The sequence below is a fragment of the Shinella sp. WSC3-e genome (assembly GCF_945994535.1).
GTDB lineage: Bacteria > Pseudomonadota > Alphaproteobacteria > Rhizobiales > Rhizobiaceae > Shinella > Shinella yambaruensis.
This window is the reverse complement of sequence record NZ_OZ000530.1, coordinates 7,501-64,334: the sequence shown is the minus strand read 5'-3', so window position 1 is coordinate 64,334 and position 56,834 is coordinate 7,501. Positions and strand designations below refer to the sequence as shown.

Below are 56,834 nucleotides of genomic sequence, written 5' to 3'. Positions count from 1 at the left end.
ACCGGATGCTTGGCCAGCGGAAGCACGTCGATATCGTACATCCAGGGGTTGGCCGGCAGGCTGGTAATGATCTCGTGCAGCTGCGTTGCATCCGCTGCGCGCCACAGACCCCAGTTCTCGAAGCGGCAGGGCACACGCCACATGCGCACCAGGTGCCCCTCCTTGATCAGCTCGGCGGCGTGGGCGCGCTCGTCGCGGATCACCTTCGCCTTCAATTCCGGATCCATGTCGTCAGACCAGCGCAGCTTGATGTTGACCAGAAATTCCATTGCATGTTCCCTCATGATGTGACGTCCAGATCCTTGATGATGGTGTTTGCGGCGTTGTAGCCGGGGATGCCGGTGACATAGCCACCCGGCCAGGTGCCGCCGCCCGAGAGGTAAAGCCCGGAAAGCGGCGTGCGATAATCGTGCGCCTTGCGGTGCGGGCGCGCACCGAAAAGTGCATTCGGCAGCATGTCGCCATGCGTGATGTTCGACTGGACGAGACCCAGCTCGTCCTCGATTTCGACGGGATTGAAGTAGCGAAGCCCGATGAGGCGCCGGCGCAGGTCCGGCATGTAGTTGGCAAGCGCGTCTATGCAGATGTCGGCGAAACGCTCGCCCGCCTCCGGCCAGCTGCCTTCCGCAAGCGCATAGGGTGCATGCCAGGCGTTGACGCTGAGGAGATGGCAGCCCGCCGGCGCCATGTCCGGCGAGGTCACCGATGGAATGAGGCCCCACATGATCGGACGCTCCGCCAGCCTGCCGGCCAATCCGTCCGCAATCGCCCGCTCGATATAGTCGAGCGAGGGCGCGATGCGGAACTGCACCTGCGCCGCCTGCGCCGGGTCGACATCCGCCGGCAGGCCGGCATAGCGGGGCACCCCGTCGAGCGCCAGCACCAGCTTGAAAGCGGAGCCCCGCATCGGCACGGCGGCGATCTCGCGCCTGACGTCGGCGCCCACGGCCTCGTCGTCGAGCATCTTGCCGAAGAGGGGCCTGGGGTTGATCGCCGACAGCACGACCGGTGCCAGGAATTCATCGCCCTTGACAGTGACGACACCCCGGGCCCTACCCGCGGCATGCAGGATCCGCTCGATCGGTGCATCCTTGAGGATGGTCGCGCCATGCGCAAGGCAACAGGCTTCGAGCGCGTCGATGATGGCGCCCATGCCGCCGACCGGAAGGCCGGTGGAGCCGCGAAGCGCTGCACGCCGTGGATCGTCGTCGTCCAGCGCCGCATAGGAGGCGAGCGAGATCGGCCGCATCATCAGGCCCACGGCCGAGCCGGGCGCAGACGGCGGGGTCAGCGTCGCGTTGAGCGCCAGCATGCCGAGCAACGCCTTGGTTTCCTCCGATTTCAGCCGCTCGTCGAGCAGCTGGCGCAGGCTGCCGCACATCACGCGGTCGAAAAGGCCGGCGAGATGGCCTGGCACGTCGCGGGCGGCATGGACCAGATCGGGAGAGGGCGCGAACATCGACGCACCCAGATGCCGTCCGAGTTCCTCCAGATCTGACAGGAGGCCGAAATAGCGCTCCGCCTCGCCCGGCGCATAGGCGTCGAACTGCGCCGCCAGCCGGCCCCTGTCGCGCCAGCCGATGAAGGCGCCGCGCGGAAACGGGTGGACGACGGTCGGGTCGGTGCGAATGAACTTCAGGCCGAAATGCTCCAGCTGCAGCTCGGCGATGAAGCGCGGCTCGAAACTGCCGGGCGAATTGGTGAAGGCGCAGCGGTAGCCCGGCAGGAACTCGAAGGTTCCGCAGGGGCCTCCGAGCGTCGGCCGCGCCTCGATCAGCAGCGGCCGCAGCCCGGCCTTGGCGAGATAGGCGGTCGCAACGAGACCGTTGTGCCCTCCCCCCACGACGATGGCGTCGTATGTGCCAGTCGATATATCGGCAATGTTCGACATGCGATTTCCATTTTGCTTGCGAAAGTGGGGGCGGCCGAACCGCCCGCGTTCATGGCGGGGCTACTGCGGCAGCTGGTCGTTGGAGAAGTAGGCGGTCGCCTCCTTCTTGCCGAGCATCGAGCCGAATTCGGCGAGCGTCTCGTTCATCGCCTCCCAGTCCGCCTCGGCCATCCAGCCGAGCGGCTTGCCCTCGCTGTGCCTGGTGTGGAGCGAGGCCTCGTAGGCCTCGAGCACGCTACGGTGGAACTCGGCCGGCTGGGTGTTGCCGGAGACCTTGAGGAAGATCCCGACGGCTTCGTCCTTGTGGGCGAACGTGTACTCCATGCCCTTCCGCGTCGCGGCGAGGAAGCGCTTCACGATGTCGGGATTCTGCGCCAGGTAATCGTTGTTGACGACGATGCCGAAGCCGAGATTGGTTACGCCCCAATCGGCATATTTCAGGACCGAGACCTCCTTGCCCTGCGCCTTGAGCTGCGGGGCGTAGAAATAATCGTCGCCGCTGATGCAATCGAGCTGGCCGGAGGCAATGCCGGCGAACTTCGCGTCGCCGGGCATGTTGACGAGCGAGATGTCGGTCAGTTCGAGGCCGTTGGCCTTGAGGAAGGCGGGCAGGATCTGGCCGTCGGAACCGGTCGGCGTGGAGCCGATGCGCTTGCCCTTGACATCGGCCGGCGTCTTGATGGACGGGTCGGTGCAGATCAGCGAGATCGGGCCCTGCTGCCACCAGCCGGCGACGGCGGTGATCGGCACGCCCGCGGAGACCGACTGGGCGACGGTGGAAAGGTTGGCATGGCCGATCGGATCGGCATTTTCCCCGACCACCATGGTCGTGGTCTTCGACCCCTGCCCCTGTGCGATCTCCACGTCGAGATCGACCTCGTCGTAAAAACCCTTCTCCTTGGCGAGGATCATCGGCGTCTGTCCGGCCCACCAGCTCCAGTCGAGGCGCAGGCGGATGCTGTCGGCAGCAAGGGCCGTCGTGCTCATCAGGGCAAGGGCGAGGAGCGTGCCGCCCGTCTGCTTGAAATGTCTCATGTCCGGTTCCTTTCCAAGGATGTCAGGCTGCGTCTTCGGCGTCGTCACGGATGACGCCCATGCGTTCGAAATGAATGAGGATCTGGTCGACGATCGCGTTGAATTCCGGCGTGCCGCGCACGGAGAGCCGGCGACGGCGCGGCAAGGCTACGTCGAGCACTGCTTCGACGCGGCCGGGACGCGGCGCCATCACCACGATGCGGTCGGACAGGAACACGGCCTCCTGGATGGAGTGCGTGACGAAGACGACGGTCGGCCGCGAGCGCAGCCAGAGCGACTGGAGGTCGACCATCATCTGGTCGCGGGTGAGCGCATCCAGTGCGCCGAACGGCTCGTCCATCAGCAGCAGCGACGGATCGTGCACGAGGGCGCGGCAGACGCTGACGCGCTGGCTCATGCCGCCCGAAAGCTGGTGCGGATAGGCGTTCTCGAAGCCGGCCAGACCGGCTGCGGCCAGGAGGTCCTTCGCCTTCGCGCGGTATTCGGCATCCGGCAGCCCGCGCGCTTCCGCCTGCAGGAGGATGTTGTCGATGACGCTGCGCCATTCCAGGAGGACCGGCGACTGGAAGACGAAACCGAGGTCCGTTTCCGCCTTGCTGACCGGCCGGCCGCCGATGCGAAGCGTGCCCGAAGTCGGGAAATCGAGACCGGCGATGATGCGCAGCAGCGTGCTCTTGCCGCATCCGCTCGGCCCGACGATGGAGAGAAACTCGCCCGGCTGGATATCGATGGAGGTCGGCACCAGCGCCTCCAGACCGGCGTAGGACCGCGAGACCTTGTCGATGGTGATGGATTTGCCCATGGCGCGCTCCTCAATGTCCGTCGCTGCGCTGCGAGCGATGCCACGGCATCACGCGCGCCTCGACGAATTGCACGATGGCGAAGCTGACGACCCCGATCAGGACCAGAAGGATGAGGGCGGCGAACATCAGCGCCGTCTGCAACTGTCCGCTGGAGAGCAGGATCAGATAGCCGAGGCCGCGATCCGAGCCGACGAACTCGCCGACCACGGCCCCGACCACGGCAAGCGTCACGCAGACCTTCAGGCCGCCGAAGAGGCTCGGCAGCGCATGGGGCAGATAGATCTTGCGGAACATCTGCGCCTGCGAAAGCCCCATCGTCCTGCCGAGGAAGATCATGTCCTGCGGCACGCTCTTCAGCCCCACCACGCCGCTGATGACGACCGGGAAGAAGGCCATCAGCACGCCGACGACGATGTTGGTGTGCAGGCCGAAGCCGAGCCAGACGAGGATGAGGGGCGCCAGCGCGACCTTCGGCACGGCCTGGCTGGTGACGAGCAGCGGATAGACCGCATCCTCGAACCAGCGGAACCGCGCGATCAACACCGCCAGCGGCAGCGCGATGACGATGCTGAGCAGGAAGGCGATCAGAGTCTCGAACGCTGTGATGCCCGAATGATAGATCAGCACGGGGAACTGCGAGATCAGCGTGGAGGCCACGGAACCGGGCGACGGCAGGAGATAGGGCGCCGGCTTTGCGACCGAAACGACGACCTGCCACAGCACGATGATCACGATCAGCGACAGGAGCGGGTAGACCACGCGGGATATCTTCATGGGAAACCCCGTGCCTCCGCTCGCCTGCATTGTCATATCCGTCTGGCTCATCGTGCTCTCCGGGTCGATCCTGATGGGTGATGGCGGGAGGACAGGTGCCTCCCGCCATCACCGCCTTTTCAAGCGGCGTTTGCCGTTCTGGCCGAGGCGGCTGGAACGAAGCCTTCGCGGAAGAGCTTCAGCCAGTTTCCGCCGGCGATCCTGGCGATCTCCTCGCCGGAAAAGCCGCGCTTTTCGAGACCTTCCAGGATGTTCGGGAAATCGACGGGGGACTGGAACCAGGACGGCCACTTGGAAAAGCCCTTGATCGGGATGGCGCTCTCGCGCGCCCAGCGGCCGGCGCGCCACCACTTGATCTGGCTTTCCGGCCAGCCGTCATAGAAGTCCGTGCCGAGGCCGACATGATCGGTACCGACGAGATCGACCGTCCAGGAGACCATGTCGAGGAAGGTGTCGAGCGTGCAGTCCGACCCGTTCTTCATGATCTTCGGATAGTTGCTGAGGCCGATCACGCCGCCGGTTTCGGCGAGACGCTTGATCAGCGCCGTCGACTTGTTGCGCCGGTTCAGTTCGATGTCCGTGCCGACGAATTCCTGCGGATTGGCGTGGGTGACGGCAATCGGGCGTGAAGAATATTCGATCGCGTCGAAGCAGGTGCGCTCCGTGCAATGCGAGACGTCCACCACCATGCCGACGCGGTTCATCTCCGCGATGACGTTGCGGCCGAAGAATTTCGAAACGCCGGCCTCGTCGGGCTCCCAGCATCCCGAGGCGACGCGGTTCTGGACGTTGTAGGTGAGCTGCGCGATGCGCACGCCGAGCTGGTAGAAGATTTCGATCAGCTCGATGTCGTCTTCGAAGGGCGAGGTATCCTGGAAACCGTAGACAACGGCGGTGCGCCCGGAGGCGGCGATGCGCTCGATGTCCTCACCCGTCGTCGCAAGCGCGATCAGGTCGGCGTTCTGCTCGAGAAGGCGGTTCCATTCGCCGATCACGGTCAGCGTTTCGCGCGCATTCTCCCAGATCGACAGCGTGACATGCACGCAGCCGACGCCGCCGCGCTTCCACTCCTCGAAGCGGGCGCGCTCCGGCTTGTTGTATTGCAGGGCGTCGATCAACAGGGGCTTTCTTGCCGATAGTGTCATCGGATTTCCTTTCCGTTCGAATGTCAGTTTGCGAAGGGGTCGGCCGCCGGGCCGTATTCGACGACGATCGCCTTGACCTGAGAGAACTCGTCCATGGCCTCGACGCCGTTCTCGCGGCCGATGCCGGATTGCTTGTAGCCGCCGAAGGGGACACGCAGGTTGATCGCCCGATAGGTATTCACCCAGACGGTCCCGGCCTGCAATTGCCGCGAGACGCGGCGCACGCGGCCGACGTCGCGGGTCCAGAAACCAGCGGCAAGGCCGTATTCCACGCCGTTCGCCATGGAAATCGCCTCCTCTTCCGTCTCGAAGCGCTGCACGGTGACGACGGGCCCGAAGATCTCCTCACGGCAGATCCGCATGTCGCTCGAAACATCGAGAACGATCGTCGGCGCAATCCAGTAGCCATCGATGAATTCCGGTCCGAGATCGGGCTTTGGGCCACCGGAGGCAAGGCGCGCACCCGCCGCCACCGCCTCGTTCACGAAGCCGTTGATGCGCTCGTATTGCCGCCTGTTCGCGACCGGGCCGATATGTGCCTTCGGCGAGGCGGGATGGCCAAGGCGAATGCGGCTCACGGAGGCGATGTAGCGTTCGACGAAGCTGTCGTAGATTTCGGCCTGCACGAGGATGCGCGAACCGGCGACGCAGGTCTGGCCGCTGCCGGAAAAGGCCCCTTGCGTCGCGGCAATCACGGCGCTGTCGACATCGCCATCGGCAAAGACGATATGGGCCGACTTGCCGCCCGCCTCGCAGACGAAACGCTTCATGCCGGCGGCGACCTTCGCGCCCAGGACCTTGGCCGTTGCCGTGCTGCCGGTGAAACTCACCATCTGCACGCCGGGATGGGTCGCGAGCGCCTCGCTGGCCACCGCATCGCCGATCACCACATTGACGATGCCGGCCGGAAAGCCCGCTTCCATCGCCAGTTCCGCAAGCGCGATGCTGGAGCCCGGCGCTTCTGCCGGCGGCTTCAGGATGACCGCGTTGCCCATGGCGAGCGCCGGCGCCAACTTCCAGGAGCCGAGCGAGAGCGCGCCGTTGAACGGCGTGATGGCGACGACGACACCGAGCGGCTCGCGAACGATGCGGGCATCCGCGGTGCGCGAAACGGTGCGGAAGACATCGTCATGGGTGTCGAGGGCGCTCGCATAATAGTCGTACCAGGCGGCGGTCGCCTTCATTTCCGCGGCGGTGGCGGCATGGCTCTTGCCGTTGGCGAGGCTTTCCAGCGCGCCGAGGCGATCGGCATTGGCGGCGATCAGGGCGCCCAGCCGGCGCAGGAGCGATGCGCGCTCATATCCCGTCATCGACGCCCAGGGCGCCGAGGCGAAGGCTTTGGCGGCGCTGGCGACGGCGAGTTCCACGGCTTCGTCGGAAACGAAGGCACTTGCCCAGACCGCACCGGTCGAGGGGTCATGAAGCGGGATCTTCCGGCCGGCCGGCGCGATCGCGGCGCCGCTGACATAGGAGGTGAAAACGTCCTGTTGGGCGGATGTGGGCATTGTCGGGGTCGGGTCCGTTTGCAGCGCGAGGAGAGACATGGCCGGCTCCTTCACAGTTTGATTTTCGGGTTGAAGTACGAGTAGAGGACATCGACGGCGAAGTTGATCAGCACGAAGGCCAGAGCGAGGATCAGGATGCCGCCCTGGATCAGCGGAATGTCGCGGGTCGAAATCGCCTGGTACATGGCAAGGCCGATGCCGGGCCAGGAGAAGATCGTCTCGGTCAGCACGGCGCCGCTGAGCAGGAAGCCCATCTGCATGCCGATCACCGTGATGATCTGCGGCATGGCGTTCGGCAGCGCATGGCGCAGCACCACGCGGGACTCCCGCATGCCCTTCGCCCTCGCCGTGCGGACATAATCGCTGTTGATGACCTCCAGCAGCGAGGAGCGGGTCATGCGGGCGATCGTGGCCAGCGACCAGGCGGCAAGGGTGATCGACGGCAGGATCATGTGGGCTATGAGGCTGAGCATGCCATCGCCGCCGCCGACGCTCTGCATGCCGGCGACCGGCAGGAGGCGCAGATGGAGGCCGAAGATCATGATGAGCACGAGACCGAGCCAGAACGACGGCATGGAATTGAAGAACAGGACGACGACCGAAAGCGACTGGTCGCGCAGCGAACCCGGTTTCAGCGCAGCCCAGGTGCCCGCCGCAACGCCGACGATGGCGGCGAGGATGATGGCGGCGACGGCGAGAAGAGCCGTGTTGCCGAGGCGATCGAGGATGACGGTCGCGACAGGCTGCGCGAAGGTGAAGGACTGCCCGAGATCGCCCTGCAGCAGGTTGCCGACATAGATCAGATACTGGACATAGGCCGGTTCATGCAGCCCCATGCTGAGCCGCAGAGCTTCCTTTGCCTCTTCGGAGGCCGTGGCGCCGAGCAGCATGTCGGCCGGATCGCCGGGAATGATCTTGGCGAGCAGGAAGGTCGCGATCGTGACCCCGATGATCACGGGAACGATCTGGAACGCGCGTCTGAGGGCGAACACGAGCATCGTTTCAGTCCCGCTGCTTGTTGAAACGTGGATCGAGATAGTCGCGGGCACCATCACCAATCAGGTTGAAGGCGACGGCGAGGACGACGATGGCAAGACCCGGAATGGTCGCGACATGGGCGGCGGTCGCCAGCGCGGTGCGGCCGCTCGACAGCATCTGGCCCCATTCGGGAGCGGGCGGCTGCGGGCCGAGGCCGAGAAAGCTGAGGCTCGACGACAGGATGACGTTCCGCCCGGTCTGCAGCGTGCCGTAGACGATGGCCGGCCCGAGGATGTTCGGCAGGATGTGCCGGAGCGCGATGCGCCGGGCACGGAAGCCGAGGGCATGGGACGCCTCGATGAACACCTCTTCCTTGACCTGCAGCACCGCGCCGCGAACGATGCGGCCGAAGGCGGGCACGGTGACGACGACCATCGCGATGATCATCGACGACAGGCCCGGCCCGAGCGCCGCGCTGATGCCGAGCGCCAGCAGGATGCCCGGAAAGGCGAACATGATGTCGAAGAACCGCATGATCACGGTATCGACGAACCCGCCGATGTAACCGGCAATCATCCCGAGCAGGCCGCCGATGCCGAGTGCAATGACCGTCGGGACGATCGCCACCAGCAGCGCATAGCGCGTGCCGTGGATGAGGCGGCTCAGGATATCGCGCCCGAGTTCGTCCGTGCCGAGGAGGTTCCATCCGGAGAACACACCCTTGTAGCGGGCGAGCGGATTGGCTCTCAACGGGTCGAACGGCGATATCCAGTCGGCAAAGACGGCGGCGAAGACGATGACGGCCAGGATGCCAAGTCCAATGGCCAGCGCGGGATTGTCCAGGATGCCGCCAAGGGCTCTTCGCCATCTGCGTGCGGGCCTGACTGTCTGTTCGATCACGGTCGTCATCGTTCTCTTCCGTCGCGGTTCTGCGATCAGGCGGCGTACCAGAGCTTGCCGAGGTTCGGGATCTGGTCCTTCAGGCCGACGGCGCGCAGCGCCCGCCAGAGCGTCGCCTGGTTGCTCGACACGACGGCCGCACCCGTATCCATTTCGAGATAGGGGAGGATCGGGAAGGTGCGGTAGGTGCCGCAGGAAATCAGGATCGCGTCGCACGTGCCGGCGGCCTTGAAAGCCTCTTTGCCCAGCTTGTAGGCGCTGTCGGCGTCATGCACGCTGGCATCGAAGGGATCGGTGATCTGGAGGCCCAGCATGGAGGCGATCTTGAAGCCCTTGGCCTCCATGAAGGCGCCCATCTTCTCGTTGACCTCGTCGGAATAGATCGTCGCGACGGCGATCGAGGTCGCACCCAGCGCCTTCAGCGCATCCATCTGTGCCGCCATCATCGTGATGGCCGGAATGCCGGTCTCGGCCTCGATCTGGGCGCAGACCTCCTCGTCGTGGCCGACGCCGCGCAGGAACGTGCCCGGCGCGCCGCACTGGACGATGAGATCCACCTTGGCGGTTGCCAGCTGGCGCGAGGCCTCCAGCACCTGCGACATCATCACCTTGAGGCCGTCCTCGTCGACCCGCGGCACGATGGTCCGGGCATCGGCGAAGGCGACGCCGACGGGCGCCACCGACCGCCATTCCTCGGCTCCCTCGATCGCCGTCGCCGGCCTCATCTGCCCGATACGCGCGCGCCAACCTAACATCATCTGTGTATTCTCCTCTTTCAAATCCTAATTAAAACAGCAGGTTACTTTACCTGGATGCGGGGGTAGTCGATGAAGACGGACCTTGCCGGCAGGACGCCGCCGACACGGGCGCTCAGCACGCGCGGCAGGCGATCCTGGTAGAGGAAGATCCACGGGCTATCGTCGGCGATGCGTTCGGCCGCCTGCCGATAGAGGTCGAAGCGCCTGGCCTCGTCGCTTTCGCCGCGCGCCTCGGTGAAGAGCCGGTCGGCCTCGGCATTGGTGAACCAGCCGCGATTGACGCCGCGTGGCGGCTGCTGGTCGCCGGCGAACATGCGCTCCAGCCAGTAGGCGCTGTCGGCACCGGTCGTCCAGCCGTTGAACGAGCCCTGGACGTCATCCTTGTAACCGGGACCCTCGGTCGAGACGAGCGTCGCGAATTCCAGGAACTGCGGCTCCAGCGTGATGCCGACCTCGCCGAGATCCTGCTGCAGGAGAGCGATGACTTCGGAGGCCTGGCCGAAACCGGGGCCGCTGTTCGGCGCCATCAGCTTGATGGTGACGCCGGTCGAGAAACCGGCCTCGGCCAGCAGCGCCTTCGCCTTCGCCGGATCGTAGGCATAGGTCGATCCGGTCGTGCCCGGCAGCTCGTTGCCCGAGGGCACCGGGCCGCCGAGCGGCGTGACCTGCCCGTTGAGCAGGGCCGCCAGATTGTCGCGGTTGACGGCGTAGTTCAGCGCCTGGCGAAACAGCTTGTTCTCCGTGTACTGCGCCTTGGTGTTGAACCGCACGAAATACTGGTTCGCCGGCTCGGGATACTGGACCTGCAGGCTGGGATCGACGGACAGCTGGGCGATCTGCTGCGAGCTTGCGCTCGGGATGATGTCGACCTGGCCGGTCTGCATGGCGATCGCCATGGCGGTCGGGTCGGTCACGGGCCGGAAGATGAGGGTATCGACGGCGGCCGCGCCGCCCCAATAGGCGTCGTTCCGCTTCAGGTCGAGTTGCTGCCCCTGCTGAAAGACCTCCAGCCGGAAGGGGCCGGTTCCGACGGGGTTCAACCCCATCGCATCCCCCTTGTGGGCGGCCATCGCCGTCGGGCTGATGATGCCGGAGCGCCGGTCGCTGAGAAGGCGCAGCAGACCCGAAAACGGCTCCTTCACCTTGATCTCGAAGGTCTGCGCATCGATCGCCGCCGTACCGGCGATCCAGCGGGTCAGGAAGGTCATGTTGCCGGCGGCGCGCTCGTCATAGAGCGGCGAGGCCTTGTCCATGATCCTGGCGAAATTCGCCTGAACGGCTTTCGCGTTGAAATCCGTGTCGTCATGGAACTTGACGCCGGAGCGCAGCGTGAAGCGGTAGACGAGGCCGTCATCGCTCACCGTCCAGCTTTCGGCGAGGCCGCCCTTCAGCGCCGGCGCCGTGTCGGTCACGACCGAAAGATCCTCGCGGACGAGCGGATCGTAGATCGCGTCGATCACCCGAAGACCCGGCGTGCCGGTCATGCGGTGCGGATCCAGCGGCGGTATGGCGCCTTCCGAACCGATGACGACAGTCTGCGCCAGCGCGGAAACCGGCGCCACGAGGGCGGAACTGGCGACAAGGCAAGCGAGGGCCGTCGCCAGGCGGCGTTTCGTCAACATATTCAACATCCTGTTCCCCTTGTTGGTTGGGTTTCTTCCGCGCCGAGGATGAGTGGCTGCGACCCGTGGCCATCATTAAAGGTGCCAGGGTTCAATAAATCAAATTGAAAAACTTTCCGGATTGATCACAATGATCTATAAATAAACGTCTGGAGATACTCGATGGCCGGCCCACAACCACAGGCTCTGCCCTCCCCGTCCTACACCGCGACCATCCGCCACCTGCGGGCGTTCCTCAGCGTCGCGAAACATCGTAGTTTCACGCGCGCGGCCACGGAGCTGCATCTGTCGCAGCCTTCGCTGACCATGACGATCCAGCAGCTGGAGGACATCGTCGGGGGAACGCTGTTCGACCGGACGACGCGCAACGTGATCCTGACGCAGGAGGGAACGGATCTCTTCCCGGTCGCCGAACGCGTCGTTGACGATTTCGACCTGGCGATCCGCAACATCCGGCTGACGGCCTCGAGCCGCAACAGCTGCATCCGCGTCGGCGTCGTCAGCTCGATCGCGACCAAGATCATGCCCCGCATCCTGGAAGGCTTCCTCGCCTCCCGGCCGGGCCTACGCGTCCAGCTGCGCGAGGGAAACTCGAACGACGTGCGCCGGCTCGTGCGGCGCAACGAGGTGGACATCGGCTTTGCCAGCATGGACGGTCCCGATGCCGAGCTCGTGTTCAAGCCGCTGTTCAGGGACCAGCTCGGCCTTTTCCTTCGCCACACGCATCCCCTGCACGCGGCCGCGAAGGATGGCGTGCTGCGCTGGGCCGACCTTGCCAACCACAATTTCGTCGGCCTGACGCTGGACACGGCGACCGGCCCGATCCTCTCGCAGATGGAGCACCTTCCCGAATCCATCCGCGTGCCGAAATACGAGGTGTCGACCTATCCGACGCTCTGGGCACTCATCGAAAACGGCCTCGGCATCACCACCGCGCCGGCGCTGGCGGCGGAGTTCCTTCCAGACAACCGCATCGCCTTCCTCGGGCTCACCGATCCGGTCGCGTGGCGCAGCGTTTATATTGTCAGCCGGCTCGGGCGCGCCTTCCCTCCGATGGTAACTGCCCTCGTGAAAACGGTCGAGGCGGAACTTGCCGCGATTTCCAACGGCCATTCGAGGATCACGACGTCCGGAATACCGGTTTCCGAAGAATGGTAACCGCAGCTATGAAAAACGCTCCGGCCTGAAAGTCGCGAGCATCGGATGCTCGGCACCCGTCGCAACCTCGCAGGCGAGCAGTTCACCGACGATGAGGCCGAGCGTTGCGCCGCTATGGCTGAAGGCAACATAATAGCCGGGAATGGCCTTGAGCGCGCCGATCACCGGCTCGCCATCGCCGGGGATCGGCTTGCCGCCAACGCCGATGGAGGCGACTTCGAGCTTTGGGTTGCCGTCCATCACCTTCGCGGCCTCGGCAAGCAGGGCGTCCACCACGGCTTCGTCAATGTCATACCCGCCGTCAGGACGCAGCCTGAGGCCTTCGTCCGCCGCCCAGTCGGCATCCAGCGAGAAAGTGCCGCCCGGCGCCGGGCGCACGGCGACGCGTGGCGTGTTGAGGACGGCGCGCAGCGGATGGGCGAGCGGCTTCGTCTGCACGAGGAGAGCGGTCGGGGTATCGTCGCCAATCAGCTGGCCACTTTCCGCCGCCATTCGCGGCACGGCGGGCCCTGTTGCGAGCACGACGGCATCGGCCTTGAAGCGACCGCCTGTCGCCGTCTCCGCCCCGACGGCGCGGCCGCCTTCGACCGTCACCCGCGCAGCCCCCTGATCCGTCACCAGCATGCCGCCAAGCATCGAAAACTCCTCGAGAAGCACGCCGATCAGCGCCGGCAGATCGACCCAGCCTTCGCCGGGATTGAAGATCGCACCCTGGGGCGTGATCGCGCGCGCATCAACGCCCGGTGCGACGCGGGCGACCTCGCCGGCGGCAAGCCGCTGCGCGTCATAGGCCAGCGATACTTCGTGGCGATAGGCCGCGTCGATCTCGTTGCGCTCGTCGTCGGCATCCCAGGTCAGGCCACCGTCGAAACGAAGCCAGTCCGTATCGGGGCGCTGCGCGAAAAGGGTGCGGTAGCGGTCGATGCCAGCCATGCGCAGGCGGTGATAGGGCTCCGAGCGCATGCGCGCCGAGTTCAGCCAGGAGAGCGAGCGGCCGGAGGCGCCATTGGCCGGCGGACCATCGTTGAGGATCGTCACGCGGATGCCGCGGCGGGCGAGCTGGACGCCGGTGGAAACGCCGAAGATGCCGGCGCCGATGATGACTGCCGAGGAGATGGTGTTGTCTGTCATGGAGGTGTCTTTCAATCGGTTGGTCATGCAGATGGAGGGAGCGGTTCAGGGCGCTTCCCAGCGGCCGTGGGCGGCGGAGCGGAACAGTGCGTCGATGGCCCTCATGTTGGCGATCGCATCGTCCAGCCCCGTTTCGAGCGGCTTGCCGGAGAGAACGGCTTCGGCGAAAGCGTCGGCCTGCTCGCGGTACTGGTCGACCGGCCCGATGGCGATCTCCTCGCGCCCGCCGCCGGCAAGGTCGCGCCCATCGTCGAGGACGAGCACAGTCGGCTCGTCGGCTGGTGCATTAAAGGGGACGGGGATGTCCAGGCGTCCGCGCGTTCCGAGCACCGTCACCTTCTGCGTGAGGGCAAGCTGCGTGGAGCAGGTGAAGGCGAGCTGCCTCCCCCCGGGAAACGCCAGCAGCCCGCTCGTCAGCCGGTCCGTGCCGAAGACCGGATCGCGCTCCATGAGTGCGATCGCCCGCAACGGTTCGGCATCGAACAGGAAACGGGCCGTGTTGATGGCGTAGCATCCGACATCGAACAGGCCGCCCCCGCCGATATCCGCCTGGTTGCGCACATTCTGCGGGTCGTCGAGATAGTAGGAGAAGATCGTCTGAATGGCTCTGACCTCGCCGAGTCGCCCCTCGGCGATCAGCGCGCGCGCCTTTTTCCATTGCGGGTGATGGCGCACCATGAATGCCTCGGCGACGGGCAGGCCGACGGCTTCCTGCACGGCCGCGAGCTTCATTGCCTGCGCAGCATCGAGCGCTATGGGCTTTTCGCACAGCACCGGCTTGCCCTGCTCCAGCGCCCTGATCGTCATGGGCACATGCAGGTGATTGGGCAGCGGATTGTAGATCGCGTCGATGTCCGGATCGGCCAGCATGGCCTCATAGTCGCCGTAGGCCTTGGCGATGCCGAAGCGCGCCGCCATCGCCTTCGCCCTGTCCGGATCGCGCGAGGCGATCGCCTCGACCCGCCCCAGGCGGCTCGACTGAATGGCGGGAATGACCGCCTTGGCGGCAATGCCCGCGCAGCCGAGGATGCCCCATCGTATCGTTCGTGTCATCGTGTCTCCTCGTTCAAAGGACTTCCGCGAGGAAGCGCCGCAGGCGTGGGCTCTCAGGGTTGTCGAAGATCGCCTCGGGCGTGCCTGCCTCCACCACGCGCCCCTCATCCATGAAGACGACCTGGTCGGCAACGCGGCGGGCAAAGCCCATCTCGTGCGTGACGACGACCATGGTCATGCCGCGCTTGCCGAGGTCGGCCATCAGGTTGAGCACGCCCTTGACCAGTTCCGGATCGAGTGCGCTCGTCACCTCGTCGAAGAGTATGACCTCCGGCTCCATGGCGAGCGCGCGGGCGATGGCGACGCGCTGCTGCTGGCCGCCGGAAAGCCCGCCGGGGCGATGATGCTGGCGGCCCGCAAGGCCGACATCGGCAAGCCGCGCCTTGGCGATCCGCTCCGCCTCCGCCTTCGGCAGACCCTTGATCTTCGTCAGCGACAGCATGACGTTTTCCAGCGCCGTGTGATCCGGGAAGAGGTTGAAGTGCTGGAAGACCATGCCGACACGCCGGCGGAGCCGCTCTGGCTTCATGGCGAGGATGCTGTCGCCGTCGAGAAGGACATCGCCGCTCTTCGGCTCGACCAGCCGGTTCAGGCAGCGCAGCAGGGTGGACTTGCCGGAGCCGGACGGGCCGATAACGCAGGTGACGCTGCCCGGCTTGACCGAAAGGTCCACGCCCTTCAGCACGTCGAGCTCGCCATAGGCCATGCCGAGGTTGCGCACGTCGAGACTGCCGCCCTTGAAAGACGCTTCGGAAGCGCGGCCGGCGCCATCGAGTTCGCTGACCTCCTCAAGCCCGCTGGTGACGGCTGCCGGGCGCTGCTTGCCGAGCCGCAGGCGGTTGTCGATCGCGTTGACGACGTGGGTAAGCGGCACGGTCACGACGAGATAGAAGACGCCGGCAAGAAGGAGCGGCGAAAGATTGCCGGTCACCACCGCCTGGTCCTGGCCGACGCGAAAGATCTCGCGCTCGGAAGCGAGCAAGCCGAGGAAATAGACGAGACTCGAATCCTTCACGTTGCCGATGAACTGGTTGACAAGGGCCGGCAGCACGCGCCGCACGCCCTGCGGCACGACGATGAGCCGCATGCCTTGCCCGTAGCTCATCGACAGCGCCCGGCAGGCCTCCATCTGGCCCCGGTCGACGCTCTGGATCCCCGAGCGAAAGATCTCGCCGATATAGGCGCCGGCGATCAGGCTGAGCGCCAGGATGCCAAGCGGATAGGGCGACGGGCCGAACAGCTCGCGGCCGATGCGCGCAAAACCCTGCCCGATCAACAGGATGGTGACGATAGCCGGCAGGCCGCGAAAGACATCCGTGTAGATTCGGGCGGGGATGCGCAGCCACGGCGAGCGGGAAATGCCCATGATGGCGAGCACCATGCCGATGATGATGCCGAGCACCGTCGAGGCCGCAGCAAGGATCAGCGTATTCTTGAGACCGACCGTGATCATGGTCGGCAGCACTTCGGCCATCGCGTTCCAGTCGAGGAAGCTGCGGCGCAGGTTTTCAAGCCAGTTCATCAACAAGGCCCTTCAGGGAAAGGCCACCCCGGCGCAGCCGGGGCGGCAGCCGGCGTCAGGTCTTGGGGAGGTATTCGGCCGGCATCGGCGTGCCGGGGAACCACTTCTCGTGGATCTTCTTCCAGGTGCCGTCCTGCATGGCGTCATGCAGCGCCTTGTTCAGCGCCTCGCGCAGCTTGTCGTTGCCCTTGCGCACGACGAAGCCGGCCGGTGCGTCGAAGCTCGGGATGTTGACCGCGATCGTCAGCTCGGGATAGCGGCCCGAATAGTCCTTCGCCGCCTCGTAATCGAGGAAATGCGCGTCCACGGTGCCGTTGTTGAGCGCGGCGACGGCCGAGTTGTTGTCGGGGAACTTGACGAGATCGGCGCCCGCGAAATTCTTCTCGGCGTAGATCTCCTGCAGCGTGCCCTGCACGACGCCGAGACGCTTGCCCTGCAGGCTGGCGGCGTCCTTGATCGCGGCGTCCGGCGTCAGGATCGATAGATAGCCTGCGAGATATCCGTCGGTGAAATCGACCGTCTCCTTGCGCTTGTCCGTCGTGCCGATCGCGGCCGCCGCGACGTCGAAGCGGCTGTTGGCGACCGACGGCATCAGCGCGGCGAATTCCTGGCCGGTGAAGATCACCTGTTCCTTCTTGAAGCCGATACGCTCGGCGACGTTGAGGAAGAGCTCTATGTCGAAGCCGGTGAAGTTGCCGTCGGAGGTGGTGAAGGCATAGGGCTTGGCATCGCCCATCGTGCCGACGCTGATGACGGCAGGGTCGATCAGGCCAAGCGGATTGTCGTCGGCGGCGGCCGGCGTCGCGGCGCCTGCCAGGACGCCGAGGGCGAGCGCGACAGCGGCGGCGCGCATTCGGGAAAGGGGGGAAGTGATGGCTTTGGAAAGTCGCATTGGTCTCGTCTCCTCTGGTGGTGGTGTCTGCAATGACTTCAAGGCGCACGGGTCCCACCGGGCAGCGGCGACCCGCTGTCCGGCCCATGCCATCTGCATGCCGGGATTCTGCTCTTCTCATTTTGAGACCGGTCTCATAATAAAAGAGACCGGTCTCTTTGACGTTTCGCAATTGTTATCTTCGCATTTGCCAGTCGTCAATATCTCTTGTAAGGCTAGCGCCCATGGACCAGAGCCCGCCCCGTTCCCCCTCCGTCACGGTTGCCGACGTCGCGCGCAAGGCGGGCGTCTCGAAGGCCACCGCCGCGCGCGTTCTGGGTGGCTACGGCACCGTGAGCGACCGGGTACGCGATGCCGTGACCGCCGCCGCGCGCGCCCTTGACTACCAGCCGAACGAACTTGCCCGCAGCATGACGACGGGCCGCTCCGGCACGATCGGCGTCGTGGTGGGCGATATCGAGAACCCGTTCTTCAGCCTCGCCATGCGGGGGATCACCGATATCGCCCGGCAGGCCGGCTTCACCGTCGTCCTCATCAATTCCGGCGAGGACGCCGAGGCGGAGAAGGCCGCGATCCGCACCCTGCTTGCCAAGCGGGTGGACGGCCTGATCGTCTCGCCGGCCAAGGAGAGCGATGTCGGCCATCTCAGGGAAGCCGCCCGCGCCGGCCGGCCGCTCGTCCTGCTTGACCGTGGCAGCGAAATGCTCGACGTCGACATGGTGATCGCCGACGACCGGCATGCCGCCGAGGGCATCACGCGCCGGCTCATCGCGCTCGGCCACCGCCGCATCGCCTACCTGACAGCCTGCGACACGCCGGACCACCGCTTCCGCACGCCGTCCGACATCAATACCGGCTCGGTGCGGCGGCGCATCGAGGGCTTTCTCGGCGTCTGTCGTGAGGCGGGCCTTGAAGGAATGGAAGACCGGGTGCATGTGGGCGCCGTCACGCCGGAGCATACGCATCGCATCGTCACGGGGATGCTCCAGTCCTCTCAGCGCCCGACGGCGATCATCGCGTCGGACAGCGTGATCGGGCTCGAAGTGTTCAAGGTGTGCCGCGCGCTCGGCCTCAGCATACCGGACGACCTGTCGCTGGTGTCGTTCCACGATGCGGACTGGACGTCCGTCACGACGCCGCCCGTCACGGTGGTACGCCAGCCCGTCTACCGCCTCGGCGAGACGGCGGCGAAGCTGCTGGTCGAGCGCCTGAACGGCAACCACGCGGAGGCGAGCCGCGTCGTCCTGCAGACGGAAGTCATCGAGCGCGCCTCCGTTGCCGAAGCGCCCGTCTAGAGTATCCGTTTTGGTCAAGGAAATGATTTTGTCCATTTCCGACGGTCCTTGAGCAGGGCGTTTGCCAGCACGATGAGCTTTCGCATGATGGCTGTTATTGCGAGCTTCGAGGCTTTGCCGCCCGCTTTGAGCTGGTGGTACTTTGCCCTGAGTTCCGGATTGAAGCGCATGGCGACGAGGGCCGGCATGTAGAGCGCCTGGCGGACGTTGGCGCGGCCGCCGCGGATGAAGGCGCGTGCGGCCCGGTTGCCGGACTGGCGTGCGACGGGGGCGAGGCCGGCGAGAGAGGCGGCCGCGCCGTTTTCGAGCATTCCGAGCTCGGGCATGTCGATGATCAGGGCGAAGGCGGTTATGGTCGAGACGCCCGGGATCGAGACGAGGATGTCGAAGCGGCCGGCGAGGTCCGGATCGGCCTTGACGATCGCCATGATCTCGCTCTCGATGGCGGCGATCTGGCGTCCGATCTGCCTGAGCTGCTCCGCGTTGTGACGCTTGAGGATGGCAAGGGTCAGCGTCTTGGCCCTGTTCCTGGCGGCCGTGCGGTTCTTCACCAGCGCCTCGCGGGCCATGTGCAGGTCCTTGAGATCGTTGAGGACCGGACGACGCACCGGCCGCGCGTCGAGGTCGAGTACAGCACCCATGCGCGCCAGCATGGCAGCGTCGAGCCGGTCGGTCTTGGCGAGCTTTCCCGTGGCTTCGGCGAACCGCCTTGCCTGGCGTGGGTTGACCTTGACCAGCGCACAGCCCACATCCGCCAGCCTTCTCTCGAAGGCCCGGTGATAGGGACCGGTCGGCTCGTAGACGATGTGCGCGTCGGGCTGGCTCAGCCAGTCCAGGAAGGCCCGATGGCCGGCGGTGTCGTTGGCAAAACGCCGGCTTTTGCCGTCGCTCGTCCTGTAGGCGTCGAGATGGTCTTTCGAGATGTCGACCCCGATGGTATCCTTTGTCATCTTTCGCTTGTCCTGTGCTTGTCGTCCGCAGCCGAGCTGCGGGTATCCGTTCAGGCCTCAAGAGAAAGACGAGGGCGATCAAACTCTAGCTCGACCCGTCAAACGGTCTGCATTTCAACGATCCGACCCTCGCCGCTGAGGGAGGGCGGCTACCCTCTCACAGCGGACCCTTCTTCGCCCATTCGGCAGCGAAAGTCATAAGACAAGCATTTCCGGTACCGCATTATCCGACGCCGAAGCGACTTCGCTTCGGCCGGAAATGCTCCAGGCATTCCGCGCGGGCCAAGAACGCCCGCCAAGCCACAGGACACGCAGCACGGCGGCCTGGGCAATGGCCGCAGCAGCGGATTCCTGTCTCTTCGGCGCCGTGGCGGCGGGCTTCCGTTCCTCCCCTTCGCTTCTCAAGCCGGACCAAGGGCCTTGCGCATGGCCTCGACGCATTGCCTTAGCGGCGGGGTGGGATCGACATTGTATTTCCAGTTGGTCAGCTCGACCGTCAGCGAGCCTTCGTAATTCTGGCTGCGGAGATAGGCGACAAGCGTGTCGAGATCGACGATGCCCTCGCCCCACGCCAGATGGCTGCCGCCGGCATCCGCGTCGGTGAAATGCACATGCGCGACGCGGCCTGCAAGGTGGGTGAAATAGTCCTCGGGCCTCTCGTGCGTCATCACGGCGCCCGCGACATCGTAGACCGCATGGAGCACGGGACTTGCGAGCATGTCCATCAGTGCGCGGATCTCCTTTGCCGAGCGAACGATGTTGGCGAAGGAATCCGGCAGCGCCTCCATCCAGAGGTCAAGGCCGAGTTTCTGCGCACGATCGCACAGGATGCCCATGGAATCGACGCAGCGCTCCAGCGCTTCTGCGGCCGGTTCGTCGCGATAGCCGCCGCCGGCCGTCACCAGCAGGGCGGGCGCGCCGCATTCGACGGCGAATTCCATCGATTCCAGGAAATAGCGCACCGAACGGTCGCGCAGCTCCGGCTCCCTCGCCGAGATGTTGATGGGATAGATGCACTGTTCCGGCGTGAACGCGACGATGTCGAGGCCCATTCCCCGCACGGTCCGCCCCAGCGCCCGTGCATCGGCCAGCGTCTTGTCACCGATATAGAAATGCGGAGCGGCCGCCCACAGCTCGATGCGCGAGACCCCGGCCTCGCGCACATCGGCCAGAAACCGGTCCAGCGTATGCCGCACATAGTGGAAGTTCATTACGCTGATATTGCGTTCGTCGAGTGCCATCGCATGTCCTCCGCCGGTGGTCGCCGAAGCGACGATTTCATTTATTTTATGAGAACGTTCTCATTTCAGCGTGCCAAATCGTGAGATGGCCAACGAAGGCCGAATTCGGTGACGGTTTCGTCGATGAAGCAGGCGATCTGGGCCGCCGTCTCCTCCGGCGTCCAGCCGAGATGCGGGGCGGCGAACCTTGCGGCGGCCTCCGCATGGCGCAGGCCGAGATCCGGCTCCCACCCGACGGAAAGACGGCGGCGCAGGATATCCGACAGCGTGCGGGCCTGCTCGTTCAGCACCGCATGGGCGACGGAGGCTTGCGTGACGCGGTCCATGTCCTCGACGGGCGGCGAGGCCGTGTCGAGCGGCCGCGGCGGGCCGGACGGCTTCAGCCGGCGGGCGACCGCACGCCTCAGCCGCCGCCCCGCGTCGCGATGGGTCATCAGCAGCCCGCCGGTGAAGGTGAAAAGGTTCGGCAGGCCCTCATCGGTCAGGTCGTGCTCGCGGACGGCGGGCGCAGGCCCCTTGCCGTCCCGGGCGAGGCTGCGCGGGCGCACGCCCGCCCAGGAATAGAGCACGTCCTCGCGCCGCAGCCCGAAACCGGGAAACAATCGCCCCAGCTGGTCGAGGATGGCGGCGATCTCCGCCTCGCTCGCCCGGAAGCCTTCGGGCCGGCCGTCCGAGGCGGAATCCCACGGGCCGGCATAGTGAAGGGCGCCCCACGGGATCAGGTAGAAGGGCGCGCCCGCCGCGGTGACGGTCTCGAAGCCGATGCCACGAAGACTTTCCGGCAGGCGCACGACGATGTTCGTACCCTTCTCGCCGCTGTTCCTGCGGATATGCGGCGCGCCGGCAAGCGCGGTGATCTCGTCCACCCAGACGCCCGCGCAGTTGACCACCGCACGCGCCAGCACATCGCGCGATACCCCCGCCGCTGTCAGCGTGACCCGCCACAGGTCGCCATCACGCGCAAGCGCCGTCACCGCGGTGTGGTTCAGCGCCTCCATGCCGATCGCCCGCGCCTTCATGACCGTGTCGACCACGATGCGCTCCGGCCAGCAATACTGATATTCCGTGAAGGTCATCGCGCCGTGAATGCCGTCGAGCCCCGCCATACCTTGCAGCGCCGGATGCGCCCGCGCCTCCCCGGCGGAAAAGATCTGCAGGTCCAGCGGGACACGACCGCCGTCGCTCGTCGCCATCAGGCGGAAGGCGAGCCGCGCCTTCCAGCGGGGAATGGCGTTTTCCCGCGTCAGCGGAACGACGAAGGTGACGGGTTTCACCCGCTCGGGCGCGGTCCGCACGAATTCCGCCCGCCCCCGCATCGCCCGGCGCATGAGGCTGAAACATTCGATTGCGCTGCGCGGGCGGGCGAGAAAAGACGCGATCGATCCGCTGGCAGCGGACAGATAACCGAGCCCGCAATGCTGAAGGCGCGAGGTCCTGCTGGAGGTGCCGGATCCATAATCGTCACGCTCGACGAGCAGCGTGCCATAGCCCGCCGCCGCCAGATGCTGCCCTGCCGCCGCGGCGATGATGCCGCCGCCGACAACCACGGTGTCGTAAGTCTGGGTCACGGTCCATCCCCGCCCTGCCGCCCATGAGGCGATGCGCTCAACGTTTGATGTGAGAACGTTCGCAAAATTCTGGCGACGGTGTCAAGTCCGCTTGACGCGAGCGGAAAGATTATAATACGTATTATAACGTCATATCAGAAAGGTCCATTCATGCCCTTCCCCTCCGCCTTCGACGCCGGCGTCGTCGCCGCGCTCTCCGCCCTCGATGCGAAATCGGTGAAGCATGTATTCTTCATCGCCTGCGGCGGCTCGCTGTCGATCATGCATCCGGCCAAGTTCCTCCTCGACCAGCACTCGCCGCTGCCGTCGGATGTCTACAACGCCGCCGAGTTCGTCGCCCGCGCGCCGCGGTCGCTGGACGATAAATCGCTGGTCGTCCTTTGCTCGATGACGGGCACCACGAAGGAAACCACTGCCGCGGCCGAATTCGCCCGCTCCAGGGGCGCGACGACCATCGGCCTGACGGTCGAGCCCGCCTCCCCGCTCGGCAAGGCGGTCGACCATGTCGTCGGCTTCGAGGCGCCCTATACGACCGGCGTGCCGATCGATGCGAAGAACAGCAACTATTCGCGGATCTACCAGATCGTCATGGGTCTCGTTGCCCTCACCGGCGGCGAGAACCTGACCGAGGCGCTGATCGAAAGCCTTTTCGCCCTCCAGCCGGCCATCGACCGCGCGCAGGCCGCCTTCGCGCCGATGTTCGAGGACTATGCGCCGCGCTTCGCCAAGGAAGATGTGGTCTATACGGTCGCGAGCGGCGCGAGCTACGGCGCGGCCTATTCCTTCGCCATCTGCGTGCTCATGGAGATGCAGTGGATCAACAGCCAGGCGATCCATGCCAACGAGTTCTTCCACGGCCCCTTCGAGGTGCTCGACAAGGACCGCGCCTTCATCCTCATGAAGGGCCTCGACAGCACGCGGCCGCTGGAGGAGCGCGCCGACGCATTCCTGCACCGGTTCGGCGCGGCGGAGAACATCCTCGTTCTCGATGCCGAAAAGCTCGACCTCTCCGGCATCGCCCCCCAGTTCCGCGGCAATGTCGTGCCGCTGATCTTCTTCGACACGCTCTGGCGTTTCGCCTATAAGATCGCCGACCTGCGCAAGCACGAGATGCTCGAGGCACGGCGCTACATGAAGAAGATCGCCTACTGACCGGGCCTGGAAGGGCGGATGGACGACCAAGCAAATCTCTTGCCGCTCTATGAACAGGTCCGGCGCTCGATCCTGGCCGGCATCGAGTCCGGCCAGTTCGCCGAAGGCAGCTTCCTGCCCGCCGAACCGGAGCTGATGGCACTCTACGGTGTCAGCCGGATCACGCTGCGGCGCGCGATCGGCGAGCTTTGCGCCGATGGCCGCCTGCAAAGGCAACAGGGGCGCGGCACCGTGATCATGCCGGGCAAGGTGCGCCAGACGCTCGTCTCGCTGTCGGGCTTCTCCGAAACCATGGATGGTCTCGGCAGAAAGGCCGGCCATCGCATCCTCGCCCGCGACGACAATCCCGACGCGCCGGCCATCCGCGAGCGCCTCAAGGCCGGGGCGCTGATCCGCTTCGACCGGCTGCTGGAGGACGACGGCCGGCCGATGACGCTCGAAACGCTCTGGTTCGACGGCTCACGTTTTCCCGAGGTGATCGCGCCGGTCGCCGCTGGCGGCTCCTTCTTCGCCGCGCTGCGCGACAGGGCGGGCATCGTGCCGGCCCATGCGGAGCGGCAGATCGATGTCGGCCTCGCCTCGGCCGCCGAGCGCACCATCCTGGCCGTGACCGCCGCCCAGCCGGTCTACCGGATCGAGAAGATCGTCACCGACGCCGAAGGGCGCCCGCTCGCCCTGTCGCAGCTCGTCACCCCAAGCCATCTGGTCACCTACACGATCAAGACCTGAAAGGTTCGCCATGCACGTTTTCGATGCGCCCGCCGTTCACGCGGCGCTCCCGTGGACTTTTCTGATCGAGGCCTTGCGCAAGGCGCATCTCGGGCCGATGCCCGCCTCCGACGTCGTGGTGCAGTCCGATCCCATGGGCGGCGAAGCGCAGTTCGTCACCCTGCCCGGCTGGGCGCCCGGCGGCCCGATCGTCGTGAAGATGGTCGGCGTCTTTCCGCAGAACGCGGCCCTCCAGCCGCCGCAACCCGCCGTCCAGGGGCTGGTGGCGCTGTTCGACGGCACGACCGGCGGGCCGCTCCTTGCGGCGGACGGCGCGGCGATGACGGCGCGCAAGACCGCCGCCGATTCCGCCCTCGGCGCGGCCATCCTCGCGCGGGAAGACGTGGAGGACCTGCTGATCGTCGGGGCCGGCGCGCTCGCCCCGCATTTCGCCGAGGCGCATCTGGCGGCGCGGCCCTCGCTGCGCCGGGTCACGATCTGGAACCGCACTGCGCCCCGGGCCGCGGCGGTGGCCGCGCACCTTCGCGAAAAGGGCATCGACGCCACGGTCAGCGAAGACCTCGACGGCTCGGTCGCCCGCGCCGACGTGGTGTCCTGCGTCACCATGTCGGACAGGGCGCTGGTCAAGGGCGCGCGCCTGCGGCCGGGCGCCCATCTCGATCTCGTCGGCGCCTATCTGCCCACCCTTCGCGAAGCCGACGACGCGGCGCTCACCCGCGGCACGATCTTCGTCGACAGCCGCAACAACATGGCGGGCGGCGGAGATCTCTCGCAGGCTGTCGCATCCGGCGCGATCACCTGGGATGCCGTGAAGGCCGACCTCTTCGAGCTCGTCCAGGGCAAAAGGGAAGGCCGCACCGGCGCCGATCAGATCACCGTGTTCAAGAACAACGGCGGCGCGCATCTCGACCTCTTCACCGCCGCCGCACTGTCGCAGACGCTCGGCTAAAGCAATACCAGCAAAAGGGCGAAGCGGTTTTGCGTCCGGAAATGCCCTGACGCATCACGCGTCGGCCAGAACACGCGCCAGGAAGGCCCGCGTACGATCATGTTGCGGGCGCGTCAGCACGTCGACCGGCCGCCCCTGCTCCACGATCACCCCGCCATCCATGAAGATCAGGTGGTCGGCGACATCGCGCGCAAAGCCCATTTCGTGCGTGACGACGACCATGGTCATGCCATCGTCGGCAAGCTTGCGCATCACGGCGAGGACCTCGCCGACGAGTTCCGGGTCGAGGGCCGAGGTCGGCTCGTCGAACAGCATGACGTCGGGCTTCATCGCCAGCGAGCGGGCGATGGCCGCACGCTGCTGCTGGCCGCCGGAAAGCTGCGCCGGATAATAGTGCGCCCGCTCCTTCATGCCGACGCGCTCCAGAAGCACCATCGCCTCCTCGACCGCCGTGGCGCGCGGCACGCGCTTGACGAGGATCGGCGCCTCGATGACATTTTCAAGCGCGGTCTTGTGCGGGAAGAGATGGAAACCCTGGAACACCATGCCCATGCGCTGGCGCTGGCGGGAGAGCTCGTTGAAGCTCATCTCGTAGAGCTTGTCGCCCTTCCAGCGCACGCCGACGGGTTCGCCATGCAGGAAGATCGCGCCGCCGGTGGGCTTTTCGAGATAGTTGAGGCAGCGCAGGAACGTGCTCTTGCCAGAGCCCGAGGGGCCGACGATGCAGGTCACGTCGCCGCGCATCACCGCGACATCGATGCCGCGCAGCACCTCGTGCGCGCCAAAGCTCTTGCGCAGGCGCTCGACCTTCAGCAGCGGCTCGCCGTTCGTCTGGCTCATCACACGGCCTCCTGCTGGCGCGCGAACAGGCGGAAGGGGAAGATCCCGCCCGCTTTCGTCGCGCCGGCCCGGTGCTCGGATTTCAATCGGTGCTCGACGGCATGTTCGACGACCGTCAGAATCGTGGTGAGCACAAGATACCAGATGGTCGCGACGAGCAGCAGCGGCACCGTCTGGTAAGTGCGCGCATAGACCATCTGCGCGGAATAGAGCAGATCGGGCAATGCCAGCACGGAGACGAGCGAGGTGAATTTCAGCATCGAGATCGTGTCATTGCCGATGGGCGGAATGACGATGCGCAGTGCCTGCGGCAAGACGATGCGACGAAGCATCTGGGCGCGCGTCATGCCGAGCGTGGCGGCTGCTTCCGTCTGGCCGACATTCACGGCCTGGATGCCGGCGCGGATCATTTCGGCGGCATAGGCGCTTTCGGTGAAGGCAAGGCCCATGATGGCCGCGCTGAAGGGGGTGATGAGCTGATTGGTATTCCAGGAGAGGAGCTTCGGCCCGCCGAACGGGATGCCGATCGATATTTCTGGCAGGAGAAGCGCCAGATTGTACCAGAAGATCATCTGCACCAGCGGCGGCACGCCGCGGAAGAACCAGATCCAGCCCCAGCTGACGGACTGGAAGACGCGGCTGGCCGACAGGCGCATGATGGCCAGCACGACACCGATTGCAAGGCCGAGCACCATGGCGAGGAATGTGAGCAGCAGCGTCATGCCGAGACCCGACAGGATGGCCCGGTTGAACATGTATTCGGCAACGACGGCCCACTGCATGTTCTTGTTGGTGACAAGCACCTGCAGGAAGACGACCGCAAGGACGGCAAGAACCACGCCGCCGATCCAGTGGCCTATCTTCGGCACCGCGATGGGCTTGAGATCGTGGATCGAGGGGCGGTGTGGCGGTTTTTCAGACATCGTCGTTCCTTGTGCCGGTCGCGGACCCCGGCCCGAGGCAAGCCCCGGGCCGGGAAAGCGGCGCTGGAGCAATCCAGCAAGCGTGCGCAGTTTTGGCGTTTCGAAGAAAAGCGCAAACGCCTAGAGGTCCGCCGGATTTTCTTCCGTGATCAGAAGCGCCTTGCTCAGCATGCCGGAATCGTTCAGGCCCCACTTGGCCATGATCTTCTCATAGGTACCGTCGTCAATCATCGACTGGATCGCATCCGTCATGACCTGGCCGAGCGGATCGCCCTTGCGCACGCCGATGCAGCTGTTGACGGGCGACAGAACCAGTTCCGACACCTTCAGGTCGCCGGTCTGCTTGGCCATGTAGGCAAGCTTGACGGAGCCGGCCACGGTCGCCTCGGCGCGCTGCGAGCGCACGGCCAGTTCCGCCTGGGCCTGCGTGCCGTGCGTCTGCATGATCACCGGTTTGTCCTTGCATTCGTTGGCGTTCAGCTTCTCCAAGAGGCCGAGGTCCCAGGAGCCGTTCAGCACGGCGACCGTCAGGCCGCAGGCGTCGGAGGCCGTCTTGATGTCGAGCTTGCTGTCCGCCGGATAGGCGAACGAGGTGCCGATCTTGCGCTGGGAGACGAAATCCAGCGTTTTCAGGCGTTCCGCGGTGGTGCCGAAGGACGAGAAGCCCGCGTCGAAACGCTTCGACTGGAGGCCCGGAATGATGGCGTCGAAGCTGGTGCCCTCGAAGGTGAAGGTCACGCCGAGGCGATCTTCCATCTCCTTGGCGATATCGACGCTCCAGCCCTTGAGCTGACCATCGGAATCGAGAAATTCGTCGGGCGCCCAGTCGTTGAAGACCGCGGCCTTGATGCCGTTGTCCTTGTATTCCTGCGGCAGGGCATCGTGCAGGGCGGGAATGACATCGGCAAGCGCCGGCATTGCCAGTGCCGCGCTCAGGGCACACCCGGCGAGAATGGATTTGAACATGACAACCTCCTTGTCGTGGCGAACCGGCGGGTCCGCGATTGCGTTCTCTGGTTCCCCTTGCAGATAATGGCGAGAACGTTCTCACATATGAGACACGGAGATGGCCCATCCGTCAAGCGCCTCCCGCACCGATCGAGGGCGTAAAGACGTTGAAAACGGCCATCGATCTGGTAACACCTGAAAAAGCCTGTCGTCTTCTACCGGAATACGCATGATCGGATTCTCAGTCGGCAGGCCCGAAATGTGAGAGGGAAGTGCCACGTGACCCCGAAAAGCAAGGCAACCATCGCGGATGTAGCGCGCGCAGCAGGCGTTTCCACGGCAACGGCGGGGCGCGTGCTCGGCGGCTATGGCTATACCAGCGAGGAGAAGAAGGAGCACGTTCTCAAAGCCGCCCAGGACCTCGGCTACCGGCCCAACGCGCTCGCCCGCAGCCTCATCACAGGCAAGACCCGCACGCTCGGCGTGGTGGCCGGCGATATCCAGAATCCATTCTATGCTTCTGTCCTGCGCGGCATTTCCAACGTCGCCGAGGCCAACGGATTCGGCCTTTTGATCACCAATAGCGACGAGGCCCGGGCGAAGGAGGTCCACTCCGTCGAGCTTCTCGCCCAGAAGCAGGTGGACGGCCTGATCGTTACCCCCAGCGACACGCGCAAGGCGCGGCACCTGCACAATCTCAAGGCCATGGGCATGCCCTTGGTGCTGATCGACCGCGCCGTCGCCGGCCTGATGGTCGACCGGGTGGCGACCGACAACATCGCCGCCGCCGAACAGGCCGTCCGCCATCTTATCGCGGCCGGACACCGCCGGATCGGCATCGTGGCGGAGCTCGTCGACGAGGAGAGCGGCAAGCTGGATGCATTCCTGGCGCGCGCCGTGGCGGGCGATCCGATCGAGAGCGAAACGCTCTATCCGAGCTGGCAGCGCCTTCTCGGCTATATCCGGGCGCATCGGATCGAGGGCCTGCCCGTGGATCCGCGCCTGACCCTTCGGGCGGGAAGCTATTCCGCCCTTGCCGCGCAGGCGGTCGTGTCCCGCCTGATGACGGCACCCGACCGGCCGACGGCGCTGTTCACCACGGACGGCACCATGTCCGAAGGCGCCATGCGGGCTCTCACCGAGTTGAAGCTCTCGATCCCGCAGGATCTCTCGCTCATCTGCTTCGACGATCTCGACTGGATGAGCTTCCACCGCCCCGGCATCACGACCGTGGCGCAGCCGCGCCTTGCCATGGGCGAGGCCGCCGCGCGAATGCTGCTGGAGCGCATTCGCGGCGAAGCCTTTCCGCCGCGCACGGTGCTGATGCCCGCCGAACTGGTCGAGCGCGGTTCCGTCGCCCGGCTCTGATCCCCTCGCAAAACGGTCCGGGGCGCCGTTTCAGCCGCACCGGCCGGAGGAAACCATTTGCCATTCCGGGGGCGGTCCTATAAATGAGAACGTTCTCAGTTCCTTATCAGGAGATGCCTGCCCGATGTCGCGCCGCACCAGAATCCTCGCCTTTGGTGACAATGTGGTCGATTGCTACCGCGACCAGAACCTGATGTTCCCCGGCGGGAACTGCGTCAACCATGCAGTCTTCGCGCACCGCGCCGGCGCCGAGACGGCTTATGCGGGCGCAGTCTGCGACGACGACGCCGGGCAGCTGATCCGCCAGGCGCTGATCGAGGAAGGCGTCGACGTTTCCTCGCTGCGGATGGAACCGGGACAGACGGCCTATTGCGTGATCGAGACGCAGGAGGGCGAGCGGGTGTTCATCGGCGCCAATCTCGGCGTGTCGATCATCGCGCCTTTACGGGCGGACCTCGCGCGGCTTTCGGATTTCGATGCCGTCCATACCGGCCGGTCGAGCCATGTCGATGCCTGGCTGCCGCGCTTTGCGGCGGCGACGAAGGTTTCCTACGATCTTGCAACCGTCCACGATCCCGAGCGCATCGCCCAGGTCGCGCCCCATTGCTTCCTCCTCGCCTTTTCCGCGGGAGGCACGCGCCATGAGGAGGCCCTTGCGCTGGCGCAGGCCGCGCGAGCGGCCGGTGCGCGCTGGAGCCTCGTCACCAGGGGTATCGACGGAGCCGTCCTTGCCGGCGAAGCCGGTGTGTTCGAGGCGCCGGCCCAACCGGTCGACGCCATCGACACGCTCGGCGCCGGCGACACCTATATCGCCAACGTCCTCGTCGGCCTGCTCGGCAAGCGGGATCCCGAAACGATCCTGAAGGATGCGGCAGAAGCGGCGGCCCGGACCTGCCTGATACGCGGCGCCTTCGGCCATGCCGCCACCATGAGCGTCGATCTCTCGAACATGATGAGCCTCGAGGAGATCTACCGCACCACCCGTCCGGCAAAAGTGCCCGAAGACGCCTGACGGACGCGGTTCCATGCTGATCCGGCCGGAGCCCTCTACCCGTGTGCCCACCCGACAGCCTCAGGCAACGCGCATAGGTCCACGCCGGCCGCATTTCAGTCGGAAGGACCACGCTGGCGCTTCTCAAAACGGACGTTAGAATCAGGATTGGCGATGGTTGCGTCGCGCCAGAAGCGATAAGTACCTACCGTCAGGCTCGCGATGGCGTAGAAGGTCAGGACGCAGTGATGATGAAACACATACAGATGATCGCTCTGGTCAAAATAGCCTTGCTCGTTGCGAATGTGTCGGCGCTTGCCTGCCCGGAACCGATCAGGCTCTTTCCTTCAGAGTTCATCACGGCGGACATCATCATCGTCGGTCAGGTCCAGAGATATGAGGCAATCATCGATATCGCAGCCACGGCCAGGGTACGGCAAATTCTGGAGAAGATCCCCAAGATGAAGGCGCGTACCAAGGATCATGTGTCGATACTCTATGGCAGGTTCAACATCGACGTAGAGCAGGTTCTCAAGGGAACGGTAGCGGCAAGGCCCGACATATATTGGGCGCCGGCGACAAGGGGACCGGCCAAGAGCGTGCCACCCGGTCGATACATCCTCGGCCTTGTCGCAATGAACGACCGTGTGGAATACGCCAAGAATCTACCACATCCGCCCGGCGCCCTATATGTGGATGAAAAGTCGTGCGCAGGGGCATTTATCGCTGAATATTCGAGCGACATGGGCATTAAAATCAGGCAGCTTCTGAACGTCCGTTCACAGCCTTAAAGGCCGCCGTTGTACTTTATCTGCCTCGAATGGTTCGGAGAGGAACATGGCGATGGTCAGTTAAAAGCCCGCTTTTAGTACGTCGCTTGCGAAAGCCGCCTGCCCGCTTCCCACCAAATCTCAGCCCTTTCGGGTCGCGACGCGAGCCGCGATTCGGTGAATTTGGCAGGAGCCGGCCTCAAGGCAACCTTGCAACCGCTTCTGCTCGCCACCATTCATCCATCTTTCCCACCAACGCGCCGGATATTGGAACGGGCCGGGGATCGCCACCGCGCGGCAACCGAGGCCGGCCGTGGGTCATGCTTATCGCTGCCCATAACCCGTCATCTCCAGATAGCCCTTGCCGGGATGGCTGCCGGCCACGCGCACGGGACCTTCCCAGTAGGAAATGCCGAGATCCATCCAGGCCTGCGTGTTGAGCGCGCCGACAGTGACGTCGAGCCGACGGTCGGGCAGGGTGAGCCGCCAGCGCGTCGGGATGTCTTGCCCCTTCACCCGGCTCGTCTCCACCGGGGTCGCGACGAGCCTGCCGTCGCCATAGGGCGTCGCCGTACCGTCCGCCGCGATCCACGTGGCGGAGGTGAAGTCGCCGCCAGCGGCATCGCGCAGGCGGAAACCCATCAGCTTCTCGCCTGCGTCGAAGGAGAGCGAGAACCAGTCCCAGCCGGACTGTTCCTCCGCCAGCGGCTGCGACGACCATTCGCGATCGAGCCACGCCGTGCCGCGCACCGGGATTTCGCCTTCCGGCAGGGTGATCGTTCCCTCCACAGCAAAGAAGGGCTGGGAATAGTAGTGGCTCGCCTGCCCTTTCGCCGATTTCACCGAATAGCCCTGCTCGCCGTGCAGCACGATCGGGCCTTCCGCACGCATGGCGACATCGTAGGCGAAATCCTTGCCCGTCGCCGTGAGCCGCAGGCGGTCCAGGCTGTCGCCCGCCATCTGCCAGTCGTCGATCCAGGCCGCGAAGGGCTCGGCCGTCACGCCCGCCTGGCCTGTGCCGCCGCGCGCGAAACGCTCCGTGGCGCGGTGCACGGCGGCGCTGGTGACGGCGGCATGGCCGAACCACACCTGCGGGCTCTCCCATGCCGCGCCCTCGCCCGGCGCGAGCGCCGAGCGGAAAAGCGTCCATTGCAGGCCGTAGTCCGCACCGTCCGGCCCGGTGAGGTTCGCGGTGACGTACCACCACTCGATCCGGTAGTCCGGATGGGCTCCGTGATCCTGCGGGAACGCGAGCTGCCTGCCCCGCTCCGGCACGGCGAAGCCCTCGGCGTCGGTGCCGAGCCCGGCAAAACCCTGGGCGAAGGCGTTGCCGACACCCAGCAGCAGAAAGAGCAGGGCCCTAACGTTCATTGGCGAAGATCCTCAGCAGCGCGGCAGGCTCCATGCGCGCCAGCCGCCAGGCCGGCCAGAGCGCGGCGGAAAGCGCGGCGCCGAGCGCGAAGAGCATCAGGCGGGTGTATTCGGCTGGAAACAGGTACATCGGCAGGCGCCAGCCGAACGCCTCGACATTGACGATGGCGAGCAGCACCCAGGCGAGCACCAGGCCCAGCGGCAAGGCCAGCACCGCGGTGAGCGCGGCGAGCAGCACCGTGCGCAGGATCTCCATGCCGGCGAGACGGCGCTGGGTCGTTCCCATCGCCCAGACGGGCGCCATCTGCGGCAGCCGCATCGCCGCCAGCGTGAGCAGGCTCATCAGGATCGCGAACGCCGCAACCGCCAGCGTCAGCACGTTCAGCGCCCCGGTCACCGAGAAGGTGCGCTCGAAGACCGACAGCGAGAACGCCTTGAGCGCCGCCTGGTCGACGATGCGCGCCGGGGGAAAGTCGAACGCCTCCACGAGCGCCTGGCGCAGGCCCTGCGGGTCGTCGGTGCGCACGCCGTAGCGCCGCGGCACGACGCCGGGGAAGGCCTGGCGGAACAGCGCCTCGCCGACGATGGCCTGGCCGATCGGGTTTCCATAGTCGCCTACGACGCCCGCGACCGGCATCGACAGTCCGGGGCCAAGCGCGAGCGCATCGCCCACGCTCAGTCCGGCGCGGCGGGCAAGCTGCTCGTTGATGATGACGGCCCTGCCCGCTTCGACCTCGTCCCAGACGGCCGGGACGGCGTCAAGGAAGCGCCAGTTCTCACGATAGGTGTAGCCGATGCGCGCGCCGAAGATCTCCGCCCGCAACCCGGCGAGCGTCGCATCGACCGACATGATCGGCAACACCGCGTCGGAGCGCGCCTCCAGGAAACGCTCCAGGCCTGCCCGGTCCGCCACAGCCTCCGCATCGACGTAGAGCTCGGCGGACAGGCGCTGGTCGAGGAAGCCGACGAAGGTCAGGCGAAAGCTCGAGACCATGGTTGAAACGCCGATATTCGCGGCCATGGCGAGCAGCAGCGCCATCAGCGCAAGCCCGAGGCCGGGCAGTTGCTGGCGGGTGTCCGCCCAGAACCATTGCGCCATGGCGCGGGCTGCCCGTGCTTCGCCAAGGCGCAGGATCGCCCCCAGGCACGGCGCCAGCGCAAGGGCCGCGCCGAGCATCAGGCAGGCGAGCAGCGCGAAGCCGGCGGCGAGCCCAGTCCCGGTGACGGCCAGAACGCCTGCCACCGCGAGCAGCAGGGCTGCCGCCGCGGCCTGCAGCTTGCGCGTCCGCCCCGAGGCCAGCGCCCAGGCGCGTCCGCCGGCACCCGCCAGGACCGGCATCCGCGCCAGCCGCCACAACGCGCTCGCCGAGGCGAGCAAGGCGCCGCCGAGCGCCATGGCCATTCCCGAAAGCCACCATGCCGGACGGATCTGCAGCGTGCCGGCGACGTCGGCGCTGTAAAGGCCCCGTATCGTGGCGGCAACGTCCGGCAGCAGGAGCGCCGCGATGAGATAGCCGAGCACGATGCCGAGCGCGCCGGCAATCGTCGCCAGCACCACAAGCTCCAGCACCATCAGGACGATCAGGCGGCGCAGCGGCACGCCGAGCGCGCGCAGGGTGCGAACCATGCCGCGCCGCTGCTCGAATGCGAGGCCGATCGCCCCGTGGACGATGAAGATGCCGACCGCGAAGCTGAGCAAGCCGAAGGCCGTGAGATTGAGGTGGAAGCTGTCGGTGAGCCGGCCGACATCGGTCGCACCGTCGGCGCGCTGGAGCAGCAGGTCCGGCGCGATCTCGGCCAGCGGCCGTTGCCGCAGCGGCTGGTCCGGCAGGACGATGAGGCGGCTGATGCGCCCCGCGCGGCCGAGCAGCTTCTGGGCAACGCCGATGTCGGCAAGCACGGTGCCCGGTGCGACCGCCTGATCGACCAGGACCGGGTTGGACAGGTTCGCCGCAAGGAGCGCGGCCGTCTGCGGCCCGGCGACCAGCGTGTCGGCGCGCACGAGACGGTCGAGGTCGGCGCGCGCCAGTGCCGCGCGCGCCGCCGAACCCGGCGGCGCGGTCAGCGGATCGACGCCGACCAGCCGCACGGCCGTCCCGCCCACGCGCAACCTGCCCTCCACCACCGGGCTGACCAGCCAGCCGGCGCGGCGCAGCGCGACGAAAAGCGCCTGCGGCATGGCATCCCCCTCGGGCGGCAGGAGCTGGTCGAACCGGCCTTCGGCCAGCGTCGCGGCGGCTGCGTCATAGCTCGCGCGCGCCTCGGCGTTGATCGCCTGCACCCCCGACCACAGCGCCGTCGCCAGCGCGAGGCCGAGCACCAGCGTCATCAACTGGAGCCGGTTGCGTCGCCAGTGCGACGCCAGTGCCGAAAGGATCGCGCCGGTCACAGGAGGCGGCCCTGGCTGAGATGCGCCTGCCGTCCGAGCCGCGCGGCAAGGCGCGGGGAGTGCGTGACCATCAGGAGCGCAGCGCCGGTTTCCGCCACGAGCATGAGGAACTGCTCCATCACCTCGTCCGCGGTCGCCTCGTCGAGGTTGCCGGTCGGTTCGTCCGCCAGGATCAGCTTCGGCCGCGCCGCGAGCGCCCGGGCGATCGCCACGCGCTGCTGCTGGCCGCCGGACAGTTGCTCCGGATATTTCCGCAGGTGCGGCTCCAGGCCCAGCGCGTCGGCCAGCCGGGAAAGCGCCCGCGGTTCCGGCGTGTCGTTCAGGCGCGCCTGGAAGGCGATGTTGGCGGCGACGTCCAGAGAGGGGATGAGGTTGAACTGCTGGAAGACGATGCCCACCACGCTTCGCCTCAGTCGCGCGCGCCCGCTGTCGTCGAGCCTCGTGACCTCCTGCCCGTCGAGCAGAACGCGCCCGCCGTCTGCGGCGTCCAGTCCCGCCACGAGGTGCAACAGCGTGCTCTTGCCCGAACCGGATTCGCCGGTCAGCGCTAGCGTCTCGCCCGCCTGGAGCGAGAGGGTCACGCCGCGCAGCACGGGCACCGGGCCTTCCGGGCCTAAATAGGATTTCCGCAGGTCCTCGATCGAAAGCAGCATGCAACACAGCTATCGCATGCGGCGGAAAGTAAAAAGGCCAAGTCGCAAGATCCGTCGACAAGGCATGCAAGCGACGGCCGGCCGCATCGCGTCGGATCGTTGGCCGCAACGATCCGAATTTCGAGCGACAGGCATACTCCTCAAGGACCCGGCGCCAATCACGGCTCTTTCCCGCCGAACTTTCGGACCGCCGGAAACACCCTGCCGGCCGGCCCGCTAAAGCATTTCCGCATTATCCAACGCCGAAGCGGCTTCGCTTCGGCTGGAAATGCTCTAGGCCCGCAGCCTCAGGTAGAGCGCGGGCAGCAGCGTGTCGAGCCGGTCGATCGAATCGATGCATATCGCGCCGCGCGGCCCGAAAATGCGCTGCGGATAGGAATCCGCGTCCGAATCCAGCGCCACGCAGAAGGTGTCTATCCCCTCGCGGCCGAGTTCGTGCACCGCCATGCGGGCATCCTCCACCAGATAGCGCCGGTCGTCGACATCGATGTCGGAGGGTTCGCCGTCCGTGACGATGAGGAGCAGCCTGCGGTAGCTGCGCTGCCGGCGAAGATCGCTGCCGGCGTGGCGGATAACCGCGCCGAGCCGGGTCGAATAGTCGCCCGTGAGCCCTGCGAGGCGGGCGATGGCGAAGCGGTCGAAGGGCCGGCCGAAATCCTTGATGCGCATGTAGCGCACGTCCTCCCGCCCATTGGAGCAGAAGGCGGCGATGGCGAAGGGATCGCCGACATCCGCCATCGCGCGGGCGAGCAGCGCCGTCGACAACCGCTCCATCTCCAGCACGGAGCCTTGCGAACCGCGCACCCTCTCCGTCGTGGAGCGAGATGAATCGATCAGCACGAGCACCGACATGTCGCGCGAACGCCGCTCGTAGCGGCCGTAGACCCGCGTATCCGGCACCTCGCCCGCCCGCCGCGCGATCATGGCGGCGATGCTCGCGTCCATGTCGAGGAACTCCCCTTCGGTCTGGCCGCGGACCCGCTGCTGGCGGCTGATCCGCGAGGCCCTGATGAGCGTCGAAAGCCGGTCGACGAGGTCGGACCGCGCCTCGCTCAAGGCCGATGCGACACGGGGCGGACCGATCTGGCCCGGCATTTCGCGCACCCGGCACCATTCCGGCCGGTAGCGGCCGGTGACATGGTCGTATTCCGGGTAGCGGGCAACGAGCAGGCCATCCTCGTCCTGCGCCTCGGCCAGCCGCCCGGCCGCGGTCTCGCCATCCTCGCCCTCCTCGCGGCGGCCATCGTCGCCGGCCTGCTGCTCGATCCGCGCGCCTTCGAGCATGGCCTCGATCTCGACCGGCGCCTGGCTGTCGTCCGGGCCGAAATCCCAGATGCCGATATTGTCGTCGCGATAGGCCGGCTGAACCACATAGGTCCTGGCGTCGAACTGCAGGCGCATCTGGCCGATATCGTTGCCGAGCAGCCCGCCGATGCGCCGGCTGAGCTGCTGGTCGCCGATATTTTCGCGGACGGCCTCGGCGAAGAGTGTCCGCCCCTTCTCCACCCAGCCATGCGGATCGGCATAGTCCGGATCCGCCAGCGCCCGCGCAAGCCGCGCCATCAGGGCGATCGCGATGGGCGGGCCTTCCGGCCGGGCGACATGGAAGCGTCGCCAGAGGGTGGCAAGGCCGGGCATCGTCCGGGCGGCGAGCCTTTCGACACGCGCGTCCTCGATGAGGGAAACGAGGGCAATCTGCAGCGGCTTCAGCCCGGCGGCGGGAAATTTTGCCCGCGTGAAGCGATGATGCGCGCCGATATGCGCGACGGCGGCACGGTAGAGCAGCTTCGCCTCGCCATCCTCGAAGCCGGCGAAGGCGGCCGGCAGGCGCACGCCGCCACCACCGAAACCGGGCCTGCGCCGCATCTGTTCCGGCGCATCCGGCGGCGCTTCGGCAATCGGCGGCGCCATGCCCCAGAGAGCCTTGAGGTAAAGGCCGAGGCCATGGCGCCATTCGGCAAGGCCGCCTCCCGCCCCGCGCCCCTCGACCAGGCGGATCGCCTCGCCGCTTTCCAATGCGAAGAAAGCGCGCCGGCGCGCCACGTCCTTGGCGCCGATATGCAGGCCCATGCGCACGAAGGCGACGAAATCCGGCGCATCCAATGCCTCAAGGAGCCGGCCGGTGTTTTCCAGAAGGGGAAGCGCGGCCTCCGGCGCCCGGCGTGCGACATCCTCAATCGCCGCCGCCCAGGCGTTCATCGCCGCCTCATCGAAATGGCGCGATGCGACAAGCGCCGCCTGCGGCACGCGGCTTGCGGCCAGCCGGCCCGAGCGGATCGCGACCTGCGATACCGCCGAGGCGAGGCGAACGGCAAAAGCCGGGCCGGCAAGCGCGGCCACGGCGGGGCCGGCGCGGCGATAGGCATCGGCGACGAGGTCGCCGTAACCGGCCCGGTCGATGCGGCCATGCGCGACATGCCAGCGCTCCCGCCATTCGGGCGGAAATCCATCGGGCGCATTCATGGTTGCCGCCTCCTGCATGAAACGTTCAAAGGCAGGCGGCGATGGCGCCGGAAAGCGCATCGCGCAGATCAGGGTCATCGGTGATCGGCACGACCATCGCCACCTGGCAGGCCGCCTCGATGGCAATGCCGGCGGCAACGAGCAGCCCGGCATTGATGAGCATGCGCGTGGAGGCTCCCTCTTCGAGGCCCTGCCCCTTGAGGTTGCGCGACCGCTCGGCGATGCGCACCAGGGTCTCCGCCGTGCGCCGCTCGATGCCCGCCTCCCGGGCGACGATCTCCGCCTCGATATCCGGCGACGGATAGCCGAAGGCAATGGCGCCGAAGCGCTGCTTGGTCGATTCCTTCAGGTCCTTGAGCACGCTCTGGTAACCGGGATTGTAGGAAATGACGACCTGGAAATCCGGATGCGCCCGCACCACCTCGTTCTTCTTCTCGAGCGGCAGGATACGCCGGTCGTCGGTCAGGGAATGGATGACGACGGTCGTGTCCTGACGCGCCTCGACGATCTCGTCGAGATAGCAGATGGCCCCCTCGCGCACGGCAAGGGTCAGCGGTCCGTCGTGCCAGACCGTGCCGTCCGTATCGAGCAGGTAGCGGCCGACGAGGTCGGAGGCGGTCATGTCCTCATGGCAGGAGACGGTGATCAGCGGCTTGCCCAGCCGCCAGGCCATGTGCTCGACGAAGCGCGTCTTGCCGCAGCCGGTCGGCCCCTTCAGCATGACGGGCATGCGGCTCTTGTGCGCGGCCGTAAACAGCGCGATCTCGCTTTCGACCGGCCGATAGAAAGGTTCGCTGGAAATGCGATAGGCATCCAGGTTCGTCACGATAGACCTCATGGAGTTGGCGCCGCGATGCTCCCGGCCATCGCGGCGCGGGGGATTTCAGGACGCCAGCAGCTCCTTCAGTTTGTCGTCCAGGAACTTGACGTCGACGGGGTTGGTGCCCGGCCCGCCGGCAAAGTGCCCCCAGATCGAGGGGATCGGCACGTAGGTCGCATTCGGCATGTTCGCAACCTCGTTCTCGCTGTCCTCCGGCGGGAAGTAGAGGTCGGTTCTGCCGGGCATGACATAGGCCTTCGCCTTGATGGCGTTGAGCGCGGCCTTGTAGTCACCGTTGTAGAGTTCGTTTGCAGAGATGTCGCCGTTCTGCCAGGTCCAGAGCATGGCAAGCAGGTTGTTCGGATCCTTCGGCAGGAAGAAGCCCTCCCAGAAGGAGACGAGAAAGTCCTCCAGCGAGGCGTAGCCCAGCGCCTTCAGGTCGAGCTCCTCGCGGTAGAAGGATTGCGAAAAGCCCCAGCCGGCATAGACGCGGGCGGCGGCGCGCAGGCCCTTGTGCGGCTTCTCCTTGTACCAGCCGTCCTGGAAGGACCCGTCCGCCGTCAGGGCCGCCTTGACGCCTTCGAGGAAGACGAAGTTGTGGCGCGAGCATTTCGCCGAACCGCAGAAGGGCGCGAGCAGGTCCATCATGCCGGGGTACATCGCGCCCCAATGGAAGGTCTGGAGCCCGCCCATGGACCAGCCCGTCACCAGGCGCAGATGCGAAATCCCCAGATGCTCCGTCACCAGCCGGTGCTGGGCGCGGACATTGTCATAGGCCGTCACCTTCGGGAAGCGGGCGGCGTTGTAGGGCTCCGGCGTGTTGCTCGGCGAGGAGGAGAGGCCGTTGCCGAACATGTTGGGGATGATGATGAAATACCTGCCGGGATCGAGCGCCATGCCCGGGCCGACCAGCCATTCGTTGTCGTAGTGCTGGCCGGAATACCAGGTCGGATAGAGGATGGCGTTATCCTTCGCGGCATTGAGGGTGCCGAAGGTCTTGTAGGCGAGTTTGGCCTCGCGCAGGATCGCGCCGTTCTGCAGGGCGAAATCGCCGAGTTCGAAGATCTCGTAATCGAGCGTCATGTCTGTTTTCCTTCATTGAAAATGCGCGTTCGGCGCGCGCCGAGGCGCGCCGCCGTGTTCAGACGGATGCATCCACCGCGGACCGCCGATCCTTCAGCGAGGAGAGCGCGAAATGGGCGATGCCGGCGACGATGCCCGCGCTGATCGCGGTGGAAAGCTGCGGCGCATAGAACTCGACGATGAAGCCGACCGCCGCGCCGATCGCCCAGGAGATGAAGGGCGTCGAGCGCCATTCCTTCTCCGCCCCGCCGCCGCTTTTGAAGATGTAGGCCTCGACGAGCAGGATCATGCCGATGGGCGGGACCACGATGCCGAGCAGCGACAGCCACTGGATGAAGAAAGCCCAGACATTGCCCGCGGCGATGACGATGCCGAGGATGCCGAGCACGACGGCGAGCAGCCGCATCTTCGAGCCGAGGATGCGCGACCAGCCCGTCGCCGCATTGTAGAGGCAATGCGAGCAGACCGAGCCGAGGTTGATGTAGAGGAACAGGAAGGCGAGCGCGCTCAGCCAGCCGATCTGCAGCGTGTTCATGTAGCCGAACATGTTGTCCGCCCCGAACGGGTTGGCATCCGGCACGGCAAGGGCCGCCGTCAGGATGCCACCGACCAGCATGGCGACGAGGTTGGAGACCGGAAAGGCCGAGAAGGTCGCGATGAGGGAATGGCTGCCGGTCCGGGCCCAGCGGTTGAAGTCGGCGGTGACCGTACCGGCATCGATGAAGAGGGCGATGACCACCGTCAGCCCGACGCCCATCGACATGGTGGCGACACCGTTGTTGCCGGCATAGCTCCAGATCGCGTCGAAGGTGGTGGTCGAAGCCGAATGCAACACCACGAACAGGCCGAGCACGAAGAACAGCGGCACCGAGACGAGGCCGATCAGGTGCAGGCCGCGCACGCCGATGAAGGTGATGGCGATGTAGAGCAGGCCTGCCACGATGGTCATAGCGACATAGTTCATCTCGTAGGTGCTGGCGATGAGCGCGCCGGTAATGCCCGTCTGCACCGCAAACCAGCCGAGCAGCAGCGTCGAGAGCAGGCCCGAGGCGAGCGCATATCCCTTCGTGCCGAAGACTTCCGACGCGATCAGCGCGAAATTCCGGCCGCTCCGCGTCGCCGAAAGCCCGAGCGCGCCGACATAGGCGAACATGATCAGGTTGCCGATGACCATCGCCGCGAGTGCGCGGGAAAAGCCCATGCCCAGCACGAGGATCGAGCCGGTCATGGAACCGGTGATGATCGCCGGGAAGCCGGCCCAGACCGTCACCATGGAAAACAGGCTATGCCGGGCCGAAAGCGGCACCGGCGCATGTTCGTATTCCTCGCCGAGCACATGGTCGGCATCGAGCGGCGACGGATCGCCAGGCCCTTTGGAGTGTGTAGACATGTTCGTTCCCCTCATGTCTTTCTGTTGAGGAAGGCCATCCGGTTCCCAGGACCGGATGGCCCGGTTGGCATCAGCGATGGGCGGCCGCGTGCGGGATGCCGTCTATCGGGCATTCGTCCGTGCCGACCGTGCCGCGGGTCATGGCCTCGACCATCTCGCGCGTCCCGTCCGGGTCGTTCACCCACCTGGCGTAGAAGTTGTAAGGGCAGGCCGCGACGCCGCGGTCGCCGTCGCCGGAATTGATCGTGCCGGTGTAGCCGCGGTGCAGGAGCTTGAAGAGGTGGTTCTGCGACTGGCCGTTGCGGCGGGCATCGCGGATGGCCGAGACGGAGAGCTGGGCATACTGGATGCCGTTCTCCTCCGTGCCGCATTCGCCGAGCGTGCGCCCGTCGAAGCCGATAATGGCGGAATGGCCGAAATAGGAATAGACGCCGTCGAAGCCGGCGGCATTGGCGACCGCGACATAGACATTGTTCGCCCAGGCCATCGACTTGGAGATCTGCACCTGCTGCTCCTTGGCCGGATACATGTAGCCCTGGCAGCGGATGATGAGCTCGGCGCCCCGCATGGCGCAGTCGCGCCAGATTTCCGGATAGTTGCCGTCGTCGCAGATGATGAGGCTGATCTTCAGGCCCTTCGGCCCCTCGGAGACATAGGTGCAGTCGCCGGGATACCAGCCCTCGATCGGCACCCAAGGCATGATCTTGCGGTATTTCTGGACGATCTCGCCCTTGTTGTTCATGAGGATGAGCGTGTTGTAGGGCGCCTTGTTCGGGTGCTCCTCGTGGCGCTCGCCGGTCAGCGAGAAGACGCCCCAGACATTGGCCTTGCGGCAAGCCTCGGCGAAGATCGCCGTCTCCTCGCCCGGTATCTGCGAGGCGGTTTCGTACATCTCCCTGGAATCATACATGATCCCGTGGGTCGAATATTCCGGGAAGACGACCAGATCCATGCCCGGCAGGCCGATCTTCATGCCCTCCACCATCGCGGCGATCTTGCGGGCGTTCTCCAGCACTTCGGCCTTGGTGTGCAGCCGCGGCATCTTGTAGTTCACGACAGCAACGCCGACGGTATCTTTGCTGCTGCTGATGTCACCATGGTACATTTCAAGTCTCCTTAGACGACGAGGTGGCTCTGGATGAGCTCATCGCTGAGCGCGCCGATGTCGTCGGACACGGCCACGCTCCCGCGATTGAGGATCGCGAAGCGGTGCGAGGCCCGCCGCGCGAATTTGATGTTCTGTTCGACGAGGATCACGGCGAGGCCGTGCTTGCGGTTGAGGTCGATCAGCACGTCCTCGATCTGCTCGACGATGTTGGGCTGGATGCCCTCCGTCGGCTCGTCGAGGAGCAGGATCTTCGGTTCCGACAGGAGCGCCCGCGCGATGGCGAGCTGCTGCTGCTGGCCGCCGGAGAGGTTGCCGCTGCGCCGGCCGAGGAATTCCTTGAGGATCGGGAAGAGGTCGAAGATGTGGTCGGGGATCGTGCGCGCCGGCTTCTCCGCCGCGAAGGTGCCGATGAGAAGGTTCTCGCGCACGGTGAAGCTCGGCAGGATGCCCCGCCCCTGCGGCACGTAGCCGAGCCCGGCACGTGCCCTCACGTGCGTGGGGAGCTGGTTGATCTCCGCCCCGTCGAGCCGGATCGAGCCGGCGCAGCGTGACATGAGGCCGAGGATGGTGCGCAGCAGCGTCGTCTTGCCGACGCCGTTGCGCCCGAGCACCGTCAGGAATTCCCCCTCCCGCACCGAGAGCGAGACGGACTGGAGGGCTCGGCTGCGGCCGTAGAAGCCGTCGACATCGGAAAGCTCAAGCATGGCCGATGCCTCCCGAGCCGAGATAGGCCTCGCGGACCTTCGCATCCTGCGAAACCTCGTCGGCGGTGCCCTGCGCCAGCAGCTTGCCCTGATGCATGACCGAGATCGTCTCGGCGATGTCGCGCACGAAGCCCATGTCATGCTCGACGACGACGAGCGTGTGCTTGCCGCGCAGCCGGTTGAAGAGCTCGGCGGTCATGTTGGTCTCGTGCGCCGTCATGCCGGCCGTCGGCTCGTCCATCAGGATGAGCGCCGGATCCTGGGCGAGGATGAGGGCGATCTCCAGCCATTGCGTCTGGCCGTGCGAAAGCTGCGCTGCCTGGGTTTCGAGATGATCCTCCAGCCCGACGAGGACGGCGAGGCGTTCCAGCCGCTCGGTATCCACCCCGCCGGAGAACCGGAACAGGTTGCGCCAGACGCCCGGATCGCGCGAGCAACCGATCTCCAGGTTTTCCCGGACGGTCAGCTCGCGGAAGACGCTCGGCACCTGGAACTTGCGGCCGATGCCGGTGCGTGCGATCCGGAATTCCTTGAGAACGTGGATCGGAGCGCCGCGGAAGGCGATTTCCCCGGATGTGATGCGGGACTTGCCGCAGATCAGGTCGAGCGTCGTCGATTTGCCGGCACCGTTCGGGCCGATCAGGCAGCGCAGCTCGCCCGACGCCACCTCGAAGTCGAGCCGGTCGACAGCGATGAAACCGGAAAAGGCCACGGTCACCTGTTTGAGCGCAAGGAGCTGTTCGCGTGCGGGCGTCATAGCGCACCTCCGAGATGGGGTTGGGATTTGGAGGTTTGCTCGGTGGCATGGCGGGCGCCGCCCTTGCGCGCCGCCTTAGGGAAGCGACGCACGAGGGCTTCGAAGACGCCCGCCAGCCCCTTCGGCATGAACAGCACGATGAGGACGAAGAGGCCGCCCATGACGAGGGTCCAGGTTTCGAGGAAGGCTTCGGTTTCCGACAGTGCGCCCTGCACGCCGGTGACGAGCACCGCGCCCAGCATGGCGCCGAGAAGGCTCTGCCGGCCGCCGACGGCGACCCAGATCACGATGGAAAGGCTGAGCGGCACGCCGAGGAAGGTCGGCGAGGCGAATTCCATGATGATCGTGTAGAGCATGCCCGCAAGGCCGGCGATGGCGGCCGAAAGCGCGAAGACGAAGGTCTTGTAGAGCGCCACGTCATAACCGAAGAAGCGCACCCGCTCCTCCTGGTCGCGCACCGCCTGCAGGATGAGGCCGGTCTTGCTGCGCGAAACGGCGAGCGCGAGGAACAGCGTGACCGTGAGGCAGATCGCGACGAGATAGTAGGTCGAGGCTGAGTAGACGTCGAAGGTCAGGCCGAAAATCTCGAACCGCGCGAGATCGGTGATGCCGTTGAAGCCGCCGGTGTAGCTCTGCTGGTCGATGATGATGAGGTTGACCACCACCATGGCGGCAAGCGTGATGATCGCCGCATAGACCCCGGCGATGCGCCCGCCGAACATGAACCAGCCGAGCAGCGCGGCGAACAGTGCCGGGACGAGGATGCCGGCGAGAAGCGCGAAGGGCATGGAATGGAACGGCACCCATATCCACGGCAGTTCCGTCACATTGTTCCAGACCATGAAGTCGGGAAGACCGTCGCTGCCGGTGTGGATCGGCACCGTCTTCAGCTTCAGGAACATGGCCATGCAGTAGGAGCCGAGGCCGAAGGTCGTCGCCTGGCCGAGATTGAGGATGCCGGCATAGCCCCAGGACAGGCTGAGCGCGATCGCCAGCATGCCGAAGATCAGGTAGCGGGCATATTTGTTCAGCAGGAAGGCGTCGTCGACCAGCACGGGCACGATGAGGATCGCCAGACAGACGACGCCGTAGAGGAGGATTTGGCGGGAGACTTTTCCAGACAAGGACGGAACCTCTCGTTGACGCGGGCGGTCAGGCGCGCACACGCGGGGCGAACAAGCCCTGCGGCCGGAACCGGATGATGATGACGATGGCGACGAGGACGAGCGCCTTGGCGATCGTGTCGTTGCTGTAATAGGCAAGGAGCCCGGAGGTTTCGCCGAGCACGGCGGAGCTCACGAGCGTACCGACAAGGCTCTGCACGCCACCGAGCACGACAACCATGAAGGCATCGACGACATAGGTCGTGCCCATCTCGGGTGAGACGCTCTTCAAGGGCGAGATCAGCGCGCCGGCGAGCCCCGCAATGCCGGCCCCGTAGGCAAAGGTCAGCCGGTAGGCTCTGGCGGAATTGATGCCGAAGCTCGAAGCGATGGCGCGGTTCTGGGTGATCGCCCGAAGCTTCAGGCCGAAGGACGTGTAGCGGTAGATGCACCAGGTCGCGAGGAAGAGGCCGAGCGCCACGGCGAGCACGAAGAGCCGGTAGGCCGAGTCGGTCGCACCGAGGATATCGACGCTGCCGGACAGCGACGGCGGCATCTGGACGTAGCGCAGCTCGCCGCCGGCCGTCAGGCGGACGATCTGCTGGGTCATCACGCCAAGGCCCCAGGTGGCAAGGATCGTGTCCAGCGGCCGGTCGTAGAGATGGCGGATGACGGCGACCTCGATCAGCCAGCCGAGCGCGGCGATCAGGAGGAAGATCACGGCAAGGCTCGCCAGCAGGCTCCAGCCGAGCTGGCTCTGCAGCAGCCAGGCGCAATAGGCGCCGAGCATCACGAACTCGCCGTGGGCAAGGTTGATGACGCCGGTCACGCCATAGATGATCGCAAGCCCGAGGGCCACGAGAAGCAGGATCGACGACAGGCTGAGGCCTGTCAGGATTTGCGAAACGACGAAGTCCATATGCACCTTCTCCGCAGGTTGGGCCGGCGGCCGACCGACAGACGGCCGCCGGCTGCTTGGGGGATCAGACCTCCTTGAGGCCTTCGGCGGTGCACTTCTGGTTGGGATAGGCACTGTAGGGATTGGGCTCCAGCCAGTCGGCGGACTGCGTCAGGATCTCGAACTGCCCGTCCGCCTTGCATTGCCCGATCTTCGGGCGCAGCCAGCAATGCAGGTTCTCCGGCTCCACCTTCACGAGCCCCTGCGGCGCCTTGTATTCCTCGCCCTTCACCGCCTCGCGGATGGCGAGCGGGCCGATGTCGCTCGCGGCGAGCTTGGCGACCGCCTGCTTGAAGAGGTGGATCTGGAAATAGGCGGATTCCGACACGAAATGCGTGACCTTGTCGCCACCCCAGCGCGAGCGATAGGCCTCGACGAAACGCTGGTTCTCCGGGGAATCGAAGACCATGAAATAGGGTGCGGAGGTGAAGTGGCCGGCGGCGGCGTCACCGCCCATGGCCGCGACCTCGTTCTCCGAGGTGGTGAGGCTCGCCATCGGCATGGTCGCCGGGTCGAGGCCGGCCGCACGATACTGCCGGTGCAGCGCCACGACGGAATCGCCGACCACCGTCGAGAAGATGACGTTGGGCTTTTCCGAGCGGAACTTGTTGATGACGGAGGAGAATTCCGAATGGCCGAGCGGCACGTATTCCTCGGCGATCACTTCCGCGCCGAGCCCTTCGAGCAGCTTCTTGCAGTAGTTGTTCTCTTCCTTCGGATAGATGTAGTTCGAGCCGATCAGGTACCAGCGCTTGCCGAACTTCTCGACGAGCCAGGGGATGAAATCGTCCTGCTGCTGGTTCGGCACGGCGCCGGTATAGATGACGTTCTTGGAGCACTCGCGGCCCTCGTAGAGCGTCGGATACCAGAAGAGGTTCTCCTGCTTCTCGAAGACCGGCAGCACCGCCTTGCGGCTCGCCGAGGTGTAGGAGCCGAAGACGGAAACACAGCGGTCGGAGAGCACCAGCTTGCGGGCCTTTTCGGCGAAGGTCGCCGGGTCCGATGCGGGGTCCTCCACGACCGGTGTGATCTTCAGGCCGTTGATGCCGCCATTGGTGTTGATCTCCTCGATCGCCATCAGCGTCGCCTTGTTCAGCGACTCCTCGATGATCGCCGTCGTGCCGGTCAGCGAGAAGAGCACGCCCACCTTGATCTCGCCGTCCTGTGCGAAGGCCAGCGAGGAATTCTTCGACCAGATATGGGGAAAGCCGACCAGCGACACCGCGCCTGCTGCGGCCCCAACTTTCAGAAATTCACGCCTGTTCTTGTTCACCCTCTGTCTCCATCAAAAAACAAAGGCCCCGAAGCGCTCCGCCGGTCCGGCAGATCGTTTCGGGGCCTCTTCGCCTCTGGATTTGTTTGCGGCGTCCTCGCCGCGGGGAATGTGCTCGGGCTGTCGGCGGGTCCGGATGCAACGCCACCAGCGTTGCTTCACCGGGCCTGCATCAGGCCATTCAGAAAAACAAAAAACCCCACGTTCCGCTCTTTGCGGACCCGCGGGGTTTCGTCACCCTTTATGTGCGCAGCGTCTTTGCCGCGGACAATTCCAAAACGCTAACTGAGAAGTTCGTGCGAGTCAATCACCGCCGCAGCGACGGCGCCGATGGTCACGCGCTTCTCCATCGCCTGCTTGCGCAGGAAGTTGTAGGCCTCCTCTTCGCTCAGGTTTTTCAAGCGGATGAGCAGCGCCTTCGCCCGCTCGACGAGGCGCATGGTGCGCAGGTTCTCGTCGAGCTTGTCGATCCGCCCGCGAAGGCGCCGCTCATATTGGAAATGCTCGCGGGCCATCATCAGCACCGACTGGATCATCCGGGCGGTTGCCGGATAATGCAGCATGCCATGCGCCGCGCAGTTGTGGACGAGCTTCAAATTGAGGGGCGCCTTGCCGTCATCCACCAGGATGAGCGCAGAGGAAGGCTCCCCCGGCACCCAGGGTATGCGCTGGGGAAGATCGTCCGACAGCAGGCAGAAGATCGCGTCGTATTGCAGGGGAATCTGCGCCGGCTTCGGCCAGATGTGCCGCACGGCGACGCGCTGCCGCTGCAATTCCCGGATCAGGAACTCGCCGTTGTCGTCACGCTCGACGATGACGGCGACGGTGAATTCGGCCGGCAGGCCCGCCTGCCGCGGGCGCTCCTCCGCGCTGGCGCGGCTTTCCGGCCGTTGCGTACCGATCCAGCGATCGTGCCCGTAGTCCGCCCTCGACATGTCCGGCATCTTCTCCTCCCGCGCGGGACGGCGCGTTTCTGTTCGCTGCATTCAGCAATTCTCCAGGCAACGGCCGTAGCCGATGAGATAGGGATCGGCCTTCACGCTGGCCTGTGACTGGAAGACGATGTCGAACTGGCCCTGCCGGTTCGCCCGGCCGATGCGCGTCCACACATCCGCATGGCCCCAGACGGGATTGATCGACACGCTTCCCTGCGGCGCCTCGAATTCCGCGCCCATGACGAAGGTGCGCAGCTGCCTGGTGTCGAGGGAATTGGTCTCCTCCAGCGTGCGGGCGAAGAGATTCACCTGAAAATACGAGGCTTCGAGGCACATATTGGTCGGCTCGTCGTCGCCGTAGCGCTTCTGGTAGTGGCTGACGAAACTGCTGTTGCGCGCCGTCTCGATGCCCTGGAAGTAGGATGCGGCCGTATAATGCCCCTCCCCGACATCGTAGCCCATCGCCCGGATCTCCGCCTCGGTCGTGGTGAGGCTGGCGATCGGCACGGTCTTCGGATTGAGGCCGAGATCGTGATAGGCCTGATAGAGGAAGGTGGTGGATTCGCCCACGACCGTCGAAAAGATGACGTCCGGCTGCGCCTGCTTGATCTCGCGCACCAGCGGCACGAATTCGCTGCGGTCGGCCTCCAGGCGAAGATACCGCTCCCCCACGACCGTTCCGCCATTGTTGCGCACCAACTCCCGCATCACGCGGTTGGATTCGCGCGGATAGACATAGTCCGACCCGACGAAGAAGAACCGGTTGCCGAACTGGCTCATCAGCGCCTTGCACAGCTGCACGGAATTCTGGTTCGGTGTCGCGCCCGTATAGATGACGTTCGGCGAGAACTCGAACCCCTCGTAGAGCGTCGGATACCACAGAAGGCCATCCAGCCGCTCGACGACCGGCAGGACCGCCTTGCGGCTCGCCGAGGTGTAGCAGCCGAAGATCGTGCTGACACCATCCTCGACCATCAGGCGCTTGGCATACTGCCCGTAGGACCGGATCTCCGAGCCCGGATCATAGACGATCGGCTCGATCGGGCGCCCGTTGACGCCGCCCCGGTCGTTGATTTCATCGATGGCGATCAGCGTGCCGCGCAGCTGGGTTTCCTCGATGACCGACATGAATCCGGTCTTCGAGAACAGGACCCCGACACGCCATGGCGCGGACGTTCGCTGGTTTCGATTGAGAGCTCCCATTGTCTCGGTTCATCCCTGTATTTGATCCCCTTTTCTTGATCGGCCATCGCCGTGAGGTCTTGTCGCCCCATGGCTTCAGCTTGCCGAAGTGCCGTCCGTCCGCGTTTCCCAGGATGCGCCTGTTTTCGTTCTCCCGCCAGAAAACAAAAAACCTCCCAGCCTCGGAACGATGCGAGGCACAGGAGGCGACATTGCGCTCAGAAGTCCGGCGGCAACCTTGCCGCCCGTCAACGGATTGACGTCCCGTTACGATAAGATCGAGAAATGCGGAATGTCAACATGCGGTTCTTCGCGCTTTTGTGCCGCCGCCATATCGCCTGCCTTTTCGACGCAACACGCCGCAAACCACTGGAAATCGAGGGCGTGCCCGTCTCAGCGGATTTGCCGACCAAGCTCCTCAAGCGAGAGGCGCGGAAGGAAATTACACCACCTTCACATTCAAGTCACTTGAATATAGTTGCGTTTAAGTTTACAAAACGCATGGAAGCAAGCGGATCCAGAGAAATCCGCCTTCCTGGAGGGGCAGCATTTTTCATCGACATTTTCCGGCCGAGAGCCGGCGCCTCTCTGCGTGCCTTTTCGCCAACCAGAGGGAACCTGAACCGTGACGATCAACCGACGTGAATTCATGAAGGCGACCGCCCTCGGCGTCGCCGCGCTTTCGCTACCGAGCCTTGCCAGCCGGGCCGCGGCCGCATCCGGCCCGCTCATCTTCGCGGCGGCAGGCACCGTGACCAGCAGCTGGGACCCGACCTCGCACACGGTCGCCCCGCAGATCACCGCCGAGGGCTTCCTCTTCGGACACCTGACCAAATGCCCGATGAGCGAGGCCAATCCAGGCGAGATCCTGCCGGACCTTGCGACCGAATGGTCCGTCATCGACGAGCACACGCTGGAATACAAGCTGCGCCAGGGCGTCACCTTCCATGACGGCAAGCCCTTCACCGCGGCGGACGTCAAGGCGACCTACGAATATGCCTCCAACCCCGACCGTCCGGCCTCGGCCTGGTATCCGGGGCGCGTGGACGTCGAAGTGATCGACGACCACACGGTGCGGCTGAACACCAGGCAATACGGCTATCCGGCGCTGAATTTCTGGTACGTTTCGAGCTTCCTGCCGATCCTGTCGGCCGCCGACGTCGCCAATCCCGATACGCTCAAGCAAAGGCCGAACGGAACAGGCCCGTTCAAATATGTCGAGACCGTCGGCGACCAGATCAAGTTCGCCGCCTTCGACGATTTCCATGAGGGCAAACCCACCATCGAGGAGATCGTCTGGGCCTATGTGCCCGACGCCAACACCCGCGTGCTCGGCCTCCTCAATGGTCAGTATCACCTGACCGAGCGCCTGGAGCCGGAGCAGTATCTCTCCCTCCAGAAGGAGGCGAGCCTGAAGACGGACCGCTCGCTTTCCAGCGAGAACAAATATCTCCACTTCCGCTGCAACAAGCCGCCCTTCGACGATCCGCGCATCCGGCTGGCGGTCTGCCATGCCATCGACCGTTCCCAGGTCCTTGCCGTGGTCGGGGAGGCCGGACAGGCATCGAACTGCCACATCTCGCCGGTGAAGTTCGGCTTCACCGACGTGAAGGGCTATCCGGAATACGATCCGGAAAAGACGCAGGCGCTTCTCGCCGAGGCCGGTTTCCCGAACGGTGAGGGCCTGCCGGAAATCGAGTACATCACCTCGGTCGGCTTCTATCCGAAGACCCGCGAATATGGCGAGCTCATCACCGCCATGCTGCAGGAACAGGGTTTCCCGGTGAAGCTCACCACCCTTGAGCCGGCCGCCTGGGAGGAACAGCTCTATCGCCGCGCCGACGGCCAGGGCCCCGGTCATATCATCGATGTCGGCTGGATCACCGGCTCGCCCGAACCGGACCTCGTGCTGCGGCCGAACTACCATTCCCAGTTCGCGCTCATCAACGGTGTCAGCGACCCGCAGATCGACGCATCCCTCGACAAGGAACGCGGCGCCACCTCCACGGAGGAACGCCTGAAGATATTGCAGGAAGAGACCCTTCCGCTCATCGCCGGGAAGGCGCCGAGCATCTCGCTCTTCTCCTCGGTCTTCCTGCGCGCGATGAGCGCCAGGCTCGACGGCGTCACGTTCTATCCGAACGGGCCGATCGATCTGTCGAAGGCGACACTGTCCTAGGCCGCCTGCGGGCGATGCGCCGGCACCGCATCGCCCGCTCCCGTTCCCGTATCGCCGGATGACCAAAGATGGCTTTTGCCCTGGAATTCTTCTTGCGGCGCATCAGTCAGGGTGTTCTCATCGTCCTGGCCGTCGCCTTCGTCATTTTCACGCTGCTGCGCATCGCGCCGGGCGATCCGATCCGCATCATCCTCGGGCCGATGGCGACGCCGAGCGCCATGGAGGAAACGGCCGAGCGCCTCGGGCTGCGCGATCCCATTCCGGTGCAGTTCCTGCGCTATCTCGGCGATATCGCCAGGGGCGACTTCGGCAATTCCTTCATCCGCGGCAAGCAGGGCGGCACAACGGGCGGCTCCCAGGACGCTGCCGGCGCGCCGCCCGTCGAGCGCGCCGCCGTCATCGAGCTGATCGCCAAGGCCCTGCCCTATACGCTGCTGCTCGCCGCCTGCGGCTTCCTGCTCGCCTGTCTGGTCTCGATACCGCTCGGCATACTGGCCGGAGTAAGGAACAGCGGCTGGCCCCAGAAGGTCGCCCTCTACCTCTCCTCCTTCTTCGTCTCGCTGCCCAATGTCTGGGTCGGCATCGTGCTGATCTACCTGCTTTCGGCGCGCACCGGCTGGCTGCCCGCCATCGGCTACCAGCATATCGGCTATGTCATCATCCCGGCGATCGTCGTCGCGGTGGAACTCGCGCCGGTGATGATCCGCTCGATCTCTGTGGCGGTCGCGACCAATGTGCAGGACCCGTTCTACGAGATCGGCCAGGTGCGCGGCCTCAGCGCGCGGATCATGCTGTTCCGCCATGTGCTGCGCAACGCGGCCGTGCCGCTGCTCAACAGCTTCGGCGCGCAGATGATCGGTATGCTGCTCGGCGGGCTCTTCGTCGTCGAATATATCTTCAGCTTCCCCGGCATCGGGCTCCTGACCATCAACGCGGTCTTCCAGCGCGACTTCCCCGTGATCCAGACCGTCGCGATCTTCGCCAGCACCGTGCTCGTCTTAATCAACATCGCCGTCGACTTCGCCTCGACGACGATCGACCGGCGCCTGGAGTTCTGAGGGGTATCATGACCATCCTGTCCTCCATCCCGCAGTCCTCCGCCCCGGCCCGGGGCCAGAGCGTCAATGCCCGCATCCTGCGCCTTGCCTGGCGCTCCTCCGAAATGAAGGTGGCGAGCCTGCTCTTCCTTGCGCTCTGCCTGCTGACGCTGCTCGGGCCCTTCGTCATCGACGCCTCCGCCACGAAGATCTCCGTCGCCGACAAGTTCCTGCCCCCCGTCTTCATGGAGGGCGGCAGGCTCCCCTATTTCCTCGGTACCGACCAGCTCGGCCGCGACCTCCTGCTGCGCTCGCTGGTCGGCCTGCGCAACGCCTTCCTGATCGGCATCGTCAGCGTCATGCTGATGTTCGTGCTCGGCTGCGCCATCGGCATCTTCTCCGGCTATCGCGGCGGCTGGACGGATGTCGTCCTGATGCGCATCACCGATATCCAGATGTCCATTCCGGTCATCATCCTCGCCATCACCATTCTCGGCATGTCGCGGCCGAACCCGTTCACCATCGTCGCGGTGCTCGTGCTCTCCGGCTGGCCGATCTACGCCCGCGTCGCGCGCAGCGTGACGCTCGCCGAGCGGCAGAAGGAATATGTGCGCGCCGCGCGCATCATCGGTGCGTCGGACCTTCGCATCATGGTCCGCCATATCGCGCCGTCCATCCTGCCGCCCATCGCCTTCGTCGCGGTCCTCGACGTGGCGCGCATGATGATCTTCGAGGCAATCTTCGGCTTCATCGGCATCGGCATCCAGCCGCCGACGCCGACCTTCGGCACGATCATCTCGGGCGGCACGCAATATCTCCTGAATGCCTGGTGGATCACCATCGTCCCCGGCTGCCTGCTCGCGCTTTCGCTGGGCAGCCTCAACCTCATGGGCGGCGTTCTGGAAAGAAGCCGGAACCTCGTCCTGCAGGGAGCGGCATGATGGCGGCGGAACCTCTCCTGAACGTCGAAAACCTCAGCATCCGCTTCGGTTCGGCCGGTGCTGCACGCCCCCTCATCTCGAACGTCACCTTCGCGGTGAAGCCGAAATCCGTCCTCGGCATCATCGGCGAAAGCGGCGCGGGCAAGACGCTTCTGTCGCGCGCCCTGGTGAACTGGGTGCGCCCGCCGCTTGTGATCACCGCCGGCAGGGTGATCTATCGGGACCGCGACCTTCTCGCCCTGCCGGAGACGGACATGGCGCGCCTGCGCGGCCGCGAGATCGCCTATATCGGCGCCAATCCGACGACGGCGCTCGACCCGACGGTGCCGGTGGGCCACCAGATCGAGGAGAAGCTGCGGACCATCGAGCCGGGCCTTCCCCGCCAGGAGACAAGGAAGCGCGTCGTCGACCTGCTCGATGCCGTGCGCATCCCCTCCGCCCGCTCGCGCTTCGACGAATATCCCTTCCAATTCTCCGGCGGCATGATGCAGCGGGCGATGATCGTCGATGCGCTGATCTCCAACCCGAAGCTGCTGGTCGCCGACAACATCACCCAGCCGCTGGACGTGACCGTTGCCGCGCAGATCCTGCGGCTGCTGCGCGACCTGCAACGGGATTTCGGCACCTCCATCGTCTTCGTCTCCTCCTCCTTCGGCACCATCGTCGACATCGCCGACGAGGTCGTTGTCCTCGACAAGGGGAGCATCGTGGAGGCGCAGGATACCGGCAGGATCCAGAGGAACCCGGTTCACCCCTATACGAAGGATCTCCTCGCCAAGGTCCCCCGCCTCTGGCACGGCGTCGGCAGCATACCCGAGGCCAATGCCGAACCCGTCGTCCTCAGCGTGCGCGATGTCGCCAAGACCTATGCGGTGAAGGATCGCACGTCGCTGTTCCGCAAGAACCGGGTACAGGCGGTGCGGGGCGTCTCCTTCGAAGTCCGGCGCGGCGAAAGCCTCGGGCTCATCGGCGAATCCGGCTGCGGAAAATCCACCCTGTCGCGCCTGCTCTCTTCGCTGGAACCGCCGGATCATGGCGCGATCGAGGTGAACGGCGTCGACGTCGCCACCCTGCGCGGCGCGGCCCTGCTTTCGATGCGGCGGCGGTTCCAGCTCCTTCTGCAGGATCCCTACACGTCCATCCCGTCGCATGTTTCGATCGGTGCGACAATCGCCGAGCCCCTGCGCATCCACCGGCTGGCCTCGGGACGCGGACTGCGGGAACGGGTCTGCGGCGTGATGCAGGACGTCGGCCTGTCGCCCGATCTCTACGACGCCCTGCCCGTCGGCCTCAGCGCGGGCCAGCGGCAGCGCGTCAACATCGCCCGGGCGATGGTTCTCGAACCGAGTGTGCTGATCCTCGACGAGACGCTGTCCGCGCTCGACCAGATCGAGCAGGCCAGGCTTCTCGACCTCTTCGACAGCCTCCAGCGCAAGCATGGCATCACCTATCTCTACATCTCGCACGACCTTGCCATGGTGCGGCGGGCCTGCGCCCGCATCGCGGTGATGTATCTCGGCAAGATCGTCGAGATCGGCGACAACGAGACGATCTTCGGCGAGCCCGCCCATCCCTACACGCGCACGCTTCTGAGTTCGGTGAGCACGGTGGAGGAAAAGCCCTTCCTGCCGAAGGACTACCTGCTCGAAGGCGAGCCGCCGGACCCGATCCACATTCCCGAAGGCTGCTCCTTCCGCAGCCGCTGCCCCTTCGTCATCGAGACCTGTCGAAACGTCGAGCCGCCGCTGTCACCCCGGGCGGGCGGAAGCGCGGCCGCGTGCCATCTCGGCCTCGACCGGCTGCCGGCCCCCTCGATCGCGTTGAAAGCGCACAACGGGTCAGACCTGAAACGAATGGACAGCCTATGACATTCTTCCTCGAACGGGCGTCAGCGTTCTTCGGCGAGCGCGCGGCCGCCCACTGCGTCTGGCGGCACCACCTCCACCGCAACCCCGAAACCGCCTTCGAGGAGCGCGAGACGGCGGCCTTCCTGGCGGCCCGTCTCGACGAGATGGGCCTGCCGGTCAGGCAGGGCCTTGCCGGAACCGGTCTGGTGGCGAGCCTGCGGGGAAAGAGGGCGGGACCGAGCATCGGCTTTCGCGCGGACATGGACGCCCTGCCGCTGAACGAGCAATCGTCCCTGCCCTACCGCTCCGCCCGCCCCGGTGCCACCCATGCCTGCGGGCACGACGGGCATATGGCCATGCTGCTCGCCGCGGCCGACTATCTCTCCCGGCAGGAGGATCTAGCGGGCACGCTGCATTTCATCTTCCAGCCGGCCGAGGAGGCGGCCGGCGGCGGCAGGGTCATGGTCGAGGACGGGCTTTTCGACCATGCGCAATGCGACCTCGTCTTCGGCCTGCACAACTGGCCCTCCCTCGAAACGGGCAGGATCGCGGTGCAGCCGGGGCCGATGATGGCCGCCATGGACCTCTTCACGATCACGGTCAGCGGCGACGGCGTGCATGCGGCCCTGCCGCATCTCGGCACTGATACGATCGTGGCAGCGGGCGCGCTGACGCAGGCGCTGCAGGCCATCGTCAGCCGCGCCATCGATCCGCACCAGCAGCTCGTGCTCTCGATCACCCAGATCCATGGCGGTCATTCCCTGAACGCGCTGCCCGACAGCGTCGCGCTGCGCGGAACCCTGCGCTACTTCGATCCCGGCGTCGCCCGGACGGCGCACCGCCGGATGCACGAGATCGTCGAGGGCGTCGCCCGGACCCATGCCGTGGAGATCGCCCTCAACCTCAAGTCGCAATACCCCGTGACGACGAATGATGCCGACGCCGCCGGCATCATGCTGCGCGCCGCGGAACTCTCGCCCGCCGGCGGGGCGCCGGTCACGCAGTTTCCGCCGAGCATGGCCTCGGAAGACTTCGCCTTCATGCTCGCCGCGCGCAAGGGCGCCTATGCCTGGATCGGCAACGGCCGCCCGACGGCGCTGCACAGCCCGGACTTCGACTTCAACGACGAGATCCTGCCGCTCGGCGCGCACTATTGGGTCGCGCTTGCGCAGGCCTGCCAATCGCAAACCGCATAAACGACCTGACCAGAGGAGAAGAGACATGAGACTTGCGGGCAAGAAAGCCTTGATGATCGGCGCCGCCACCGGCATCGGCAGAGCCGCGGCCATCCAGTTCGCCGACAACGGCGCCGACATCGTCATCGCCGACATTAACCTGCCGGCGGCCGAGGAAACGGTCGCAAGCCTCGCGAAAACGGGCCGTCACGCCTCGGCCATCGCCTGCGACGTCCGCGAGGAGGCGAGCGTGCGCGATGCCGTCGCGGCGGCGGAAAGCCGGATGGACGGGATCGATACGCTCGTCTTCTTCGCCGGGCTGCAGAGGCTCGGCCATGCCGAGCAGTTCTCCACCGCCGACTGGGACGCGGTGTTCGACGTCAATGCCCGCGGCACGTTCCTCGCGACGAAATATGCCGCCCCCGTCATCCGCAAGGCCGGCGGCGGCAGCATCATCACCACCTCCTCGCTGGCGGGCCTTCGCGGCGCACCCGGCATGACGGGCTACGCCGCCGCCAAGGGCGCGGTCATCGCCTATACCGTGGCGCTCGCGCAGGAGCTGGCGCCGGACAATA

At 65.7% G+C, this 56,834-nt stretch carries 51 protein-coding genes (2 of these 51 only partly in view); 15 read left to right on the top strand and 36 right to left on the bottom strand.

Annotated elements, in window-relative coordinates; translation table 11 throughout:
* The 11 genes from AABF56_RS00290 to AABF56_RS00240 form a co-directional block, all read right to left on the bottom strand.
* Positions 1-269: the 5' portion of a muconolactone Delta-isomerase gene (locus AABF56_RS00290; protein WP_244768050.1), read on the bottom strand. It extends 25 nt beyond the left edge of the window; 269 of the gene's 294 nt are visible here — the first part of the coding sequence; its start codon is at positions 267-269; its stop codon lies beyond the left edge, outside the window.
* An 11-nt stretch (positions 270-280) separates the two neighbouring features.
* Positions 281-1,891, bottom strand: coding sequence for a phytoene desaturase family protein (locus tag AABF56_RS00285; protein ID WP_272804507.1), 1,611 nt, complete (start codon positions 1,889-1,891; stop codon positions 281-283).
* Positions 1,892-1,951: 60 nt separating this feature from the next.
* Complete coding sequence (locus AABF56_RS00280; protein WP_244768052.1) at positions 1,952-2,926, bottom strand: ABC transporter substrate-binding protein; 975 nt, start codon at positions 2,924-2,926, stop codon at positions 1,952-1,954.
* Positions 2,927-2,948: 22 nt separating this feature from the next.
* Positions 2,949-3,728 (bottom strand): ABC transporter ATP-binding protein, encoded by a 780-nt coding sequence (locus AABF56_RS00275; protein WP_272804506.1) that lies wholly within the window; start codon positions 3,726-3,728, stop codon positions 2,949-2,951.
* 10 nt (positions 3,729-3,738) lie between these two features.
* The gene (locus tag AABF56_RS00270; RefSeq protein WP_272804505.1) at positions 3,739-4,554 is read right to left on the bottom strand and encodes an ABC transporter permease; all 816 of its coding nucleotides are present in this window, start codon (positions 4,552-4,554) and stop codon (positions 3,739-3,741) included.
* A 68-nt stretch (positions 4,555-4,622) separates the two neighbouring features.
* Entirely contained in the window at positions 4,623-5,648 is a 1,026-nt protein-coding gene (locus AABF56_RS00265) for a dipeptidase (RefSeq protein WP_272804504.1), read from the bottom strand.
* 23 nt (positions 5,649-5,671) lie between these two features.
* Positions 5,672-7,192 carry an aldehyde dehydrogenase family protein gene (locus AABF56_RS00260; RefSeq protein WP_272804503.1) on the bottom strand — a complete coding sequence of 507 codons (1,521 nt, stop codon included), beginning with the start codon at positions 7,190-7,192 and terminating at the stop codon, positions 5,672-5,674.
* An 11-nt stretch (positions 7,193-7,203) separates the two neighbouring features.
* Entirely contained in the window at positions 7,204-8,151 is a 948-nt protein-coding gene (locus AABF56_RS00255; protein ID WP_272804502.1) for an ABC transporter permease, read from the bottom strand.
* 4 nt (positions 8,152-8,155) lie between these two features.
* Positions 8,156-9,040 (bottom strand): ABC transporter permease, encoded by an 885-nt coding sequence (locus tag AABF56_RS00250; protein ID WP_244768058.1) that lies wholly within the window; start codon positions 9,038-9,040, stop codon positions 8,156-8,158.
* A gap of 26 nt (positions 9,041-9,066) precedes the next feature.
* Complete coding sequence (locus tag AABF56_RS00245) at positions 9,067-9,789, bottom strand: maleate cis-trans isomerase family protein (RefSeq protein WP_244768059.1); 723 nt, start codon at positions 9,787-9,789, stop codon at positions 9,067-9,069.
* A 41-nt stretch (positions 9,790-9,830) separates the two neighbouring features.
* Positions 9,831-11,411: an ABC transporter substrate-binding protein gene (locus tag AABF56_RS00240; RefSeq protein WP_272804501.1), complete on the bottom strand. Its 1,581-nt coding sequence runs from the start codon at positions 11,409-11,411 to the stop codon at positions 9,831-9,833.
* Between the two features lie 162 nt (positions 11,412-11,573).
* On the opposite strand from AABF56_RS00240, the gene AABF56_RS00235 reads away from it, so the two are divergent.
* Complete coding sequence (locus AABF56_RS00235; protein ID WP_244768061.1) at positions 11,574-12,569, top strand: LysR family transcriptional regulator; 996 nt, start codon at positions 11,574-11,576, stop codon at positions 12,567-12,569.
* A 6-nt stretch (positions 12,570-12,575) separates the two neighbouring features.
* Here the strand turns inward: AABF56_RS00235 and AABF56_RS00230 are convergent, their stop codons facing one another.
* The 4 genes from AABF56_RS00230 to AABF56_RS00215 are packed head-to-tail and all read right to left on the bottom strand — an operon-like array spanning position 12,576 to position 17,167.
* Complete coding sequence (locus tag AABF56_RS00230; protein ID WP_272804500.1) at positions 12,576-13,700, bottom strand: NAD(P)/FAD-dependent oxidoreductase; 1,125 nt, start codon at positions 13,698-13,700, stop codon at positions 12,576-12,578.
* Between the two features lie 45 nt (positions 13,701-13,745).
* Positions 13,746-14,753: a Gfo/Idh/MocA family protein gene (locus tag AABF56_RS00225; protein WP_272804499.1), complete on the bottom strand. Its 1,008-nt coding sequence runs from the start codon at positions 14,751-14,753 to the stop codon at positions 13,746-13,748.
* 13 nt (positions 14,754-14,766) lie between these two features.
* Entirely contained in the window at positions 14,767-16,275 is a 1,509-nt protein-coding gene (locus AABF56_RS00220) for an amino acid ABC transporter permease/ATP-binding protein (RefSeq protein ID WP_272804498.1), read from the bottom strand.
* A gap of 55 nt (positions 16,276-16,330) precedes the next feature.
* A complete protein-coding gene (locus tag AABF56_RS00215; RefSeq protein WP_272804497.1) occupies positions 16,331-17,167 on the bottom strand; it encodes an ABC transporter substrate-binding protein in 837 nt (278 codons plus the stop codon).
* Between the two features lie 224 nt (positions 17,168-17,391).
* Between AABF56_RS00215 and AABF56_RS00210 the strand changes: the two genes are divergently transcribed.
* Positions 17,392-18,462 carry a LacI family DNA-binding transcriptional regulator gene (locus tag AABF56_RS00210; protein WP_272804496.1) on the top strand — a complete coding sequence of 357 codons (1,071 nt, stop codon included), beginning with the start codon at positions 17,392-17,394 and terminating at the stop codon, positions 18,460-18,462.
* Positions 18,463-18,476: 14 nt separating this feature from the next.
* Here AABF56_RS00210 and AABF56_RS00205 read toward each other — a convergent pair whose 3' ends face one another.
* From AABF56_RS00205 to AABF56_RS00195, 3 genes are all read right to left on the bottom strand, one after another.
* Positions 18,477-19,412 (bottom strand): IS110 family transposase, encoded by a 936-nt coding sequence (locus tag AABF56_RS00205; RefSeq protein WP_272804495.1) that lies wholly within the window; start codon positions 19,410-19,412, stop codon positions 18,477-18,479.
* A gap of 401 nt (positions 19,413-19,813) precedes the next feature.
* On the bottom strand, positions 19,814-20,653 hold the full coding sequence (locus tag AABF56_RS00200) for a sugar phosphate isomerase/epimerase family protein (protein WP_272804494.1): 840 nt from the start codon (positions 20,651-20,653) through the stop codon (positions 19,814-19,816).
* A gap of 65 nt (positions 20,654-20,718) precedes the next feature.
* A complete protein-coding gene (locus tag AABF56_RS00195) occupies positions 20,719-22,221 on the bottom strand; it encodes an FAD-dependent oxidoreductase (RefSeq protein WP_272804493.1) in 1,503 nt (500 codons plus the stop codon).
* Between the two features lie 150 nt (positions 22,222-22,371).
* Between AABF56_RS00195 and AABF56_RS00190 the strand changes: the two genes are divergently transcribed.
* Genes AABF56_RS00190 through AABF56_RS00180 form a run of 3 tightly spaced genes read left to right on the top strand, consistent with a single transcriptional unit; the run spans position 22,372 to position 25,051 of the window.
* Positions 22,372-23,373 carry an SIS domain-containing protein gene (locus tag AABF56_RS00190; RefSeq protein WP_272804492.1) on the top strand — a complete coding sequence of 334 codons (1,002 nt, stop codon included), beginning with the start codon at positions 22,372-22,374 and terminating at the stop codon, positions 23,371-23,373.
* An 18-nt stretch (positions 23,374-23,391) separates the two neighbouring features.
* Entirely contained in the window at positions 23,392-24,102 is a 711-nt protein-coding gene (locus AABF56_RS00185) for a GntR family transcriptional regulator (RefSeq protein ID WP_272804491.1), read from the top strand.
* 10 nt (positions 24,103-24,112) lie between these two features.
* On the top strand, positions 24,113-25,051 hold the full coding sequence (locus tag AABF56_RS00180) for an ornithine cyclodeaminase (protein WP_244768070.1): 939 nt from the start codon (positions 24,113-24,115) through the stop codon (positions 25,049-25,051).
* 54 nt (positions 25,052-25,105) lie between these two features.
* Here AABF56_RS00180 and AABF56_RS00175 read toward each other — a convergent pair whose 3' ends face one another.
* The 3 genes from AABF56_RS00175 to AABF56_RS00165 all read right to left on the bottom strand — a co-directional run bounded on the left by AABF56_RS00175 (position 25,106) and on the right by AABF56_RS00165 (position 27,780).
* Positions 25,106-25,891 (bottom strand): amino acid ABC transporter ATP-binding protein, encoded by a 786-nt coding sequence (locus AABF56_RS00175; RefSeq protein WP_272804490.1) that lies wholly within the window; start codon positions 25,889-25,891, stop codon positions 25,106-25,108.
* Positions 25,891-26,814, bottom strand: a complete 924-nt coding sequence (locus tag AABF56_RS00170) for an amino acid ABC transporter permease (protein ID WP_272804489.1) — start codon at positions 26,812-26,814, stop codon at positions 25,891-25,893. Before AABF56_RS00170 ends, AABF56_RS00175 begins: the two co-directional genes overlap by 1 nt.
* Before the next feature lie 120 nt (positions 26,815-26,934).
* The gene (locus AABF56_RS00165; RefSeq protein WP_244768073.1) at positions 26,935-27,780 is read right to left on the bottom strand and encodes an ABC transporter substrate-binding protein; all 846 of its coding nucleotides are present in this window, start codon (positions 27,778-27,780) and stop codon (positions 26,935-26,937) included.
* A 261-nt stretch (positions 27,781-28,041) separates the two neighbouring features.
* On the opposite strand from AABF56_RS00165, the gene AABF56_RS00160 reads away from it, so the two are divergent.
* The 3 genes from AABF56_RS00160 to AABF56_RS00150 all read left to right on the top strand — a co-directional run bounded on the left by AABF56_RS00160 (position 28,042) and on the right by AABF56_RS00150 (position 30,912).
* Positions 28,042-29,130, top strand: coding sequence for a LacI family DNA-binding transcriptional regulator (locus tag AABF56_RS00160; RefSeq protein ID WP_272804488.1), 1,089 nt, complete (start codon positions 28,042-28,044; stop codon positions 29,128-29,130).
* Positions 29,131-29,254: 124 nt separating this feature from the next.
* Positions 29,255-30,142 (top strand): PfkB family carbohydrate kinase, encoded by an 888-nt coding sequence (locus AABF56_RS00155; RefSeq protein WP_272804487.1) that lies wholly within the window; start codon positions 29,255-29,257, stop codon positions 30,140-30,142.
* Positions 30,143-30,369: 227 nt separating this feature from the next.
* On the top strand, positions 30,370-30,912 hold the full coding sequence (locus AABF56_RS00150; RefSeq protein WP_272804486.1) for a hypothetical protein: 543 nt from the start codon (positions 30,370-30,372) through the stop codon (positions 30,910-30,912).
* 303 nt (positions 30,913-31,215) lie between these two features.
* On the opposite strand, the gene AABF56_RS00145 is transcribed toward AABF56_RS00150, so the two are convergent.
* From AABF56_RS00145 to AABF56_RS00075, 15 genes are all read right to left on the bottom strand, one after another.
* Positions 31,216-32,262 carry a lipocalin-like domain-containing protein gene (locus AABF56_RS00145; RefSeq protein ID WP_272804485.1) on the bottom strand — a complete coding sequence of 349 codons (1,047 nt, stop codon included), beginning with the start codon at positions 32,260-32,262 and terminating at the stop codon, positions 31,216-31,218.
* The gene (locus AABF56_RS00140) at positions 32,252-34,651 is read right to left on the bottom strand and encodes an ABC transporter permease (protein ID WP_443021085.1); all 2,400 of its coding nucleotides are present in this window, start codon (positions 34,649-34,651) and stop codon (positions 32,252-32,254) included. Before AABF56_RS00140 ends, AABF56_RS00145 begins: the two co-directional genes overlap by 11 nt.
* Complete coding sequence (locus AABF56_RS00135) at positions 34,648-35,304, bottom strand: ABC transporter ATP-binding protein (RefSeq protein WP_272804484.1); 657 nt, start codon at positions 35,302-35,304, stop codon at positions 34,648-34,650. The genes AABF56_RS00140 and AABF56_RS00135 overlap by 4 nt, the downstream gene beginning before the upstream one ends.
* Positions 35,305-35,577: 273 nt before the next feature.
* The gene (locus AABF56_RS00130; protein ID WP_272804483.1) at positions 35,578-37,767 is read right to left on the bottom strand and encodes a nitric oxide reductase activation protein NorD; all 2,190 of its coding nucleotides are present in this window, start codon (positions 37,765-37,767) and stop codon (positions 35,578-35,580) included.
* 25 nt (positions 37,768-37,792) lie between these two features.
* The gene (locus AABF56_RS00125) at positions 37,793-38,605 is read right to left on the bottom strand and encodes a CbbQ/NirQ/NorQ/GpvN family protein (protein ID WP_272804482.1); all 813 of its coding nucleotides are present in this window, start codon (positions 38,603-38,605) and stop codon (positions 37,793-37,795) included.
* Between the two features lie 45 nt (positions 38,606-38,650).
* On the bottom strand, positions 38,651-39,670 hold the full coding sequence (locus AABF56_RS00120; protein ID WP_272804481.1) for an alpha/beta fold hydrolase: 1,020 nt from the start codon (positions 39,668-39,670) through the stop codon (positions 38,651-38,653).
* Positions 39,671-39,728: 58 nt separating this feature from the next.
* Positions 39,729-41,060, bottom strand: coding sequence for a purine-cytosine permease family protein (locus tag AABF56_RS00115; protein ID WP_272804480.1), 1,332 nt, complete (start codon positions 41,058-41,060; stop codon positions 39,729-39,731).
* 70 nt (positions 41,061-41,130) lie between these two features.
* The gene (locus AABF56_RS00110; protein WP_272804479.1) at positions 41,131-42,165 is read right to left on the bottom strand and encodes an aliphatic amidase; all 1,035 of its coding nucleotides are present in this window, start codon (positions 42,163-42,165) and stop codon (positions 41,131-41,133) included.
* 11 nt (positions 42,166-42,176) lie between these two features.
* Complete coding sequence (urtE, locus tag AABF56_RS00105; protein ID WP_272804478.1) at positions 42,177-42,872, bottom strand: urea ABC transporter ATP-binding subunit UrtE; 696 nt, start codon at positions 42,870-42,872, stop codon at positions 42,177-42,179.
* Positions 42,865-43,629, bottom strand: a complete 765-nt coding sequence (gene urtD / locus AABF56_RS00100; RefSeq protein WP_272804477.1) for an urea ABC transporter ATP-binding protein UrtD — start codon at positions 43,627-43,629, stop codon at positions 42,865-42,867. The genes urtE and urtD overlap by 8 nt, the downstream gene beginning before the upstream one ends.
* Complete coding sequence (gene urtC / locus AABF56_RS00095) at positions 43,626-44,753, bottom strand: urea ABC transporter permease subunit UrtC (protein ID WP_272804476.1); 1,128 nt, start codon at positions 44,751-44,753, stop codon at positions 43,626-43,628. The genes urtD and urtC overlap by 4 nt, the downstream gene beginning before the upstream one ends.
* A gap of 28 nt (positions 44,754-44,781) precedes the next feature.
* Positions 44,782-45,651, bottom strand: a complete 870-nt coding sequence (gene urtB, locus AABF56_RS00090; protein ID WP_272804475.1) for an urea ABC transporter permease subunit UrtB — start codon at positions 45,649-45,651, stop codon at positions 44,782-44,784.
* A gap of 64 nt (positions 45,652-45,715) precedes the next feature.
* Positions 45,716-46,963, bottom strand: a complete 1,248-nt coding sequence (locus AABF56_RS00085; protein ID WP_272804474.1) for a transporter substrate-binding protein — start codon at positions 46,961-46,963, stop codon at positions 45,716-45,718.
* 281 nt (positions 46,964-47,244) lie between these two features.
* Positions 47,245-47,949: an ANTAR domain-containing response regulator gene (locus tag AABF56_RS00080; RefSeq protein ID WP_272804473.1), complete on the bottom strand. Its 705-nt coding sequence runs from the start codon at positions 47,947-47,949 to the stop codon at positions 47,245-47,247.
* Complete coding sequence (locus AABF56_RS00075; protein WP_244768090.1) at positions 47,950-49,101, bottom strand: transporter substrate-binding domain-containing protein; 1,152 nt, start codon at positions 49,099-49,101, stop codon at positions 47,950-47,952.
* A 279-nt stretch (positions 49,102-49,380) separates the two neighbouring features.
* On the opposite strand from AABF56_RS00075, the gene AABF56_RS00070 reads away from it, so the two are divergent.
* The 7 genes from AABF56_RS00070 to AABF56_RS00040 all read left to right on the top strand — a co-directional run.
* Complete coding sequence (locus AABF56_RS00070; RefSeq protein WP_272804472.1) at positions 49,381-49,725, top strand: hypothetical protein; 345 nt, start codon at positions 49,381-49,383, stop codon at positions 49,723-49,725.
* 4 nt (positions 49,726-49,729) lie between these two features.
* Positions 49,730-51,259 carry an ABC transporter substrate-binding protein gene (locus tag AABF56_RS00065; RefSeq protein ID WP_272807404.1) on the top strand — a complete coding sequence of 510 codons (1,530 nt, stop codon included), beginning with the start codon at positions 49,730-49,732 and terminating at the stop codon, positions 51,257-51,259.
* 68 nt (positions 51,260-51,327) lie between these two features.
* On the top strand, positions 51,328-52,317 hold the full coding sequence (locus AABF56_RS00060) for an ABC transporter permease (RefSeq protein ID WP_272804471.1): 990 nt from the start codon (positions 51,328-51,330) through the stop codon (positions 52,315-52,317).
* A gap of 8 nt (positions 52,318-52,325) precedes the next feature.
* A complete protein-coding gene (locus tag AABF56_RS00055; RefSeq protein WP_272804470.1) occupies positions 52,326-53,237 on the top strand; it encodes an ABC transporter permease in 912 nt (303 codons plus the stop codon).
* Positions 53,237-55,105 (top strand): dipeptide ABC transporter ATP-binding protein, encoded by a 1,869-nt coding sequence (locus AABF56_RS00050; protein ID WP_272804469.1) that lies wholly within the window; start codon positions 53,237-53,239, stop codon positions 55,103-55,105. The genes AABF56_RS00055 and AABF56_RS00050 overlap by 1 nt, the downstream gene beginning before the upstream one ends.
* Positions 55,102-56,280 carry an amidohydrolase gene (locus tag AABF56_RS00045; RefSeq protein ID WP_272804468.1) on the top strand — a complete coding sequence of 393 codons (1,179 nt, stop codon included), beginning with the start codon at positions 55,102-55,104 and terminating at the stop codon, positions 56,278-56,280. Before AABF56_RS00050 ends, AABF56_RS00045 begins: the two co-directional genes overlap by 4 nt.
* A gap of 25 nt (positions 56,281-56,305) precedes the next feature.
* Positions 56,306-56,834 carry the 5' portion of an SDR family NAD(P)-dependent oxidoreductase gene (locus AABF56_RS00040; protein ID WP_272804467.1) on the top strand. The gene runs 230 nt beyond the window's last position, so only the first 529 of its 759 coding nucleotides appear in the window; its start codon is at positions 56,306-56,308; its stop codon lies off the right edge, out of view.

Excerpts from the sequence above, each read along its gene's own strand:
- AABF56_RS00285 (WP_272804507.1), bottom strand. The coding sequence starts at position 1,891 with ATGTCGAACATTGCCGATATATCGACTGGCACATACGACGCCATCGTC.
- AABF56_RS00280 (WP_244768052.1), bottom strand. The coding sequence starts at position 2,926 with ATGAGACATTTCAAGCAGACGGGCGGCACGCTCCTCGCCCTTGCCCTG.
- AABF56_RS00275 (WP_272804506.1), bottom strand. The coding sequence starts at position 3,728 with ATGGGCAAATCCATCACCATCGACAAGGTCTCGCGGTCCTACGCCGGT.
- AABF56_RS00270 (WP_272804505.1), bottom strand. The coding sequence starts at position 4,554 with ATGAGCCAGACGGATATGACAATGCAGGCGAGCGGAGGCACGGGGTTT.
- AABF56_RS00265 (WP_272804504.1), bottom strand. The coding sequence starts at position 5,648 with ATGACACTATCGGCAAGAAAGCCCCTGTTGATCGACGCCCTGCAATAC.
- AABF56_RS00260 (WP_272804503.1), bottom strand. The coding sequence starts at position 7,192 with ATGTCTCTCCTCGCGCTGCAAACGGACCCGACCCCGACAATGCCCACA.
- AABF56_RS00255 (WP_272804502.1), bottom strand. The coding sequence starts at position 8,151 with ATGCTCGTGTTCGCCCTCAGACGCGCGTTCCAGATCGTTCCCGTGATC.
- AABF56_RS00250 (WP_244768058.1), bottom strand. The coding sequence starts at position 9,040 with ATGACGACCGTGATCGAACAGACAGTCAGGCCCGCACGCAGATGGCGA.
- AABF56_RS00245 (WP_244768059.1), bottom strand. The coding sequence starts at position 9,789 with ATGATGTTAGGTTGGCGCGCGCGTATCGGGCAGATGAGGCCGGCGACG.
- AABF56_RS00240 (WP_272804501.1), bottom strand. The coding sequence starts at position 11,411 with ATGTTGACGAAACGCCGCCTGGCGACGGCCCTCGCTTGCCTTGTCGCC.
- AABF56_RS00235 (WP_244768061.1), top strand. The coding sequence starts at position 11,574 with ATGGCCGGCCCACAACCACAGGCTCTGCCCTCCCCGTCCTACACCGCG.
- AABF56_RS00230 (WP_272804500.1), bottom strand. The coding sequence starts at position 13,700 with ATGACAGACAACACCATCTCCTCGGCAGTCATCATCGGCGCCGGCATC.
- AABF56_RS00225 (WP_272804499.1), bottom strand. The coding sequence starts at position 14,753 with ATGACACGAACGATACGATGGGGCATCCTCGGCTGCGCGGGCATTGCC.
- AABF56_RS00220 (WP_272804498.1), bottom strand. The coding sequence starts at position 16,275 with ATGAACTGGCTTGAAAACCTGCGCCGCAGCTTCCTCGACTGGAACGCG.
- AABF56_RS00215 (WP_272804497.1), bottom strand. The coding sequence starts at position 17,167 with ATGCGACTTTCCAAAGCCATCACTTCCCCCCTTTCCCGAATGCGCGCC.
- AABF56_RS00210 (WP_272804496.1), top strand. The coding sequence starts at position 17,392 with ATGGACCAGAGCCCGCCCCGTTCCCCCTCCGTCACGGTTGCCGACGTC.
- AABF56_RS00205 (WP_272804495.1), bottom strand. The coding sequence starts at position 19,412 with ATGACAAAGGATACCATCGGGGTCGACATCTCGAAAGACCATCTCGAC.
- AABF56_RS00200 (WP_272804494.1), bottom strand. The coding sequence starts at position 20,653 with ATGGCACTCGACGAACGCAATATCAGCGTAATGAACTTCCACTATGTG.
- AABF56_RS00190 (WP_272804492.1), top strand. The coding sequence starts at position 22,372 with ATGCCCTTCCCCTCCGCCTTCGACGCCGGCGTCGTCGCCGCGCTCTCC.
- AABF56_RS00185 (WP_272804491.1), top strand. The coding sequence starts at position 23,392 with ATGGACGACCAAGCAAATCTCTTGCCGCTCTATGAACAGGTCCGGCGC.
- AABF56_RS00180 (WP_244768070.1), top strand. The coding sequence starts at position 24,113 with ATGCACGTTTTCGATGCGCCCGCCGTTCACGCGGCGCTCCCGTGGACT.
- AABF56_RS00175 (WP_272804490.1), bottom strand. The coding sequence starts at position 25,891 with ATGAGCCAGACGAACGGCGAGCCGCTGCTGAAGGTCGAGCGCCTGCGC.
- AABF56_RS00170 (WP_272804489.1), bottom strand. The coding sequence starts at position 26,814 with ATGTCTGAAAAACCGCCACACCGCCCCTCGATCCACGATCTCAAGCCC.
- AABF56_RS00165 (WP_244768073.1), bottom strand. The coding sequence starts at position 27,780 with ATGTTCAAATCCATTCTCGCCGGGTGTGCCCTGAGCGCGGCACTGGCA.
- AABF56_RS00155 (WP_272804487.1), top strand. The coding sequence starts at position 29,255 with ATGTCGCGCCGCACCAGAATCCTCGCCTTTGGTGACAATGTGGTCGAT.
- AABF56_RS00150 (WP_272804486.1), top strand. The coding sequence starts at position 30,370 with ATGATGAAACACATACAGATGATCGCTCTGGTCAAAATAGCCTTGCTC.
- AABF56_RS00145 (WP_272804485.1), bottom strand. The coding sequence starts at position 32,262 with ATGAACGTTAGGGCCCTGCTCTTTCTGCTGCTGGGTGTCGGCAACGCC.
- AABF56_RS00135 (WP_272804484.1), bottom strand. The coding sequence starts at position 35,304 with ATGCTGCTTTCGATCGAGGACCTGCGGAAATCCTATTTAGGCCCGGAA.
- AABF56_RS00130 (WP_272804483.1), bottom strand. The coding sequence starts at position 37,767 with ATGAATGCGCCCGATGGATTTCCGCCCGAATGGCGGGAGCGCTGGCAT.
- AABF56_RS00125 (WP_272804482.1), bottom strand. The coding sequence starts at position 38,605 with ATGAGGTCTATCGTGACGAACCTGGATGCCTATCGCATTTCCAGCGAA.
- AABF56_RS00120 (WP_272804481.1), bottom strand. The coding sequence starts at position 39,670 with ATGACGCTCGATTACGAGATCTTCGAACTCGGCGATTTCGCCCTGCAG.
- AABF56_RS00115 (WP_272804480.1), bottom strand. The coding sequence starts at position 41,060 with ATGTCTACACACTCCAAAGGGCCTGGCGATCCGTCGCCGCTCGATGCC.
- AABF56_RS00110 (WP_272804479.1), bottom strand. The coding sequence starts at position 42,165 with ATGTACCATGGTGACATCAGCAGCAGCAAAGATACCGTCGGCGTTGCT.
- urtE (WP_272804478.1), bottom strand. The coding sequence starts at position 42,872 with ATGCTTGAGCTTTCCGATGTCGACGGCTTCTACGGCCGCAGCCGAGCC.
- urtD (WP_272804477.1), bottom strand. The coding sequence starts at position 43,629 with ATGACGCCCGCACGCGAACAGCTCCTTGCGCTCAAACAGGTGACCGTG.
- urtB (WP_272804475.1), bottom strand. The coding sequence starts at position 45,651 with ATGGACTTCGTCGTTTCGCAAATCCTGACAGGCCTCAGCCTGTCGTCG.
- AABF56_RS00080 (WP_272804473.1), bottom strand. The coding sequence starts at position 47,949 with ATGCAGCGAACAGAAACGCGCCGTCCCGCGCGGGAGGAGAAGATGCCG.
- AABF56_RS00075 (WP_244768090.1), bottom strand. The coding sequence starts at position 49,101 with ATGGGAGCTCTCAATCGAAACCAGCGAACGTCCGCGCCATGGCGTGTC.
- AABF56_RS00070 (WP_272804472.1), top strand. The coding sequence starts at position 49,381 with ATGCGGTTCTTCGCGCTTTTGTGCCGCCGCCATATCGCCTGCCTTTTC.
- AABF56_RS00065 (WP_272807404.1), top strand. The coding sequence starts at position 49,730 with ATGAAGGCGACCGCCCTCGGCGTCGCCGCGCTTTCGCTACCGAGCCTT.
- AABF56_RS00060 (WP_272804471.1), top strand. The coding sequence starts at position 51,328 with ATGGCTTTTGCCCTGGAATTCTTCTTGCGGCGCATCAGTCAGGGTGTT.
- AABF56_RS00055 (WP_272804470.1), top strand. The coding sequence starts at position 52,326 with ATGACCATCCTGTCCTCCATCCCGCAGTCCTCCGCCCCGGCCCGGGGC.
- AABF56_RS00050 (WP_272804469.1), top strand. The coding sequence starts at position 53,237 with ATGGCGGCGGAACCTCTCCTGAACGTCGAAAACCTCAGCATCCGCTTC.
- AABF56_RS00045 (WP_272804468.1), top strand. The coding sequence starts at position 55,102 with ATGACATTCTTCCTCGAACGGGCGTCAGCGTTCTTCGGCGAGCGCGCG.